We start from the raw sequence: 50,275 nt of genomic DNA, 5'->3' as shown, positions 1-50,275 counted from the left end.
CGAACCCGGAAGTTAAGCTCTTCAGCGCCGATGGTACTGCATGGGAGACTGTGTGGGAGAGTAGGACGCCGCCGGACATATATTGGTCGAGGGTCGCCCCGATTCATGGGGCGGCCCTCGACGCATGTCGTGGGGTTGCAAAGTAGGCTGCAAGAGTCCACGGACCACCTTCAAGAACAGTGACGGACGTGATGAGCGCGGAAGAGGACGGCCGCGGCGACGACAGCCGCGAGCGGCGGGGCGACAACGGGGGGCGGAATACGCCGCCCCGTCGCGGGAGCGGCGCTCGTGGCCGCCCGGGTGGTTCCGGGGACCGCAGGAGCGGTGGGCCCCGCCAGGGGTCGCCCCGCGCCGGCGGTGCGCCAGGCGGCCGGGGCCGTCCGAACGGCGGGGGCTGGAAGGGCAAGGACCGCGACGCTCGCGGTCAGCGTGACGACCGCAAGCCGGGCCGTCCGTTCAAGCGGGCGGACGACCGGCGCACCGAGTCCCGTGAGCGGCGGCCCGACGATCGCCGGGAAGGCCGTCCCGCCGGTCCGCGCGGTGAGCGGAGCGAAGGCCGGTTCGACGGACCTCGTGGCGGAGAGCGCCGCGAGGGGCGGCCTCCGGCGTCCAGGGGCGGTCCTCGCCCCGCTCGGAGCGGAGGCCCGGGCCGCGAGGGACGCCCGGGTGGACGGCAGGCCGGTAGCGGCCAGGGAGAGCGACGTTTCCAGGATCGCGACGGCCGCGACGGCCGCGACGGCCGTGGCGGCCGTGGCGGGCGCGACGAGCGGCGTGCCGGGGGACGGCGGTTCGAAGGCCGGCGCGAGGGACGCCCCGGCGACCGCGACCGCCCCTTCAAGGGCCGCGGCGGCCCGAAGCGCCCGCAGGACGGCGGAGGACGCCCTTCCGGGCCGCGTGGCGACCGCCCCGACCGGCGGACGCGCACGGACGAGCGTGAGCGTCCCGCACCGAAGCACGACGATCCGATCCTGCCCGATGACGTCACCGGCGAGGAGCTGGACGTCGACGCGCGCACCGAGTTGCGCACGCTGCCGAAGGAACTGGCCACGAAGGTCGCCCGTCATCTCGTCATGGCGGGCCGGCTCGCCGACGAGGAGCCGGAGCGGGCCTACAAGCATGCGCGGGCCGCGCGGCGGCTCGCGTCGCGGGTCGGGGTCGTCCGGGAGGCGGCCGGGATCGCGGCCTACCACGCGGGCGAATGGGCGGAGGCGCTCGCCGAGCTGAGGGCCGCGCGCCGGCTCAGCGCGGGCGACGTCTCCTACCTGCCGGTGATGGTCGACTGCGAACGCGGGCTCGGGCGTCCCGAGCGCGCCCTCGACCTGATCAAGTCGCCGGAGGCGAAGAACCTCGACCCGATGGGGCTCGTCGAGCTCCGCATCGTGGAGTCGGGAGTGCGCCGCGACCTCGGGCAGTACGACGCGGCCGTCGTCACGCTGCAGATCCCCGAGCTCCGCGACCGGCGGCTACGGCCGTGGTCGGCGCGGCTGTTCTACGCCTACGCGGACGCGCTCGCCGAGGCGGGACGCGCGGAGGAGGCGTCCGACTGGTTCGCGCGCGCCGCGGCGGCCGACCGGGACGGCGAGACCGACGCAGCCGAGCGGTACGCCGAACTCGAGGGCCTCCACATCATCGACACGGTAGACGGCGACGTCGAAGACGCCGGCGCCGAGGAGATCGACACCGGGGAGGGCTCCCTCGAAGACGGCGGGGACGTCGTCACGGAGGACGAAGCCGTCCCCGGAGACGTGGCCGCCGCCGAAGGGGCGCCGGCGACCGGGATCGAGTTCAAGGCCGCCGACCCCGAGGTGCCGGAGACGCCCGAAGAGGACGTGCCGGACGTGCCCGCGGTGTTCCTGGAGCCGAAGCCCGCCGACGGGGAGCAGCCGCCGCACACCGGATGACCTGCCCTACTTGACTGGCGGGTAGGTTTCGCTCGATATTCACGGGATCGCGCCGATCGGGGGCCGCCGGACACGTCCGGTGGTGATCGACTCTTGGAGTTCGCCATGCCCCTGAACCGCCGTATGTTCCTGCGCGCCACCGCCGTCGCCGGCGGAACCGCCGCCTTCTCGGGAGCCCTGTGGCACCAGGCGTTCGCGTCCGGCCCGGCACAGCCCGGTCCAAGCCCGTACGGGCCGCTGCGGGCGGCGGACGGCAACGGCCTGGCGCTTCCGGAAGGGTTCACCAGCCGGGTCGTCGCGCGCTCGCTCCGGCGCGTCGAGGGGACGAGGTACACCTGGCATCCCGCGCCCGACGGCGGTGCGTGCTTCAGCGACGGGGACGGCTGGATCTACGTCAGCAACTCGGAGGTCCCGCTCGTCGGCGGCGTGTCCGCCATCCGGTTCGACGTGTCCGGCCGGATCACGTCCGCGTACCGGACGCTGAACGGCACCACGCTGAACTGCGCCGGAGGCTCGACGCCGTGGAACACGTGGCTGTCGTGCGAGGAGCACGACCTCGGTCTCGTGTGGGAGACGGACCCGCGAGGCCAGAACTCGGCCGTTGCGCGTCCCGCGATGGGCAGGTTCAAGCACGAGGCGGCGGCGTCCGACCCTGAGCGGAAGGTCGTCTACCTCACCGAGGACCAGTCCGACGGGTGCTTCTACCGTTTCCGGCCGCAGACGTGGGGCGACCTGTCGTCGGGGACCCTCGAAGTGCTCGTCGGCTCGGGAACGGGCCCCGTCCAGTGGGCGAGGGTGCCCAACCCGGAGGTTTGGCTCACCCCGACCCGTGAGCAGGTGGCCGAGGCCATGCACTTCAGGGGCGGTGAAGGCTGCTACTACACGCACGGCGTCTGCTACTTCACCACGAAGGGCGACAACCGCGTGTGGGCCTACGACGCGGCGGCCGAGCGGCTGGACATCGCCTACGACGACGACCTCGTCGCGGAGGGCGAGGCGCCGCTGCAGGGCGTCGACAACGTCACCGCCACGTCGGGTGGGGACCTCTTCGTCGCCGAGGACGGCGACAACATGGAGATCAACCTGATCACCACCGACGGGATCGTGACCCCGTTCCTGCGCCTGAACGGCCACGGCGACTCGGAGATCACCGGCCCGGCGTTCAGCCCGGACGGTTCGCGCCTGTACTTCTCGTCCCAGCGGGGAAAGAGCGGGTTCATCGCCGGCACGGACGGCTACACGTTCGAGGTGACCGGCCCCTTCCGCCGCTGAGGACCGCCCGCCCTGGACGGGGCGTCAGGCGTTCTTGTCCAGGGCGTGCATGATGCCGGCCACGTTGCTCTCGGCGCTGGTGAGGACCTCGTATTTGGCGGCCAGTTCCGGGTCGACGCCGTCGGCGGTGATGGCGTAGCGGTCCTTGGTGCGGTCGACGACCATCGCGACGGCGTGGTCGAGGTCGAGGCCCTGGTCCCTGGCGTCGCGGACGGCGTCCACCCAGACCCGCAGTTCCTCCGCCGACCGTTCGAGGGTGTCGTCCACGTCGGTCACGGGCCCGTAGTGCGCGAACAGCAGCCGCTGCGGGCCCAGCGAACGGAACTTGCCGATCGACTCGAGCGTGGTGTCGAGGTCGAAGTCGGGCGGCGGCGTCGCGGGCTTCACGTCCGCCGTCTCCGGGATGTACATCCCGGCGGCGTCGCCGACGTAGAGGTCGCCGGTGTGGGAGTCCATCAGCCCGACGTGGTGCTTGGCGTGGCCGGGGGAGTAGTGCGAGTCCAGGCGCCGCCCGCCGCCGAGGTCGACCGTGCCGGTGTCCTCGACCGCCCGGATGCGCGCCGCGTCCGTCGGCTTCAGTTCGCCGAACAGCGTGTCGAGGGCGTCCCCATACACCATCCGGGCGCTGCGCATGAGCTTGGACGGGTCGGCCAGGTGCCGGGCGCCCTTCTCGTGGACGACGACCTCCGCCTGCGGGTACATCCGCGCGATGTCGCCGACACCGCCCGCGTGGTCGAGGTGGATGTGCGTCACGACCACCGTCGCCAGGTCGTCGGGGCCGACGCCGAGTTCCCGCAGCGCGGCCTGCACGACGGGCGCCGACCCGGACGTTCCCGGTTCCACCAGGCACGGCCGGTCGGACATGATCAAATAGCCGGCGGTGATGCCGCTGTACCCCGCCATCCGCGTGTCGATCTCGTAGACGTCCCCGCCGAGGGGCGTGACCGTGGTCGTCGTGTTCATCCCCCGATCATCGGCCCTTACCGCCCATACCGGCCACCCCGCCCCCTATTAGCGGAAATCGTCCCGAAGTAGGCGGAGGACGAGACCGGTGCGGGGCTTGGGGCCGAACGAGGTGGACTTGCGGGGAACGCGCTCGCCCTCCTCGGCGACCGCCACGACGTCCTCGACCTCGAGGGGGTTCAGGACGACGGCCGTCCCGCCGTCCCGCCGGGCGCGCGCCAGGGCGGCGGACGGGTCGTCGTGCACGACCTCGATGGCGTTCTCGTTCTCAGGGACGTTCCAGAGGCCCCCGATGAGGACGTGGTCGAGCACCGCGGTGTCGAGTCGCCGCCAGCGCGGCGAGCGCTCGGACGGCATGGAGCGGCTCAGGGCATCATCATCGGGGTCCGAGAGGAGATGCAGGGTGTCGCCCCCGCCGAGAAGGAAGGCGGGACCGGTTTCGCCTGCGAGCGCTTCGAGGGCGGTGGCCTCGTCCCTGAAGTCGGTGACACGGAAGGCCTTGCGGGCCTGTTCGACGGCGTCCTCCGGTCGGAGGCCGGGCAGGACCCGGTGGATCGCACCCAGGTGGGGCGGGTAGCGCGAGGAGTCCACGAGCAGCGCCAGCCCGGCGTCCCAGGGACCGGGGCCGTCGCCCGCGGCGTGATGGCGGGCCTGCAGGGCGCGATAGGTGGCGTAGCGGTGGTGGCCGTCGGCGATGAGCGCCCGCTTGCCGCTGAGGTCGGCGGCGACCCGGGCGTGCAGTGCCGGGTCGGTGACGCGCCACAGCCGGTGGGTGAGGCCGTCGTCGGCGCAGAACTCCATCAGGGGCTCGTGGTCCGCCGCGTCGTCGATGATCCCGGCGATGGCGTCGCCGCCGCCGCCGTCGTACAGCAGGAAGATCGGTTCCAGGTTGGCCTTCGCGGCCGCCATCAGCGCGAGCCTGTCGCGGACGGGGCCGGGGAAGACGTCCTCGTGCGGCAGCACGACGCCCTCCGACTCCGCGCGAAGGCCCAGGGCGCCGATCAGGCCGCGCTGCAGGACCGTCTCGCCCCGGGACGCCTCGTAGACGTACAGGGCCGGGTCCCGGTCGACGGTGAGGACGCCTTCGTCGAGCCAGCGGCGCAGCCTCTCGCCCGCCGTGGCGTAGCTCTCCCCGGCCGCGCGCGGGAGGTTGATCCGGACGATGTTGTACCCGCCGCCTGCCAGCAGCCGCAGCGCCCCGGCCTCGTCGATCAGGTCGTACGGGGGCGTGGTGACCGTTGCCGGGTCGCCCGCGACGTCGGCGGCGTAGCGGACGCCGTGGAACGGCGCCAGCTCCAGGCCGCGGCCCGCCGGGGGCTCCGACGTCCCGAAGACCCGGGCGCTGAACTCCCGGGGCGTCAGGCCGGTGGGGAGGTCGTCCACCTTGGGCATGCTAACCACCGCCGGGCGTGTTACGGCTGTGCGGGTACGGTCGGAATGCGAGGGGAGGTCCACATGAGTCATCAAGGTTCCGGGCGGCCGGAGGATTCCCCGGCGGACGGCCCAGGCGGCTACACCACCCCTCCGGAAGGCGGGGTCTACGAGTGGTACACGCGGGGACTGGAGCTGCTGAGGTCGGGCAGCCCCGGCGCCGCGCTGCAGCTGCTGACCAGGGCCGCCGAGGCCGAGCCGGCGTCGCACAGCATCCGCGAGGCCCTCGCCCGCGCCCAGTTCGGGACGCGGCGGTTCTCCGCGGCCGCCCAGAGCTTCGGGGCGATCGTCGAGGAGGAGCCCGCCGAGGACTACGCGCGGTTCGGCCTCGGCCTGTCCCTGAGCCGCCTCGGCGACTTCGAGGGCGCGGCGCGGCACCTGGCGCTCGCGGCGGCGATGCGTCCCGAGAACGAGGACTACGCGAAGGCGCTGCGGCACGCCAGGGCCACGCTCAAGTCGCGCCGCTGATTCCAAGGCGCGGGTGCGCGCCGCGCCCCTCCACGCCTACCCACTGGTAACAATCCCCGTACGATCACGGTCATGAGGAGCCCCATGAAAGGCAGCGACCGTCCCCTGAGCGAGGCGTACGACGTCGCCCTGCTCGATCTCGACGGGGTCGTCTACGTCGGCCGCAGGCCCGTGCCCGCGGCGGCGGAGTCGCTCGCCAAGGCCCGCGCGGCCGGGCAGCGGCTGGCGTTCGTGACCAACAACGCCTCGCGGACGCCGTCGGCCGTCGCGGCGCTGCTGACCGAGGTCGGCGTCCCGGCGGACGCGGACGACGTGGTCACCTCGGCGCAGGCGGCGGCGCGCCTGCTCGCCGAGCGACTGCCCGCCGGGTCGGAGGTCCTCGTCGTCGGCGGTACGGGCCTGCGCCACGCCCTGTACGCGCAGGGGCTGCGCCCGGTGTCGACCGCGGCCGGCCGGCCCGCCGCCGTCGCGCAGGGCTACCACCCCGGCCTCGGGTACGGGCTGCTGTCCGAGGGCGCGCAGGCCGTCGCCATGGGCGCGCTGTTCGTCGGCTCGAACGGCGATCTGACCATCCCCGGCGGCGACGGGCCGCCGCACCCCGGGAACGGCTCGCTGCTCCGCGTGATCAGCGCCGCGACCGGCGTCGAGCCGATCGTCACCGGCAAGCCGGAACGGCCGCTGCACCAGGAGTCGGTCCGGCGCACCGGCGCCCGGAACCCGCTCGTGGTCGGGGACCGCCTCGACACCGACATCGAGGGCGCCTACAACGGGGGCGCCGACAGCCTCCTCGTCTTCACCGGTGTCACAGGCCCTCTGGAGGCCCTCACCGCGCCGCCGAACCGGCGGCCCACCTACCTGGCGCCCGACCTGAACGGCCTCCTCGTCCCGCACCCGGAGGTCGTCCGTGCGGACGGCGGCCACCGCTGCGGGGGCTGGACGGCCCGCCGCGACGGGGACGCCATCACCGTCGACGGCTCCGGCGACCCCTACGACGGCCTCCGGGCGCTCGCGTCGGCCGTCTGGGAGACCGGCGCCCCGCCGCCCGCTGAGGCCCTCACGGAGGCCCTGGGGAGCCTCGCGCTCTGACGTCAGAGGAGCTTGCGCAGGCGGAGCAGGTCGAAGATGCTCGCCTCGATCTTGAGACGGCCCGCCGCCCACGCCTTGGCGGGGTTCAGCTCGTCGCGGGCCATCGCGACGAGGTCGTCGCTGTCCATGGTCAGCCGGACCTGCGCCGCCTTCGGGTCGCCGTCCGGCTCGAACGGGTCCAGCCCGCCCGCGTGCAAGCGCGTGCGGTACGCCAGCCCGAGGTCCGGGATGACGCAGCTGATCGTCCGCTCGACCGCGTGCTCGGCGAACCGGTCGGCGTCCACCTCCCCCAGGCGGGCCGCGACATGGCCGAGCGCCGCCCGGCAGTCCTCCTCGTTCGCCATGGTCAGGCCGTTCCCCGTTCCTCCGACGACGATGTCGTTCAGGGAAGGTAGCGTTCAGCATGAGCCGGAGGCGACCTGTCGCGGGCGCTCGGGGTCTACTGGGAGGTAAACGTGATGTCCGACGAGGTCGCGGAGGTGCCGGTCGCACCGGCCGCCGCGCTGGCACCGGAGGCGGACCCGGTCGCGGACGAGCCGGCGGGCGAGGAGCCGGACTTCCCCGCCGTCGCGCCGCCGGACCCCACCGGCGACCCGCGCGTGGACGCCGCCGTGGCCCGCCTCGGCGAACTCGGCGCGCGGCCCGTCTCCGGGCACGTGGAGATCTACGAGGACGTCCACCAGCGCCTGCAGGACCTGCTCGCGTCCGCCGACTCCGCCGACCCGGCCGAGGGGCACGAGCCGTCCGGGCGGCCCGCGGAGCCCGAGCGGCCCCGCCCCGCCTTCCCCGACGCCCTCCGCCCCCGCCCGTGAGCCCGCCCGTGAGCCCGCCCGTGAGCCCGTCCGTGAACCCGGCGGAGGCCCGCCGGACGGAGGCACGGCGATGAGCAGGCGCCGCCTGGACGCGGAACTCGTGCGCCGCGGCCTCGCCCGGTCCAGGGAGCACGCCGGGCAGCTGATCGGCGACGGCCGGGTACGGGTCGGCGGGCAGACCGCGGCGAAGGCGGCGACGCAGGTCGAGACCGGCGCCGCGATCGTGGTCGCCGAGGCGGCCGACGGCCCGGAGTACGTCTCGCGCGGCGGGCACAAGCTCGCCGGCGCGCTCGACGCGTTCGGCGGGCCGGACGTCAAGGGCCGCGTCTGCCTGGACGCCGGCGCCTCCACCGGGGGGTTCACCGACGTCCTGCTGCGCGCCGGCGCGGCCCGCGTGTACGCGGTCGACGTCGGGTACGGCCAGATCGCATGGTCCCTGCGGACGGACGAACGGGTCACCGTGATGGAACGGGTGAACATCCGCGAGCTGACGCCGGAGATGCTCGACGGCGACCCCCCGGAACTCGTCGTCGGCGACCTGTCGTTCATCTCCTTGAGGCTCGTCCTCGGGCCGCTGCACGCCTGCGCGGCGCCCGGCGCCGACTTCGCGCTCATGGTGAAACCGCAGTTCGAGGTCGGCAAGGACAGGGTCGGGGCGGGCGGGGTCGTGCGCGACCCGGAGCTCCGCGCCGACGCGGTGCGCCGCGTGGCCGGGCATGCGGCGACAATGGGGCTCGGGGTCCGGGGCGTGACGGCGAGCCCCCTGCCGGGCCCGTCGGGGAACGTGGAGTACTTCCTGTGGCTGCGCGCCGGCGCCCCGCCGCTCGACCCGGCCGACCTCGCCACGGCCATCGCGGAGGGCCCGCAGTGATCGGCAGCGCAATGAGCGGCAGCGTGATGAGCGGCAGCGCAGTGATCGGCAGCGCAGTGATCGGCAGGGCTCCGCGGGACCGTACAGAGGGCGACCGAACCGGGAACGTCCCCGACCGGGACGTTCGTCCAGCCGTCTGTACGCCGTAGCGCGACGGGAGTGGGGCAGAGCATGAGCAAGAGGTCGGTGCTTGTCGTGGCGCACACCGGGCGTCCCGAGGCGATCCGCAGCGCCGAACTGGTCATCGAGCGGCTCAGCGAGGCCGGCATCTGCGTGCGGGTCCTCGACGAGGAGGCCGCCGCGATCGGCGGCACGGGCGTGGACGTCATGCCCAGCACGGCGGCCGCGGCCGACGACGCCGAGGTCGTCATGGTCCTCGGCGGCGACGGCACGCTGCTGCGCGCCGCCGACCTGACCCGCACGTCCGGGACGCCGCTGCTCGGCGTCAACCTCGGCCACGTCGGGTTCCTCGCCGAGGCCGAGCGCGAGGACCTCGCCGCCACCGTCGAAGGGGTCGTGGCCCGCCGCTACGACGTCGAGGAGCGCATGACGATCGACGTCACCGCGCGCCGCAACGGCACGGTCCTCGGCACGACGTGGGCGCTGAACGAGGCGAGCATCGAGAAGGGCGAGCGGGAGCGGATGCTGGAGGTCGTCGCCGAGATCGACGGCCGCCCCCTGTCGAACTGGGGCTGCGACGGCGTGGTGTGCGCCACACCGACCGGTTCGACCGCGTACGCGTTCTCCGCCGGCGGCCCGGTCGTGTGGCCGGAGGTCGAGGCGATGCTGGTCGTGCCAATCAGCGCGCACTCGCTGTTCGCGCGCCCGCTGGTGGTGTCGCCGCGCTCGTCGGTGGCGGTGGAGGTGCTGCCCGGTACGCCCCGCGCCGTCCTGTGGTGCGACGGGCGGCGCACCCTCGACCTGCCGCCCGGCGCGCGGGTCGAGGTCCGGCGCGGCGTCGAGCCGGTGCGGCTCGCGCGGCTCCATCTCACCCCGTTCACCGACCGGCTGGTAACTAAGTTCGGGCTGCCCGTGACGGGTTGGCGGGGCCGGGTCCGCCAGCCCGCGCGCCCCTCGCCCTCGCTGGAGGACTCGCAGGTCGGAGACGCTCCGGCGGCGGGCGGCGACCCCGGCCGCCCCGCGCCGGGCACGGCCGCGGGCGGGGGGCCCGCGGCGCCGGACGGGGGAGCGTCCGGCGGGGAGAGGAGATAATCTCCACAGGCGCTGGTCCGGGATCTGTTTTGCGGAGGGTTGTGACGCTGGTGCGCCCGATGGTCGATGAGGTGCGGATCCAGGGCCTCGGAGTGATCGACGAGGCCGTGCTCGATCTGTCCCCGGGGTTCAACGTGGTGACCGGCGAGACCGGGGCGGGCAAGACCATGGTCGTCACCAGCCTCGGGCTGCTGTTCGGCGGCCGCGCCGACCCGCAGCGGGTCAGGCCGGGCGCCGACCGCGCCACCGTGGAGGGCCGGATCGTCGTCGACCCCGGCGGCCGGGTGGTCGAGCGCGTCGAGGAGTCCGGCGGCGAGCTGGACGACGGGGCGCTGATCGTCACCCGGTCGGTGTCGGCGGAGGGCCGGTCCCGCGCGTTCCTCGGCGGGCGGTCCGTCCCCGTCAACGTGCTGATCAACCTCGCCGACGACCTGGTCGCCGTGCACGGCCAGTCCGACCAGCAGCGGCTGCTGCAGTCGTCGCGGCAGCGCGGCGCGCTCGACCGGTACGCGGGCGCGGCGCTCACCAAGCCCATGCGCGCCTACACCAAGGCGTACCAGCGGCACCGGCAGGTCACCGCGCTGCTGGAGGAGCTGACGACCCGGGCGCGGGAGCGGGTCCAGGAGGCGGACGTGCTCCGCTTCGGCCTGGAGGAGATCGAGAAGGTCGACCCGAAGGACGGCGAGGACGTCGGCCTCGCCGCCGAGGAGGAGCGCCTCGGGCACGCCGACGCGCTGCGCGGCGCCGCCGACACCGCGCACGAGGCGCTGCTCGGCGACGCCGCCGCCGCGTTCGAGGCCGCGAACGTGACGAGCCTGCTCGGCCAGGCCCGCAACGCGCTGGACGCCGTCCGCGAGCACGACCCGGATCTGGCGGCGCTCGCCGACCGGCTCGCCGAGGCCGGCTACCTGGTCTCCGACGTCGGCACCGACCTCGCGTCCTACGCCGAGTCCGTCGACGCCGACCCCGCCCGGCTCGCCGCCGTCCAGGAGCGGCGGGCCGAGCTCACCGGCCTCACCCGCAAGTACGGCGGCGCGGAGGGCACCGTCGCGGAGGTCCTGGAGTGGGCGCGCAGGTCCGCGGCCCGGCTCACCGAGCTGGAGGGCGACGACGACCGCATCGAGGAATTGCGGGCCGAGCACGCGGAGCTGACCGAGCGGCTCGCCGCCGAGGCGGCGGAGCTGACCGAGGTCCGCACCCGCGCCGCCGAGCGGTTCTCCGGCGCGGTCACCGCGGAGCTCACGGCGCTGGCGATGCCGCACGCCCGCGTCGTCGTCACCGTCACCCCGACCGAGGACTACGGCCCCCACGGCGTCGACGAGGTCGAGGTGCGGCTCGCGCCGCATCCGGGCGCCAAGCCGCTGCCGCTGCACAAGGGCGCCTCCGGCGGCGAGCTGTCCCGCGTCATGCTGGCGATCGAGGTCGTGTTCGCCGGCGCGGACCCGGTACCGACGTTCGTGTTCGACGAGGTCGACGCCGGCGTCGGCGGCAAGGCCGCCGTGGAGATCGGGCGCCGGCTGGCGCGGCTCGCCCGCAACGCCCAGGTGATCGTCGTCACACACCTGCCGCAGGTCGCCGCGTTCGCCGACCAGCACCTGCTGGTGGAGAAGTCCGACGACGGCAGCGTCACCAGCAGCGGCGTCACCGCCCTGGACCGCGAGGGGCGCGTGCGGGAGCTGTCCCGGATGCTCGCCGGCCTGGAGGACTCCGAACTGGGCCGCGCCCACGCGGAGGAACTCCTGGCCATGGCCTCCGAAGAACGTTGACCGCATCGGAGAGCCCCCCGGACGAACAGGGCGCTCCCGCCGGGGGACGAGCACCCCGCAAAATCACAGAGGGTACACGAGCGGACACGCCTGGACGCCCGTCTTTTCGGGCGTCCGCATCCGCGCTCTGGCAGGATGGCAAGTGATGAGCGACCCGTCACCCACCACCGAGCGCCGCGTCCGGCTGGCACAGAAACTGCCGCTGCGCGCGCTCGCGCTCGGCCGCGGCCGCGAGGACGGCCTGCCCGGGGTCAACGCCACGGTCCGGCTCGACCGCCGCACCAAGGACCTCACCAAGCGCCTCCAGCCGGGCGAGGTCGCGGTGATCGACCACGTCGACCTCGACCGCGTCAGCGCCGAGGCGCTGGTCTCCTGCGAGGCCGGCGCCGTCGTCAACGTCGCGCCGAGCATCTCGGGCCGGTACCCCAACCTCGGCCCGCAGATCCTCCTGGAGGCCGGCATCCCGCTGGTCGACGACGTCGGCCCGGAGATCTTCGCCAAGCTGCAGGAGGGCGACCAGGTCCGCGTCGACGGCTGCGCCGTGCACCGCGGCGACGAGCTCATCGTCAAGGGCACCGAGCAGACCCCCGAATCGGTGGAGACCGCGCTGGTCGAGGCCAAGGCCGGCCTCGCGAGCCAGCTGGAGGCGTTCGCCGCCAACACGATGGAGTACGTCAAGCGCGAGCGCGACCTGCTCATCGACGGCGTCGGCGTCCCCGACGTCACCACGAAGCTCGCCGGGCGGCACGCGCTCATCGTGATCCGCGGCTACCACTACCGCGAGGACATCGCGACCCTGCGGCCCTACATCCGCGAGTACCGGCCCGTCCTGATCGGCGTCGACGGCGGCGCCGACGCGCTGCTGGAGGCCGGCTACCGCCCCGACATGATCGTCGGGGACATGGACTCGGTCTCCGACGACGCGCTCACCTGCGGCGCGGAGATCGTCGTGCACGCCTACCGGGACGGGCGGGCCCCGGGGCTGAAACGGGTGGAGGAGCTCGGCCTGGAGGCGGTCACGTTCCCCGCCACCGCCACCAGCGAGGACATCGCCATGCTGCTCGCCGACGACAAGGGCGCCTCGCTCATCGTCGCGGTCGGCACGCACGCCAACATGGTCGAGTTCCTCGACAAGGGCCGCGCCGGCATGGCCAGCACCTTCCTCACCCGCCTGCGGGTCGGCAGCAAGCTCGTCGACGCCAAGGGCGTCAGCCGGCTCTACCGCAGCCGCATCTCCACCTGGTCGCTGCTGTTCCTCGTCCTCGGCGCGCTCGTCGCCATCGTCATCGCCGTCGCGGTTTCCCCGGCGGGGGACGTCATCAGTCCCCTCCTGGCCGACCGCTGGCACGCCTTCGTCTTCTGGCTGACCGGACTCTTCACGTGATCGATTTCCGCTACCACCTCGTCTCCATCGTCGCGATCTTCCTGGCGCTGGCGCTCGGCATCGTGCTGGGCTCCACCACGCTGTCGGACTCGGTGAGCGACACCCTGCGGCAGCAGGCCAACCAGGCCGCGAAGACCGCCCAGCAGGCCCGCAACCAGCAGCGGCAGCTGCAGGAGCAGGTCAACGGGCAGGAGCAGTTCGCCGGCGCGCTGTCGCCGCAGATCGTCGCGGACCGGCTCAAGGGCCAGTCCGTCGTCATGGTCGAGGCGCCCGGCGCCGGGGACGACAGCATCGAGCAGGTCGGCGAGCTGGCCAAGAACGCGGGCGCCGCCGTCACCGGCCGCGTCACGATCCAGAAGAAGCTCCTGGACGACGACCAGCTGATGACGATCGAGGAGCTGGCCACCCAGCTCAAGGCCGACGACGTCGAGTTCCCCGAGGACGCGAACGCCTACGACAAGGCGGGCGCGGTCCTTGCGGGCGCCCTGGTCACCCGGAACCCCGACGAGTCCGGCCGCGAGGACGCCGCCGGCGGGGCCGTCCTCAACGGCTTCAAGGAGGCCGGGTACATCACCGCCACCGGCAAGCCCGGCCAGCACGCCACGCTCGCCGTGGTGGTCGGCCCCGCCACCCCGTACGCCTACGAGGGCGGCGGCGACGACAACAAGGCCCTGATCTCGCTGGCATCCGCCCTCGACGCCGCCGGGCGCGGTACGGTCGTCGGTGGCCCCTCGACCTCCGCGCAGGAGGGCGGGCTGATCGCGGCGCTGCGCGACTCCGACGCCGAGGAGAAGGTCTCCACCGTCGACGTGGTGGACACCCCCTCCGGCCAGGTCGTCACGATCCTGGCGCTGCAGAACGAGATGAACGGCAAGAGCGGGCAGTACGGCACGGGCGCCGGCGCGAGCGGCTACCTGCCCTCGCCCGCGCCGACGGCGGGGAAGAACGGGTGACCTGATGAAGCGACGCAACGCCGGCTCGGCGGGACGGCTCGGCGCGGTGGCCGGCGCGGCCCTGGGCGCCGCCGCCGCACGCGCCGCCTACGGCGCGCTGGCCCGCAACCCGCCCGGCCTGAACGGGGTGCCGGGCGACGAGGTGTGGGGCCGCACCAACCACCGCGGGGAGCCGGTGACGCTGCTGGAGGGGCCCGCGGTCGTCGCGGGCGCCGCCGCGGCGGGGCTGCTGGCGCCCGGCGCGACGGGCCGGATGCGCGCCGCCGCGCTGCTCGCCGGCGCCGGATCCGGCGTCCTCGGCGGCTACGACGACCTGGCCGGCTCGGCGTCCTCGCGCGGCTTCAAGGGCCACCTGACCGCGCTGGCCCGCGGCGAGGTCACCAGCGGCGCCGTGAAGATCCTCGGCATCGGCGCGACCGGGCTCGCCGCCGCCGCCATCGCCGGGTCGCCCGCCCCGACCCGGACCGGACGCGCGTTCGACGCCCTCGTCAACGGCGCGATCATCGCCGGGTCCGCGAACCTGATGAACCTGTTCGACCTGCGTCCCGGCCGGGCCGTCAAGGTCGGCCTGATCACCGGCACGCCGCTGGCGCTGGCGCGCCCGTCCGCCGCCGTCGTGGCCGCGCCGCTCGGCGCCGCAGCCGCGCTGCTGCCCGAGGACCTCGGCGAGCGCGCGATGCTCGGCGACACCGGGTCCAACGCCCTCGGCGCGCTGCTCGGCCTGGCCGCCACCCGCCTCGGCCGCGGCCCCAGGCTCGCCGTGCTGACCGGCCTCGTCGGGCTGAACGCCGCCAGCGAGTTCGTCAGCTTCACCAAGGTCATCGCGGGCAACCCGGTGCTGAACCGCATCGACATGCTCGGCCGCCGCCCGGTCGCCGCGCCGGCCCCCGCGACGGCGGCAGCCTCGGCCGAGGACGGCAAGCCCGACATGGAGGACGAGTTCCGCCCGGCCGTCCCGCCGCAGTCCGGTCCGGCGGGCAGCGGAGTGGCGGGCGACGGCGTCACCGCCGGCCCCGCATAGGCGCACGAGACACCCCCCGCCGCATTCGAACAGCGTGTCACCGTCAACTCTCCGCCGCCTGACCGGCGGCCTCGCCGGCGCCGCCGTCGTCATAGCGATCATCACGGTCCTGGCGCGGCTGGCCGGATTCGGGCGCACCTACGCGTTCTCCCAGACCGTCACCACCTCGTGCCTCAGCCAGGCGTACTTCACCTCCACCCAGATCCCGTTCATCGTCTACGAGATCGTCGCGGGCGGCGCCCTCACCGCCATGGTCGTGCCGGTGCTGGCCGGGGCCGCCGAGCGCGGCGACCGCGACGAGGTCCGCCGCATCGGGTCGGCGCTGCTGACCTGGATCGTCGTGCTGATGCTGCCGCTCTCGCTGCTGATGGCGCTCGGCGCCCGCCCGGTCATGGAGCTGCTCGTCGGCCGCGACCTGGAGGGCTGCTCCCGCGACGGCATCGTGGACGTCGGCTCCTCGATGCTCGCCGTCATGTCGGCGCAGATGGTGATGTACGGGATGGCGGTCGTCCTGTACGGGGTGCTGCAGTCCCACCGCCGGTTCGTCGCCCCGGCGCTCGCGCCGCTGATGTCGAGCCTGGTGGTGATCGGCGCCTACCTCGTCTTCGCGCCCCTCGGCCGCGGGTACGAGAACGACCTGGCCGGCCTGCCGCTGAGCGCCGAGCTGACGCTGTCGGTGGGCACGGCGCTCGGCGGCGTAGCGATGGCGGCGACCGCCGGGATCGCGGCGTGGCGGCTGCGGCTCCGGCTGCGCCCGACGCTGCGGTTCCCGGACGGGGTGGCGCGGAAGGTGCGGCGGCTCGCCGCCGCCGGGCTCGCCACGGTCGCCGCGCAGCAGCTGTCGGCGCTGCTGGTCGTGCGGCTCAGCTACGAGGGCACGGGCGGCGCCCTCGCCAACTACCAGTACGCGTGGGCGATCTACCTGCTGCCGTGGGCGATCCTGGCCGTGCCGATCGCGACCAGCGCCTTCCCGGCCCTGTCGGCGCGGATGAGCGCCGGGGAGCACGAGCGGTTCGACCGGGTCACCGCGTCCACCACCCGCGCGATCGTCCTGGTGTCGTGCGCGGGCGCCGCCGTGCTCGCCGCCGTCGCGGTGCCGATCGCGGCCGTGTTCAACCCCGGCCTCCCCGACCAGCAGGACGTGCTCTCGCGGGCGGTGCTGGCGTTCGCGCCCGGTCTCGTCGGCTACGGGCTCGTCGCGCACCTGGGACGCGTCCTGTACGCCTGCCACCGGGGGAGGGCGGCCGCCGGCGCGGTCGTGACGGGCTGGCTGGTCGTGATGGCCGCCGACGTCGCGCTCGTGCTCACCGTCGACCGGGAGTGGGTGGTCGCCGCGCTCGGCATCGGCAACGCGGCCGGGATGACCGTCGGCGGTGTCCTGCTGATCGCGGCGCTCGTCCGCACCCGGGGCGCCGCGTCCGTCGCCGGGACGCCGCGCGCCCTGGCTGCCGGGCTGGCGGGCGGCGCCGGGGGAGGCGCGGCCGGGTACGCGACCGCCGCCCTGCTCGGCACGGGCGGGCAGCTGCACAGCATCGGGACCGGGGCGGTGGCCGCGCTCGCCGCCGGCGCGGCGTTCCTGCTCATCGCATTCATGATCGACGGCCGGGATCTGCGGGCCGTCCTCAACCGAAGGGTCACCCGCGATGTCTGAGAAGGATCCGTGCCGCACCTGGGGGCGGACCCCCGGACCCCCCGAACGCTCCGCGCTAGATCTGGAGGGCCTGCGCGTGGCACTGGTGCTGGGCACCAGCGCGGGCGGGGTCGGGCGGCACGTGCGGTCCGTCGCCGCTGGCCTCGCCGGCCGCGGCGCCCGCGTGGTGGTCTGCGGGCCCGCGTCGACGGAGGAGCTGTTCGGCTTCAGCGGCGCCGGCGCCCGGTTCGCGGAGGTCGACCTCGCCGACCGGCCCCGGCCGGCGCGCGACGCCAAGGCCGTCGCCCGGCTCCGCTCGCTGGTGCGCGGGGCCGACGTCGTCCACGCCCACGGGCTGCGGGCCGGTGCGATCGCCGTCGCCGCGTGCGCGCAGGTGGCGCCCGGCCCGCTGCGGTTCTCGCGGGGCCGGACGCCGGTGGTCGTCACGCTGCACAACGCCGTCATCGCCGGCGGGCGGACGGCCGCGGTCTACGGGGCGCTGGAGCGCGTCGTGGCACGCGGCGCGGCCCGCGTCCTCGGCGTCTCGCCCGACCTCGAGGAGCGGATGCGCTCCCTCGGCGCCCGGTCCGCCGGGCACGCGATCGTGCCCGCGCCCGCGCCGAAGGCGCCGCCGGGCCCGGCCGTCCGCGCCGACCTGCGTGCGGAGCTGGGCGTGGGGGACCGGCCGCTCATCATCACGGTGGGGCGGCTGGCCGAGCAGAAGGGCCTGCCGACGCTGCTGGACGCCGCGCGGGACTGGGCGGGCCGCACGCCGCCGCCCCTCGTCGCGATCGTCGGGGACGGGCCCCTGGAGGACGAGCTGCGCTCCCGGATCGACGCCGAGGAGCTGCCCGTGCGGCTGCTCGGGCGCCGCTCGGACGTCGCCGGGCTGCTGGCCGCCTCGGACGTCGCGGTCGTCCCGAGCGTGTGGGAGGGGCAGCCGCTGATCGTCCAGGAGATCCTGCGGGCGGGGCTGCCGCTCGTCGCGACCCGGGTCGGCGGCATCCCCGGCATGGTCGGCGCGGCCGGCCGGGCCGCGGACGGCTCCCCGGCGGGCGGCACGGGCGGCCAGCTGCTGCACGGGCCCGAGAGCGAGGCGGCGCTGCTGGTGCCGTCCGGCGACGCGGGCGCCCTGGAACGCGCGGTGAGCCGCGTCCTGGACGACCCGGCGCTCGCGGCGCGGCTCGGGTCGGCCGCCGCGCAGCGGTCGGCGATGCTGCCGGACGAGGACGACGCCGTCGCCCAGCTGGCCGACCTGTACCGGGAACTGGCGGGCCCCCGCCGCTGACCCGGAGGGCGGGCGGTGACAGGACCTTGGACGCCGTCCCCGCGGCGCCGGTTCGAGAAAAGTGGAAAAAGTGTCCTGAGAGGGGGAACCGCGCCTGCGGGGGTCGCGTTAGAGAGGGAAGTGGAGGGGAGTATCCCCGCGCACGGTTCCCGTCAATACGGCCGGTCCATACCGGCCCGGGTCCGCGGCCCTCGCTCGTGCAGGGCGGGAGAGACCTCCAGCGCCCGTTCGTGTCCGCTGGAGGTATGCGTTGTCCGTCTCCCCCCTGGTGTGGGCCCTGACGATCACGGGGATCCTCGTCGTCATCGCCGCAGACCTCTTCCTGATCCACCGGAACGAGACGCGGGAGTTCACCACCCGGCGCGCCGCGTTCTGGTCGGTGGTCTACATCGGCCTCGCCGTCCTGTTCGGCGTCGGCGTCTGGGTCTTCTCCGGCGCCCGGTACGCCGGCGAGTACTTCGGCGGATTCGTCACCGAGAAGAGCCTCAGCGTCGACAACCTCTTCGTGTTCATGGTGATCCTCACCCGGTTCGCCGTGCCGAAGCACGCCCAGCACACCGTCCTGATGGCCGGCATCGTCATCGCGCTGGTGCTGCGCGGCATCTTCATCGCCGTGGGCGCCGCGGCGATCTCGACCTTCACGTGGGTCTTCTTCATCTTCGGCCTGTTCCTGCTCTGGACGGCGTTCGGGATGGTCCGCGGCGGCGGCGAGGACGAGGACGAGCTCAAGGAGAACGCCCTCCTGCGGTGGGCCAAGCGGGTCATCCCGACGGCCGACGAGTACGACGGCACCCGGTTCTTCACCCGGCGGGACGGCGTCCGGGTGGTCACCCCCCTGGCCATCGTGATGATCGCCATCGGCTCGACCGACGTGCTGTTCGCGGTGGACTCCATCCCGGCGATCTTCGGGCTGACGACCGAGCCGTACCTGATCTTCACCGCCAACGCGTTCGCGCTGATGGGCCTGGTCCAGCTGTACTTCCTGCTGGGCGGGCTCACCGACCGGCTCGTCTACCTGTCCCACGGGCTGGCGTTCATCCTCGGCTTCATCGGGGTCAAGCTGATCCTCCACGCGGCGCACGAGTACGGTGCCGGATGGGCGCCCGAGGTGCCGATCTGGCTGTCCCTCGCGGTGATCGCCGGGACCCTCGTCGCGACGACCGTGGCGAGCCTGGCCTTCGGCCGCAAGGCCGGTGACGGCGGGGAGCGGGTGGCGCTGACGGAGGTCCCAGCGGAGGCGGATGCCGAGATCTCGGCCACCCGCGAAGGGTGAAGTCCCCCACACTGGACCACAGCACCGAATCCTGTTCTAGAATCGCGGTCAAAAGCGGCTGAGAGAGGGTTCACGCATGGCCATCGGGCTGACCGAGGAGCACGAGGCGCTCGCCGAATCGGTGCGGGGCTTCGCCGAGCGAAACATTCCCGCGACGGCCGTCCGGGCCGCGCTGGAGGCCGACGAGGAGAGCAGGCCCGGCTTCTGGCCGGCCCTGGCGGAGCAGGGCCTGCTGGGCCTGCACCTGGACGAGGAGCACGGCGGCCAGGGCTTCGGCCTCCTGGAGCTGTCGGTCGTGCTGGAGGAACTGGGCCGCGCCGCCGCGCCCGGCCCGTTCCTGCCGACCGTGCTCGCGAGCACCGTCGTCAAGGCGTCCAGCAACGCGAAGGTGCGCGCCGAACTGCTGCCCGCCCTCGCCGACGGGTCCAAGACCGGCGCGGTCGCGCTGGACGGGGAGCTGACCGGCCGCCGCGAGGGCGACTCCCTCGTCGTGTCCGGCACGTCCGCGACGGTCCTCGGCGGCGCCCTCGCCGACGTGATCGTGCTGCCGGTCGCGGACGGCGACGGCGAGCAGTGGGTCGCGGTCGACGCCGCCGACGTCACGGTCACCCCGGTCGCGAGCCTGGACCGGGTCCGCCGCGTCGCGGCCGTCGAGGTCTCCGGCCTCGCCGTCGCCGCCGACCGCGTGCTGGACGGCCTGACGACCGAGCGCGTCAAGGACGTCGCCGCCGCGCTGTTCGGCGCCGAGGCGGCCGGTCTCGCCGGCTGGCTGGTGGCGACCGCGGCCGAGTACGCCAAGGTCCGCGAGCAGTTCGGCCGCCCGATCGGGCAGTTCCAGGGCGTCAAGCACAAGGCCGCGCGCAGCCTCATCGCGCTCGAGCAGGCCCGCGCCGCCGCCTGGGACGCCGCCCGCGTCCTGGACGAGGGCGCCGAGGCGGCCGGCGCGGAGCAGACCCGCTTCGCCGCCGCGGTCGCGGCCGTCATCGCGCTCGACGCGGGCGTGCAGACCGCCCGCGACGCCATCCAGATCCTCGGCGGCATCGGCTTCACCTGGGAGCACGACGCGCACGTCTACCTGCGCCGCGCCCTCACCCTGCGGTCGCTGCTCGGACCGGCCAAGGACTGGGCCGCCCGGATCGCGGCGCTCGCGCTGGACGGCTCCCGCCGCGAGGTCGTCCTGGAGCTGGACGAGGACGCCCAGCCGCTGCGCGAGCGCATCCGCGCCGAGGTCGCCGAGCTGGCCGCCATCGAGGACAAGGGGGACCTCCACGCGAAGCTGGGGGACGAGGGCTGGAGCGTCCCGCACTTCCCGAAGCCGTGGGGGCGCGAGGCCGGCCCGGTCGAGCAGATCCTCATCCAGCAGGAGCTGAAGGCCGCCAAGGTCAAGGCCCCGAACCTGGGCATCGGCGCGTGGCTGGTGCCGTCCCTCGTCCGGTACGGCACCGACGAGCAGAAGGAGACGTTCCTCCGTCCGACGCTGCGCGGGCAGATCGTGTGGTGCCAGCTGTTCTCCGAGCCGGGCGCCGGCTCCGACCTGGCGTCGCTGTCGATGAAGGCCGAGCGGGTCGAGGGCGGCTGGCGGCTCACCGGCCAGAAGATCTGGACGTCGCTCGCGCACTACGCCCAGTGGGGCTTCTGCATCGCCCGCACCGACCCGGACGCCGCGAAGCACGACGGCATCACCTACTTCCTGGTGGACATGAAGTCCGAGGGCATCGACGTGCGGCCCCTCAAGGAGCTGACCGGCGAGGCCATCTTCAACGAGGTCTTCCTGGACAACGTGTTCGTCCCCGACGACCGCGTGGTCGGCGAGGTGAACAAGGGCTGGCAGGTCGCGCGCAACACGCTGTCCAACGAGCGGGTGTCGCTGTCGACCGGCGGCGGGCTCGGCATGGGCGTCCCCGAGCTGCTGGACTTCTTCAAGAACCGCACGCCGGACCCGGTCGCCGCCGTCGAGGTCGGCAAGCTGATCGCCCAGGGGCAGTCGATCGACCTGCTCGGCCTGCGCACCACGCTCAAGCAGCTGAACGGCGTGGAGCCGGGCGCGGAGGCCAGCGTCCGCAAGCTGCTCGGCGTCCAGTTCAACCAGGACGTCGCCGACTACTGCTGGGCGGCGCAGGGCGCGGCGTCGGTCACCGAGGTGCCGATGGCCGAGAGCGGCATCGTGGCGCGGCACATGCTGTTCAGCCGGGCCATGACGATCTACGGCGGCACCACCGAGGTGCAGCTCAACATCATCGGCGAGCGCCTGCTCGGCCTCCCCCGCGACCCCGAACCGGGCAAATGACCGACAGGCTCTGAACCCGAGGCGACGGTTCCGGGTCGTGCGGCCGGAGCGAGTGCAGCGAGCGCAGGCCGTACGACCCGCCGAGCGGGGCGACCGCGGCGACACCGCACGACCCGCACGGTCGCATCGACCGCGACGGTGGCGTGAGGATCGGCCGGCTCGGACCGGGGGTTCCAGGGGGTCGCCCCCTGGGCTAACGAGGGCGGTAGGTGTAGGTGACGTTGACCATGACGATTGCGGCCATGGCCACGAACAGGCCGGGGAGGCCGGCGTTGACGACCGCGATCGCGCTCAGCGGGATCGCGGCCAGCAGCGACAGCACCGCCGTGGCCAGGCTGTGATCGCGGTCCCCGCGCCCGTGCGCCCGTCCCGGCCGGGGCCGGCGCGCGGGCGCGGCGGCCGGGCGCGCTTCGAGGGTCTCCTGGATGCGCTCGACGACCGTCTCGATGAAGGCGTCGTCGTATTCGGGGCCCAGTTCGCGCCGGGCCGCCATCGCGGCCGCCAGGTCGTCGCGGGGGAGTCGTGGGGTCGTCATGCTCCGGTTATAGGCCGCCGCGTTCCCGCCGCGCGTCACCCGGCGGGGCCAACCGCCGCCTACCCCGCAGGTCTCGGCGGGGAGCGCGGGCGGCCCGCCGGTAAACTGCCGCTTCACCCCAGATCGCCCGGGAGGTCTTCGTGAGAGTCACCGTCCTCGCCGTCTGCGCGGCCGCCGCGCTCGCCCTGACCGGCTGCGGCGGCTCGGGGGGCGGTGCGGAAGGCGGCGCGGACGCGGCCTCGGCCGCCCCGCCCACGACGCTCGGGCCGGTGCCGGTGGTCAAGCCGTCCGACATGAAACCGCTGGTCGGACGGTGGATCGGCACCGCGGACGACTTCTTCCAGTTCCGGTTGGACGGTGCCGGGGTGTGGGTGAAGGGCAAGCAGCGGCTCTGGACCGGGACGGTCATTCCCGAGGGCGGCCGCAAGTACCGCTTCTCCTGGAAGGGCGGGGACCCGCAGGTCGCGTCCTACTGGGGCGTCACCCTCGCCGAGAACGGAAGGTCGCTCGTGTTCGCCGGGACCAACCAGACCTACAAGAAGGCACCCGCCAAGCAGGCGCCCGCGACGAGGGGCAGGGGATGACGGACATCGGGGAAGCAGGCACCGGGGAAGCAGGCACGGTGGAGACAGGGGCCGGGGCGTTCGGGTCCCCCGCCGACGTGGACCGCAGGCTGGCGGAGGTCCGCTACCTCGCGGACGAGTCGATCGCCACGACCGTGTACCTCGCGCAGGCGCTCGGCAAGCCGCTGCTCGTGGAGGGGCCCGCCGGGGTCGGCAAGACCGAGCTGGCCAAGGCCGTCGCCACCGCCACCGGGGCGGAGCTGATCCGGCTCCAGTGCTACGAGGGGCTGGACGAGGCCCGCGCCCTGTACGAGTTCAACTACAAGAAGCAGCTCCTGGCGATCCAGGCCGCGCCCTCCGACCGCGCGTGGCAGGAGACCCACGACGACATCTTCTCCGAGGAGTTCCTCCTGGAGCGGCCGCTGCTGGCGGCCATCCGCCGCACCGAGCCGACCGTGCTGCTGATCGACGAGGCCGACAAGGCCGACGTCGAGGTGGAGGGCATGCTGCTGGAGGTCCTGTCCGACTTCCAGGTGACGATCCCCGAGCTGGGGACGGTCGCCGCCGCCCGCCGCCCGTTCGTGGTCATCACCTCCAACGCCGCGCGGGAGCTGTCGGAGGCGCTCAAGCGCCGCTGCCTCTACCTGCACCTCGGCTACCCGGCGCCCGAGCGGGAGCGCGACATCGTCCTCGCCCAGGTCCCCGGCATCGAGGCGGAGCTGGCCGAGCAGCTCGTCCGCACCGTCGGGACGCTGCGCGACCTGGAGATCAAGAAGGCCCCGTCGATCGCCGAGACCGTCGACTGGGCGCGGACCCTGCTCGCCCTCGGCCTGGACGAGCTGGACGAGGCCGCCGTCTCCCGCACCCTCGGCGTCGTCCTCAAGCACGTCTCCGACCAGGAGCGCGCCGCCAAGGAACTGGGCCTGCGGGGCTGATCCGCGTGGCCTCCCTCATCGACCGCCACACCGGCTTCGTCGCGGAGCTGCGCCGGGCCGGGCTGCCGGTGTCGGTGGCCGAGGGCCTGGACGCGGTCCGCGCCATGCAGGTCGTCGACCTCCTCGACCGCGAGTCGCTGCGCGCCGCCTACGCCGCGACGCTCGTCAAGCGGCCCCAGCACCGCCCGACCTTCGACACGCTCTTCGACCTGTGGTTCCCCGCCGCGGTCGGGGACGGCGCCGGGTCCGGCGAGCGGGACCGCCCCGCCCGGACGCTGGACGACGACGGGCGCCCCGTCCCGCCGGCGCTGGACCCCGAGGTGCAGGCCCGCCGCGACGAGCTGGCCGAACTCCTCCTGTCCGGCGACGACGCGGGGCTGCGGCAGTTCGCCCGCCTGGCCGTCGGCGAGTACGGCCGGACCCCGGGCCAGGAGTCGTGGTTCTCCTTCGGCGTCCTGCGCGCCATGTCGCCCGAGACGCTCATGGCCCGGCTGCTCAACGCGGTGCTGACCGGGCAGGAGCGCGGCGGGATGGCCGAGCGGGTCGCCCGCCGCACGTTCCGCGACCGCATCGCCCGGTTCGAGGACCTCGTCGCGGGCGAGGTGCGGCGCCGCATCGCCGAGGACACCGGCGTCGAGCGGACCGCCCGGATCACCGTCCGGCCGCCGCTGGAGCGCCTCGACTTCTCCGGCGCGAGCCGCGCCGAGCTGGCCGCGCTGCGCCGCGAGGTGTACCCGCTGGCGCGCAAGCTCGCGGCCCGGCTCGTCCAGAAGCAGCGGCACGGCAGGCGCGGCCGGCTCGACTTCCGCCGGACGGTCCGCGCGTCCCTCGCCAGCGGGGGAGTGCCGCTCACCACCCACCACCGGCCGCGCCGCCCGCACAAGCCCGAACTGGTCGTGCTGTGCGACGCCAGTGACTCGGTGTCGGCGTTCGCGCACTTCACGCTGCTGCTGACGTTCGCGCTGCGGGAGCAGTTCAGCAAGGTCCGCGCGTTCGCGTTCATCGACGCCACCGACGAGATCACCCGCTTCTTCGCGCCGGGCGTGGACGTCGCGGACGCGATGGCGCGGCTGGCCGCCGAGGCCGACCTCGTCTGGATCACCGGCCGCTCCAACTACGGCCACGCCATCAAGGTCTTCGACGACCGGTACCGCGACGCCATCACGCCCAAGACGTCCCTGCTGATCCTCGGGGACGCCCGCTCCAACTACGGCGAGCTGTCCCTGCCGATCCTGCGCGCCATGGTCGACCGCGCGCGGCACGCGTACTGGCTCAACCCCGAGCCGCGCGGCCGGTGGGACACCGGCGACTCCGCCGCGTCCCGCTACGGCGAGCTCGTCCCGATGTACGAGTGCCGCAACCTGACCCAGCTGGCCGCCTTCATCGAGGAACTCGCCTGACCGCGGGCCCGGGGAAGGGCCGGCGGGTCAGTGGCCGCGGGCGATCCACTCCTCCAGGTGCGGGGCCTCGGCGCCGATCGTGGTGGACGGGCCGTGCCCCGTCCGGACCTCGGTGTCCGCGGGCAGCGTGAGGAGCCGCTCCCGGATCGAGGTGATGATCGTCGGGAAGTCGGAGAACGACCGCCCGGTCGCGCCCGGCCCGCCGTTGAACAGGGTGTCGCCGGAGAACACCGTCCCCAGGTCGGGGGCGTACAGGCAGACGGCCCCCGGGCTGTGGCCCGGCGTGTGCAGGACGTGCAGGTCCGTGCCCGCGACGGTGATGACCTGCCCGTCGGAAAGGTCCCCGTCGGGGCTCGCGTCCGGGTGCTTCTGCTTCCACAGCATCAGGTCGTCGGGGTGCAGCAGCACGGGCGCGCCGGTCCGGGCCTTCAGCTCCGGCGCCGCGTCGATGTGGTCGTCGTGGCCGTGCGTGGACACGATCGCCGCGAGCCGCCGCCCGCCGACCGCCTCCGCGATCGCGCCGGCGTCGTGCGCGGCGTCGATGACGACCGCCTCGCCGTCGTCGCCGACGATCCAGACGTTGTTGTCGACGTCCCAAGTACCGCCGTCCAGGGAGAACGTCCCGGACGTCTCGATGTGGTCGATCCGCGCGGCCATCAGAGCATCACCACCGAACGCAGCACGTCACCGCGGTGCATCTTGTCGAACGCCGCCTCGACGCCGTCCAGCTCGATCGTCTCGGACACGAACGCGTCCAGGTCCAGGCGGCCCTGCAGGTAGAGGTCGATGAGCATCGGGAAGTCGCGCGAGGGCAGGCAGTCGCCGTACCAGGACGACTTCAGCGACCCGCCGCGGCCGAACACGTCCAGCAGCGGCAGCTCCAGCCGCATCTCCGGCGTCGGCACCCCCACCAGCACGACCGTCCCGGCGAGGTCGCGGGCGTAGAACGCCTGCTCGTAGGTCTCCGGGCGGCCGACCGCGTCGATGACGACGTCGGCGCCGAACCCGCCGGTCAGCTCCCGCACCTTCTCGACGACGTCCTCGTCCTTGCCGTTGACGGTGTGCGTCGCGCCCAGCGAGGACGCCGTGGTCAGCTTCCGCTCGTCCAGGTCCACCGCGATGATCGTCGCCGCGCCCGCCAGCCGCGCCCCGAGCACCGACGCCGCGCCGACCCCGCCGCAGCCGATCACCGCGACCGAGTCGCCCCGGCCGACCCCGCCGGTGTTGATCGCCGCGCCGAGCCCGGCCATCACGCCGCAGCCCAGCAGGCCCGCGACCTCCGGCCTGGCCCGGGAGTCGACCTTCGTGCACTGCCCCGCCGCGACGAGGGTCTTGTCGGCGAACGCGCCGATGCCGAGCGCGGGCGACAGCTCCGTGCCGTCCGCGAGGGTCATCTTCTGCGTCGCGTTGTGCGTGTCGAAGCAGTGCCAGGGACGCCCGCGCACGCAGGCCCGGCACTGGCCGCACACCGCCCGCCAGTTCAGGATCACGAAGTCGCCGGGCCCGACCTCGGTGACTCCGTCGCCGACCTGCTCCACCACGCCCGCGGCCTCGTGCCCGAGCAGGAACGGGAACTCGTCGTTGATCCCGCCCTCGCGGTAATGCAGGTCGGTGTGGCAGACCCCGCACGCCTGGATCTTCACGACCGCCTCCCCGGGCCCGGGGTCCGGAACGACGATCGTCTCGATGCGCACCGGCTCGCCCTTGCCCGGTGCGACGACCCCGCGTACCTGCTGCGCCATGCTGCCGCCTCTCTACGCCTAGACCTTCCCCCGACCCTATATACCTCCCCGCTGACCTGCCGGTCCGCTTCCACCGGCCGGAACCCGCGGGCACCGGGCCAGGACGCGTGCGCGGCGGGTCCCGGAAGGAGGGGGCCGCCGGTCGTCGAGGGGACGACGGGGTCGCCGAGGCCGCCTGAGGCGGGGCTCAGGTGAAGCGGATGGCCTCGAGTTTGTCGGCGGCGTCGCGGTCGAGGACGGTGACGCCGGCGGCGGGCGGCAGTGCGCCGCCGCCGCGTGCGCGGTCGATGAGCGGGCGCCAGCGGCGGCAGTGGCGGGCGAACGTCGTGTGGGTGACGACGCGGCCCCGGGCGAACTGGCCCGCGCGGGCCGTGCCCGGGTCGACGTCGATGAGGATCAGGTGCAGGTCGTGGCCGCGCCGGCGCGCCATCCACGCGAACAGGTACAGGATGTGCGGCCAGGTGCCGCGGGTGTGCGCGACGACGCCGTGGCCGGCGAGGATCGCGCGGCCGATCCGCCAGACGTGCGTGCCGTGGACGAGCGGGGTGCGCAGCCGGCGGGGCAGCGGGCGCAGCGCCCGCGACCACCAGTTGCGGGACTGCCCGGAGTCGATCACGCGGACGTCGCCCGCGCACACCGGGGCCGTCTCGTCGCCGTGCAGCCCGTACAGCCGGTTCAGCAGGGTGCTCTTGCCCGCGCCGGGCAGCCCGGCGACGAGCACCAGCGACCCCGCCGGGTAATGCAGAGAGGGCCCCGGATCCACCTCGTGGACTTCGTGGATGGTCGTCTCCTGGTCTCGGCCCGGGCAGTCGGCGTCTGAGCAACGAACGCTCAGCACCGCTTGTTCCGGCCGGGACGGAGGATCACCAGCCGCGGGCGCGCCATTCGGGAAGTGCGGGACGCTCGCGACCCAGCGTCGAGTCCTTGCCGTGGCCCGGATAGAACCAGGTGGCGTCCGGGAGCCGGTCGAAGACGCGTTCCTCGACATCGGCGAGCAGCTGCTTGAACCGGGTCGGGTCACCCCACGTGTTGCCGACGCCGCCGGGGAACAGGCTGTCGCCGGTGAACAGGTGCGGGCGGTCCGCGAGCTCACCGCCCGCGTCGTACAGTAGCGCGATCGAGCCGGGCGTGTGGCCGCGGAGGTGGATGACCTCCAGCGTCGCCTGCCCCACCTGGACGGTGTCGCCGTGCTCGACCTGCTCGGCCACCGGCTCGGGCAGCGCCTCCGCGTCGCGGGGGTGCGCGGCGACCGGGGCGCCGGTGGCGCGGACCACCTCGCTCAGCGCCATCCAATGGTCCTGGTGGCGGTGCGTGGTGACGATCCGGGTCAGCGGGCCGTCGCCGACCAGCTCCAGCAGCCGGGAGGCCTCGTTGGCCGCGTCGATGAGCAGCCGCTCGCCGGTCGCGGTGCAGCGCAGGATGTAGGCGTTGTTGTCGTAGGGGCCGACCGAGACCTTCGTGACCGTCAGCCCGGGCAGCTCCCGGACGTCCGGACGGCCCCCCGTCTCGACGTTTCCCGTGTACGTCATGCGTCCTCCCGTCGGTGGTGCGGAGATCCATCCTCCAGCATCGGCGCCCGGGATCTCCGCCGTACCCCGCACCCGGCGCGAATGAGTCACCAGACGCAGCCGAACCGTGCGCTCACGGGCGGAAATCTCCGTATTGCCAGCGCATCATTGTCCTTGGAAGATCGAATCGAGCGGGAGGACGGTGAGGGAGTTGGTTACCGCATTCCGTCCCGGACCGGACAGCGAGAAGCCGGAGGACCTCCTCGGGCACGCCTGCACACTGGTCCGGCTGTGCGGCCGGGACTCCGCCATCGCCGCGGTGTTCCTGGCCCTCGTCCTGGTCGGGACCGCGACCCGGCTGGCGGCCGGCGCGCCCGGCGGCACCGCGCTGGCGCTGCTGCCCGTGCTGGCCGGTTCGTTCGCGATCTCGGCCGGCTCCGCGGTCCGCTCGCGCCGCACGCTGCTCGCGGTGCTCGCGGAGGTCCGCGGCCGGACCGGCTCGCCCGTCGACCCGGGGGTGCCCTGGACGCCCTTCGGCTCGGCGGTCGCGCTGGACGAGCGGATCCGCGACGTGGAGCTGCGGCGGCTGCTGTCGGCGGCGCACCGCTGCGGCGAACTGTCCTGGCAGGCGGTCGCGTGGGCGGTGGCGACCTCGGTCCTCTTCCTCTTCTGGACGCTGGCCGCGGCGATGGCGGGAGGGTGATCGGTTGATCGAGGAGGTCCCGCGGAACGGGACGGCCCCCCGGCCCGTCATGGGCGTGCGCCCGGGCAGCTTCTGGGAGCGGCTCGAACCGTCCGACCGGCAGGCCCTGCGCGCGATGGGCCGCCGCACCGACATCCCGCCCGGCGGGATGCTGTGCCACCAGGGGTCGGTCGCGCCCGCCGTGTACGTGGTGTTCAAGGCGTCCCCCGCCGCGGCGAGCAACGCGGTGGCCAAGGAGTTCGTCGACTCCAGCGAGGGCGACGAGTCGATCATCGACCTGTTCGGCGCGGGGGACCTCGTCGGCGCCCTCGCCCCGTGGGGCCATCCGCAGCGCGGCACCGTCGCCGCGCTCGACCACGTCGCGGCGCTGCGCGTCGACCGCCGCAAGTTCCGCAGCCTCCTGGCGGCCAGCCCGCACGTCGCCGAGGCGATGATGCACGCGATCTCCCAGACCGTCACCTACGGCGGCCGCCGGCACGCCGTGCGGGCCGCCGACCATCCGCAGCGGCTCGCGTACCACCTGCTCGAACTGGCGCACCGGTTCGGCGAGCCCGCCCCCGGGCAGGGGACGCGGATCCCGCTGAAGCTCAGCCAGGCGGAGCTGGCGAACTGGGCCGGCATCTCGCGCGAGACCCTGGTGCGGTGGTTCCGGTTGTGGCGGGCGCGGGGCATCCTCGACGGCAGGCCCCGCCCGCTCACCATCCTGGACACCGAGCGGCTGCGCCGGGCCGCGAGCCCGTGGGGCGACGAGTGGCCCGCCGCCGACGAGCCCGCCGACCGGGAGGCGGCGCGGACCGCCGGGCCCGGGGAGGACGCCGGGATCGCGGCGCCCGGGCCGGTGCGCCCGGACGGCGCCGGCCCGCCCCAGGTCAGCCTGCCCCCGGACAACCCGTACTTCGCCGGCCGCGCGATCAGCCTCGGGAAGCTGGACCTGCTGGTGAGCCAGTCCGAGTGGCCGCGCGCCGTGATCGTGCAGGGGATGGCGGGCGTCGGGAAGACGACGCTGGCGCTGCACTGGGCGCACCGGGTCGTCGACCGGTTCCCCGACGGCGTCCTGTTCGCCGACCTGCGCGGCACGCGGCGCGGCCCCGCCACCCCGGCGGAGGCGATGGGGCAGGTGCTGCGCGCGGCGGGCGTGCCCGGCGACCGGCTCCCGCGCACCGAGGCGGAGCTCGCGGCGCAGTGCCGGTCGATGCTGGCCGACCGGCGGATGCTGCTGATCCTGGACAACGCGTCGCGTCCCGAGCAGGTCAGGCCGCTGCTCGCCGCCGCGACGTCCGGGCTGGTGATCGTGACGAGCCGGCAGCGGCTGCCCGCGCTGCTGGAGAACGCCGACATCCGGACGCTGGAACTGCAGGAGATGGCGTCGCAGGAGGCGGTGGACCTGATCTCCAACGTCCTCGGCCCCGGGGACGCCCGCGTCCGCGAGGAGCACAAGGCGGTCGTGCGGCTGGCCCGCGAGTGCGGGCACCTGCCGCTTGCGCTCGGCGTCATGGCCGGGCGGCTGGCCGAGAACCCCGGCGAGTCCGTCGCGGCGACCGTCCGGGAACTCGCCGCCCGCGACGCCGAGGACGCCGCGCCGTACGGGCCGGGCCTGACCGGCGGCGGGCTGGGCGACGGCGCGGTGCACGGCGGGTCCGGGCCCGGGGTGCGGGCCGCCGTGAGCCCGACCTTCGACGTCGCCTACCGGAGCCTCCGCCGGGACCAGCGGGAGGCGTTCCGCATGCTCGGGCTCGTCGCCGGCCCCGACTTCACGCCCACCGCGCTCGCCGCCCTGCAGAACCGGACGGTGGACGAGGCCCGCGACCTCCTGGAGGGCCTCCGCCAGGCGTACCTGGTGCAGGACGTCGGACCGGACCGCTACCGCATGCACGACCTCCTGCGCGACTTCGCGCGGGAGCAAGGGCTGCTGAAGGACTCCGACGGCGACCAGCTGGCGGCACAGCAGCGGCTCCTGGCCGCCTACCTCGCCGACGCCCGCGCCGCCGGCACCGCCCTGCCGGGACGGCCCCGCCCGACCCTCAACAGCCTCAACAGGACGCCGCCGCCGCGGCGGGACGAAGCACAGGAGGGGGACGCGCAGGGATCGGCGCCCGCGGCCGACCGCGCGGCCGGGCTCGCCTGGTTCGAGGCCGAGCGGCGCAACCTCGTCGCCGCCGTCCACCAGGCCGCCCGGCTCGGCCTGCACCGCACGTGCTGGGAACTCGCCGACGCCCTCTTCGACTTCCAGGACTTCCGGCGCTACAGCGAGGACAACATCGCCGTCCACCAGGCCGGGCTGCACGCGGCCCGCACCGAGGAGGACTGGGCCGCGGCCGCCGTCATGCTGCACAACCTCGCGATGGCGCACTTCGAGCTGGGCGACGCCGTCCAGGCCATCGGGTACGGGGAGGACGCGCGGCGCGGCTTCCGGGCCGTCGACCCGCCCGACCGGTACGGGGAGGCCGTCACCCTCGCCACCCTCGCCGACGTCCACGTGGTGCTGGGCCGCTACCTGACCGCGATCGACCAGGCCCGCCTGTCGCTGGCCGTCCACGGGGAACTCGGGGGCGAAAGGGGCGGCGGCGCGGTCGCCAAGGGCCACGAGACCCTCGCCCGCGCGTACCTGGGCCTCGGCGGTTACGAGAAGGCCCTCGAACACGCCGCGCAGGCGCTCGGCATACGGCGCCGGAACGACGACCTGCCGGGAATGGCGGAGACCCTCCTCACCATCGCCCAGGTCCACCGCCGCCAGGGGAACGTCCACGAGGCGGTGTCGCACGCGTTGGAGGCCCTCTCCATCCGGCAGGAACTCGCCGACATGCACGGCGCCGCCCAGGCGCTCACGGAGCTGGCGCGCATGAACGCCACGCTCGGCCTGCGCGACATGGCACGGCAGGACGCCGAACAGGCCCTGGCCACCTACCGCTCCCTGGGCGCGCGCCACGGGGAGGCGCGCACGCTCACCACGCTCGCCAGGCTCATGTGCGACGCCACCAAGTTCGCCGAGGCGTTCACCTACTGCGGGCAGGCGCTGCGCCTGCACCGCGACACCGGCGACAGGCACGGCGAGGCCGAGACGCTCGCGCAGATCGGGATCGTCCACTGGCGCCTCGGACGGTTCCCGGAGGCGCGCGAGCACCTCCTGCGCGCCCTGGAGATCCGCCGCGAGATCGGCGACCAGCACGGCGAGGCCCACGACCTGGAGCACCTGTCCGTGATCATGCGCCGGCTCGAACGGCCCCAGGAGGCGTTCGTCCTCGGCCTGGAGGCCCTCGACCTGTGGCACCAGCTCGGCGCGCAGGGCGGCATGGCCGGCACCCTCGGCAGCCTCGCCCGCACCTACTCCCGGCTCGGCCTGCCCGAGGACGCCGAGCGCGCCGCCCGGCAGGCGCTGCACATCCGCAGCTCGGGCGGCGACTGGCACGGCCTCGGCGTCGGCAAGGACACCCTCGCCGCCGTGCTGCGCCGCGCCGGCCGCCCCGAGGAGGCCCTCGAACGCGAGCTGGAGGCGCTGGAGTTCCTCGGCAAGGTCGGCGACCGGCACGGCGAGGGCACCGCCCTGGCCCACCTCGCCGCCATCCACCTCGACCTCGGCCGCGCAGGCGACGCCCTGGAGGCCGGGCGGCGCGCCCACGACCTCACCGCCGAACTCGGCGACACCCGGGCGCAGGCGTCCGCGCTGCACTTCATGGCCCGCGCCTGCGGACTGCTGGGCGAGCACGCCCGCGCCGTGGAGCACGTCACCGCCGAGGCCGGCATCCGCCGCGACATGGACGACCGGCGCGGCCTGCGCCGCGCCCTGCAGCTGCTGCGCGACTGCCATCTCGCGCTCGGCGACGAGACCGCGGCGGCCGACTGCGTCCGGCGGATCCGCGCCCTCGACAGCTGGCTCGAACCGGACAGATCCCTCGGCATGTGACCGACGACCTGGTCCACCGGCGCAGCGCGGCGTTCACTGGACCTCGTGACCCCGGGCGCGGCCCGGGGGAGGAGGCGAGATGGAGACCACCCCCTTCTGGGACGCGCTGCCCGAACGCGTCCGCGACGCCCTGCGCCGGGACGGCACCCCGGTGGTGATCAGGCAGGGCGCGTTTCTCATGCGCGAGCACACCCGCGCGTCCCAGGTCTTCGTGCTGCGCACCGGCGTGGCGAAGGTCTGGGTCGACCGGGACGGCGAGACCGCCATCCTCGACGTCCTCGGCCCGGGCGACATCGCCGGGGAGGTGGAGGCGGTGGACGGCGGCGTCCGGCACGCCAACGTCGAGGCGCTGACCCGCGTGGAGGCGCTCGTGCTGCCCGCCGCGCGGTTCCGCGGCGTCCTGGACGACCATCCCGGCTCCGCCTGGGCCGTCGCCGCCGTCCTCGCCGAGCGGCTGCGGGACTCCAACGAGCTGCGCATCGCCCACTTCCCCGACGATCCCGAACGCCGCCTCGCGAGCCGGCTGCTGCGCCTGGTGTCGCGCTTCGGGTCGCCGGTCAAGGAGGAGCGGTCGGACGGCGCGGCCACGGCCCCGGCTCCGGCTCCGGCCACGGTGCCGGACGAGGCGGGCGGCGTGCAGGTCCGGATCCCGCTCACCCAGCAGGACCTCGGGCGCTGGGCGGGCATGAGCCGCCGCAAGGTCGCGCAGATCCTCGCCGCCGAGCCGGTCCGCGGCGGCCTCACCGTCGCCCGCAACGCGATCGTCGTCCGCTCGGTGGACGCCCTGCACCGCCTCGCGGGCCACGACACCGACTGAGGTCAGAACCCCGCGGGCCGGTGCGGCCACGGCGGCGGCAGGGGCGGCCGGCCGTCGGGGCGGACGCTCACGCCGGAGCCGTCCGTGCGGCCGCTCAGCCAGGCGAGCAGCGCCCGCCCGGACCCGGACGCCTCCGGGCCGCCGGGAGTCCACCCGAGGTCGGCGGACTCCCCGGAGTCCGTCGCGGTGATCCGGAACCCGCCGAGCTCCCCGCGCTGTTCGTCCGGAAGCGCGGCGATGTCCGCCAGCGTGCTGGTCAGGGCCCACCGGACATAGGGCTCGGGCCAGTCGGCCGGGCCGTACCCGGCGGCGAGGTCCACGTGGTGGGCCTCGACCTCGTTCCACCGGCGGTACAGCGTGTACCACGCCGGATGCTCCCAGCCCCCCATGGACTGCACGGTGGCGCTCCACGCGGCCTCGGGGAGCGTCCTCGCCTGCTCGACGAACCGCGCGCCGGTCGTGCGGACGTCCTCGACCAGTTCGTCCCGTCCGCGTCCGGCGCCTTCGTCGAGTGCGGCGTTGCGGGCGGCCATGCTCGGGTACTGCGGGATCTCCACGCCCGTCCGCGCCCATTCGAGCAGGTTCCACAGGGAGTCGGCGTTCCTGGCGATGTGCGTGGCCACGTGGCCGCGGCTCCAGCCGGGCAGCGCCGACGCGCCGCGCAGGTCCTGCTCGTCCAGTTTCGCGAGCGTGCCTGCGATGCGCTCCACGCCGGCATCCAGCTCGTCGATCACTTCCCGCCAGTCCATGACGCGCCTCCCAGCACCGGAAAGAGCCTCCATCCTCGCACCGCCCCGCCCGCGCCCCACCCAAGCGATCTTGAAACTTTCCGACGGCCGCGGCGGCGCGTCCGCCGCCGGAGCCGTTCCGGTGGCGGGCATCGTTCGAACACGTGTACGGTACGGTGGTCCGTCCGGGCTCTCCGGGGACGGGCGGGGAGCGCCGGGAAATGCGGCGGCGGCCGCCGCCGTTATCAACTCGGGGGATTCTGTCGGACCCCCTGGCTAGCCTTGAGACCGGCCTGTCTCATCCCACGGCCGCGCCCAGAAGAGGAACCGGATCAACACCGTGCATGACCGACTCATCGTGCGTGGAGCACGCGAGCACAACCTGAAGGACGTCTCGCTCGACCTCCCGCGTGACTCCCTGATCGTGTTCACCGGTCTGTCGGGTTCGGGCAAGTCCAGCCTGGCGTTCGACACGATCTTCGCGGAGGGCCAGCGCCGCTACGTCGAGTCGCTGTCGGCGTACGCCCGCCAGTTCCTCGGGCAGATGGACAAGCCCGACGTCGACTTCATCGAGGGCTTGTCCCCGGCGGTGTCGATCGACCAGAAGTCGACCAGCAAGAACCCGCGGTCGACGGTCGGGACGATCACCGAGGTGTACGACTACCTGCGCCTCCTGTACGCGCGGATCGGGCACCCGCACTGCCCCGAGTGCGGGCGGCCGATCACCCGCCAGGCGCCGCAGCAGATCGTGGACCGGGTGCTGGAACTGGAGCCGGGCACCCGGTTCCAGGTGCTGGCGCCGGTGATCCGCGGGCGCAAGGGCGAGTACCTGGAGCTGTTCCGCGAGCTGCAGTCGAAGGGCTACTCCCGGGCGATCGTGGACGGGCAGGCGATCCGGCTGGACGAGCCCCCGAAGCTGAAGAAGCAGGAGAAGCACGACATCGCGATCGTGGTCGACCGGCTCTCGGTGAAGGACTCGGCGCGGCAGCGGCTCGCCGACTCGGTGGAGACGGCGCTCGGCCTCGCGGGCGGCACGATCGTCCTCGACTTCGTCGACGTCCCCGAGGACGACGAGAACCGCACCCGGATGTACTCCGAGCACCTCTACTGCCCCTACGACGACCTGTCGTTCGAGGAGCTCGAACCGCGGTCGTTCTCGTTCAACTCGCCCTACGGCGCGTGCCCCGACTGCACCGGCCTCGGCACGCGCATGGAGGTCGACCCCGAGCTCGTCGTCCCCGACGACGAGCTCACGCTCGGCGAGGGCGCGATCCAGCCGTGGTCCAACGGCCACGTGAGCGACTACTTCCTGCGCCTGCTGTCCGCGCTCGGCGACGCGATGGGCTTCGACCTCAACACCCCGTGGGAGAAGCTGCCCGCCAAGGCGCGCAAGGCGATCCTGAACGGGCACGAGACCCAGGTCCACGTGCGCTACAAGAACCGGTACGGCCGGACGAGGTCGTACTACACCGCGTACGAGGGCGTGATCCCCTACATCCAGCGGCGGCACGCCGAGGCCGAGAGCGACATCAGCCGGGAGAAGCTCGAAGGCTACATGCGGGAGATCCCCTGCCCGACGTGCGACGGCGCCCGGCTCAAGCCGGTCGTGCTCGCCGTCACCATGGGCGGGCGGTCGATCGCCGAGGTCGCCGCGATGCCGATCGGCGAGGCCGCGAAGTTCCTGCTGGCGCTGGAGCTGAACGAGCGCGAGCGGCACATCGCCGAGCGCGTCCTCAAGGAGATCAACGCCCGCCTCGGGTTCCTGCTGGACGTCGGCCTCGACTACCTCACCCTCGACCGGGCGTCCGCGACGCTCGCGGGCGGCGAGGCGCAGCGCATCCGGCTCGCCACGCAGATCGGCTCCGGGCTGGTCGGCGTCCTGTACGTGCTGGACGAGCCGTCCATCGGCCTCCACCAGCGCGACAACCACCGGCTGCTGGAGACGCTGCTCCGGCTGCGCGACATGGGCAACACCCTGATCGTCGTGGAGCACGACGAGGACACCATCGCCGCCGCGGACTGGATCGTCGACATCGGCCCCCGCGCCGGCGAGCACGGCGGCGAGATCGTCGTGTCCGGCACCCTCGACGAGCTGAAGAAGTCCGAGCGCTCCATCACCGGCGCCTACCTGGACGGGCGCCGCGAGATCGCGGTCCCGCAGATCCGCCGGCCCCGCACCCGCGGCCGCGAGGTCACGGTGAAGGGCGCGCAGCAGAACAACCTCCGCGACGTGGACGTGTCGTTCCCGCTCGGCGTCCTCACCGCCGTGACCGGCGTGTCCGGCTCGGGCAAGTCGACGCTGGTCAACGACATCCTCTACAGCGCGCTGGCGAAGAAGCTGAACGGGGCGAAGCTCGTCCCCGGCAAGCACAAGCGCGTCAACGGCGTCGACCAGCTCGACAAGGTCGTCCACGTCGACCAGTCCCCGATCGGGCGCACCCCGCGCTCCAACCCGGCGACCTACACCGGCGTGTTCGACCACATCCGCAAGCTGTTCGCGCAGACGACCGAGGCGAAGGTCCGCGGCTACCAGCCGGGCCGGTTCTCCTTCAACGTCAAGGGCGGCCGCTGCGAGAACTGCTCCGGCGACGGCACCATCAAGATCGAGATGAACTTCCTGCCGGACGTCTACGTCCCGTGCGAGGTCTGCCACGGCGCCCGCTACAACCGGGAGACCCTGGAGGTCCACTACAAGGGCAAGACGATCTCCGAGGTGCTCGACATGCCGATCGAGCAGGCCACCGAGTTCTTCGAGCCGATCAAGGCGATCCACCGGCACCTGAAGACGCTCAACGACGTCGGCCTCGGCTACGTCCGGCTCGGCCAGCCCGCCCCCACCCTGTCCGGCGGCGAGGCCCAGCGGGTCAAGCTGGCGTCCGAGCTGCAGAAGCGCTCGACCGGCCGCACCGTCTACGTGCTGGACGAGCCGACCACCGGCCTGCACTTCGAGGACATCCGCAGGCTCCTCGGCGTCCTCAACGGCCTGGTCGACAAGGGCAACACGGTGATCGTCATCGAGCACAACCTGGACGTCATCAAGACCGCCGACTGGATCATCGACATGGGCCCCGAGGGCGGCTCGCGCGGCGGCACCGTCGTCGCCACCGGCACCCCCGAGGACGTCGCCGGGATCGACGCCAGCCACACCGGCCAGTTCCTCGCCAAGATGCTCGGCTGACCGCCCGGATCCCCGGAGCGGTTCCGGGGCCGGTGAAGGCGGTGGGTCGGTGCGGGGTGCGCGGCCGGGTCCAGGATCATGGAGCCATGACTGACGAAGTGACGCCCGGAGCCCCGCAGGTGGCGGGATCGGCCGGGGACGGGGGAATCGGGCGCCGCACCGTGCTGTGCGGCGCCGGGGTCGCGGGCGCCGCCCTGCTCGCCGGCTGCGCGAGCGGCCGGGACGAGAAGTCCGCCGAGGACCTCCGGGGGCAGGAGATCGCGAAGGCCGCCGACATCCCGGTCGGCGGCGGGAAGGTCTACGCCGGCGAGAAGGTCGTCGTGACGCAGCCGGCCGAGGGCACGTACAAGGCGTTCACGGCGGTGTGCCCCCACCAGGGCTGCTCGGTGGACAAGGTCCAGAACGGGCTGATCAGGTGCCCCTGCCACGGCAGCGAGTTCAAGATCGCGGACGGGGCGGTGCAGAAGGGGCCCGCCGACCGGCCGCTCACCGAGTACCCCGTCGAGGTCAGGAACGGCGGCATCGTCGTCACCTGAGCGGCGCCCTCCGGCGGGACCCGAAAAACTGGTTCTGATTTGAACCACCTCCCCCTCCCGCGCGTGATCACTGGTGACACGACGGAACCGCAGAGGTCACTGGAGGGTGAACATGCCACAGGAGTCGGGGACGCGGGCCGATGAGGCGGAGCGCGGGCCGGGGGACGCGCCGGACGGCGGGAACACCCGCCGGGGAGTCCTGCTCGGGGCGGGGCTCGCCGGCCTCGCCGGGCTCGCCGCGGCGTGCGGCGGTTCCGGGGACGGTGACGACGCGGGCGGCTCCGGTGGCGGGGACACGGGCGGCGGCACCGATGGCGGCGGCACCGGCGAGGCGCTCGCATCCGCCGGGGAGATCCCGGTCGGCGGCGGCAAGGTCTTCAAGGACGCGGAGGTCGTGGTGTGCCAGCCGGCGCAGGGCGAGTTCACGGCGTTCTCCGCGGCCTGCACCCACCGCGGATGCGACGTGGACGCGGTCGCCGACGGCACGATCAACTGCCCCTGCCACGGCAGCAAGTTCAAGATCACCGACGGCTCGGTGGTGAGCCCGCCGGCGGACAAGCCCCTGGAGGAGCGGCGGATCACCGTCCAGGGGGACAAGATCATGCTCGCCTGAGCGTCTTCGGCCGCGCCGGGCCGTCCCCGCGCGGGCCGTCCTCGCGCGGGCCGTCCTCGCGCCGGGCGGCCCGCTCGCCGTCCCCGGGGCCGCCGGCGGCCTCCCCGCCGACGACCTCCCGGTACGCCGCCTCGCGGCCGTCCGCGCGCCCGCCGTCCGCGCGCCCGCCGTCCGGGCGAGCACCGTCCGGTTGAGCACCGTCCGGTTGAGCGCCGTCCGGGGAGGCGCCGACGGCGCCGTCCTCATGGCCGACGCGGAAGCGGGGGAGCGCGCCGGGGTGGTTGTCGCGGATGTAGGAGACCAGGTGCTCGCGCATGTCGCAGCGCAGGTCCCAGGTGCTCGCCGAGTCGGCGGCGCTCATCAGCGCCCGGAGCGTCACCAGCCCGTTCGGCTGCACGTCGACCACCTGCAGGATCCACTCGCGGCGGTCCCACAGGGGGTTCTCCTTCAGCGCGGAGTACAGCTCGCGGCGCAGCTCGTCGACCGGTACGGACCAGTCGACGTGCAGCTCGACCGAGCCGAGCAGCCGGCTGGAGTGCCGGGTCCAGTTCTCGAACGGCTGCTCGGTGAAGTGCGACACCGGGTAGATCATCCGCCGGTCGTCCCAGAGGCGCAGCACCACGTACGACAGCGTCAGCTCTTCGACCCGGCCCCAGTTGCCGTCCACGACGACGACGTCGTCCAGCCGCAGCGCGTCGCTGAACGCCAGCTGCAGCCCGGCGAGCAGGTTGCCCAGCGTCGGCCGGGCCGCGATGCCGACGACCAGCCCGGCGACGCCCGCCGACGCCAGCACCCCGGCGCCGATCGCCCGGACGCCGGGGAACGTGAACAGCGCCGCGCCCACCGCCAGGACCACGATCACCACGGCGGCGATGCGGCGCAGCAGCAGCATCTGGGTGCGGACCCGCCGGGCCCGCCGGTTCCGCTCGCCCTCGATGTGCATCAGCCGCTCCAGCGGCGGATCGCTCAGCGCGTAGACGATCCGCAGCAGCAGCCAGGTACTGGCGCCGATCGCGGCGATCCGCAGCACGTGCCGGACCGCGCCCTCCGCGCCGTCTCCCAGCAGGTGGTACGGCATCGCGGCGTTGGTGCTGACGACGGCCGCGAACGCGAACGCCGGCGCGGCGACGCGGCGGGCGACGCGTCCGGCGCCCGGCCAGCGCGCCGACAGCCGCCCGGCCAGCAGCCGCCGCCCGGCCTCCACGACGATCACCGACGTGGCGACGACGGCGGCCAGCACGACCCATCCCCAGAACGCGGACACTTGCGCGACGACCCCCTCAGGCTGCGACGATCTCCGTCCGCACAACGTACATTTGATTCTGCCTTTCCGAAGCCTCCGGTATCACCCCGGCCGGGCGGCGAGATCTCCGTCACCCCGGACCGGCGCGCGGGCGACGCACGGCGTGTCGGCCCCGCCGACTAGGCTCGTGGACGTGGCAGATCCGGCGACCTACCGACCCGCACCGGGCTCGATCCCGGAATCCCCCGGCGTGTACAGATTCCGCGACGAGCACGGCCGGGTCATCTACGTGGGCAAGGCGAAGCACCTGCGCCAGCGGCTGAACTCCTACTTCGCCGACTTCTCCGCGCTGCACCCCCGCACCCAGACGATGGTGCGGACCGCCGCCCGCGTCGACTGGACGGTCGTCGCCACCGAGGTCGAGGCCCTCCAGCTCGAGTACTCCTGGATCAAGGAGTTCGACCCGAGGTTCAACGTCCGCTACCGCGACGACAAGTCCTATCCGTATCTCGCCGTCACCCTGGACGAGGACTTCCCGAGGGTGATGGTGATGCGGGGCGCCAGACGCAAGGGCGTGCGCTACTTCGGTCCGTACTCCCACGCGTGGGCGATCCGGGAGACGGTCGACCAGCTGCTGCGCGTGTTCCCCGTCCGGACGTGCAGCGCGGGCGTGTTCAAGCGGCAGCACCAGCTCGGCCGCCCCTGCCTGCTCGGCGACATCGGCAAGTGCTCGGCGCCCTGCGTCGGCCGCGTCTCCCCGGAGGAGCACCGCCTGCTCGCCGAGGACTTCTGCGACTTCATGGCGGGCCACACCACCCGGTTCATCAAGCGCCTCGAACGCGACATGCGCGAGGCCGCCGCGGCCCAGGAGTACGAGCGCGCCGCCCGCCTCCGCGACGACATCCGCGCCCTGGAGCGCGCCCTGGAGAAGCAGGCGGTCGTCCTCCCCGACAGCACCGACTGCGACATGATCGCCTTCGCCGAGGACGAGCTGGAGGCGGCCGTCCAGGTCTTCTACGTGCGCGGCGGCCGGATCCGGGGGCAGCGCGGCTGGGTGGTCGACAAGGTCGCGGACGTCACCACCGCCGACCTGGTCGAGCACTTCCTCATCCAGATCTACAGCGAGAGCGAGTCGGTGCCGCGCGAGGTGCTCGTCCCGGCCCTCCCGCCCGACGAGGAGGCCATGACCGAGCTGCTGTCGGAGCAGCGCGGCGGGCCCGTCCGGCTCCGCGTCCCGCAGCGCGGCGACAAGAAGGCCCTGCTGGAGACCGTCGCCCGCAACGCGCACGAGGCGCTCAAGCTGCACAAGACGCGCCGCACGTCCGACCTGACGACCCGCAGCCGCGCCCTCCAGGAGATCCAGGACGCGCTGGAGCTGGACGAGGCGCCGCTGCGCATCGAGTCCTACGACGTGTCGAACCTGCAGGGCACGAACGTCGTCGCGTCGATGGTCGTGTTCGAGGACGGCCTGGCCCGCAAGGGCGAGTACCGCCGGTTCACGATCAAGGCCGTCGAGGGCCAGGACGACGTCCGCTCCATCCACGAGGTCATCACCCGCAGGTTCAAGCGCTACCTCGCCGAGACCGAGAAGACCGGCGAACTGGACCACCTCGGGGACGCCGCCGACCTCGAAGAGGGCGCGCACCAGCCGATCGACCCCGAGACCGGGCGGCCGCGCAAGTTCGCCTACCCGCCCAACCTGGTGCTCGTCGACGGCGGCCCGCCGCAGGTCGCCGCCGCGCAGCGGGCGCTGGACGAGCTGGGCGTCGACGACATCGCGGTCTGCGGCATCGCCAAGCGGCTGGAGGAGCTGTGGCTGCCCGGCGAGGCCGACCCGGTCGTCCTCCCGCGCAACAGCGAGGGCATGTTCCTCGTCCAGCGGATCCGCGACGAGGCCCACCGCTTCGCCATCACCTTCCACCGGCAACGGCGATCCAAGTCCATGACGATGAGCGAACTCGATAACGTTCCTGGTCTGGGACCGGCGCGCCGCGCGGCGCTGCTGAAACACTTCGGCTCGCTGAAGCGGCTGAAGGACGCGACGCCCGAGCAGGTCGCCGAGGTCCCGGGAATCGGCATGCGCAGCGCCGAGGGCATCGTCGCGGCCCTGCACGGCGCCGGGGTCCCGCCGGGACGGCCCGGCGCGGGCGGCGGGGACGGCGGCGGCATCGGCGCCGGCGTGGACGGGGAGCACAGGGGGAGGCGGTCATGAGCACCGAGACGAAGATCCCGGACATCGTGATAATCACCGGCATGTCCGGGGCGGGCCGCAGCACCGCGGCCAAGTCGCTGGAGGACCTCGACTGGTTCGTGGTCGACAACCTGCCGCCGGGGCTGCTGGCCACGATGGCCGACCTCGGCGGCCGGGTGAAGGACGCGGTGCCCCGCATCGCCGTCGTCGTGGACGTGCGCAGCCGCGCCTTCACCGAGGACCTGCACTCCTCGATCGCGGAGCTGGAGGCGCGCGGGGTCCACCCCCGGGTCGTGTTCCTGGAGGCGAGCGACGCCGACCTGGTGCGCCGCTTCGAGAGCGTGCGCCGCCCCCACCCGCTGCAGGGCGACGGGCGCCTCGTCGACGGCATCGCGCGGGAGCGCGAACTGGTCCGCGAGGTCCGCGCCGAGGCCGACCTGGTGATCGACACCAGCGGCCTCAACGTGCACGAGCTGCGCAACAAGATCATCGGGTTCTTCGGCAACGACACCGGCGAGTCCAGCCTGCGCGCGACCGTCGTGTCGTTCGGCTACAAGTACGGCCTGCCGGTCGACGCCGACCTCGTCGTCGACTGCCGGTTCCTGCCGAACCCGCACTGGGTGCCGGAGCTGCGGCCGAAGACGGGCCGCGACACCGCCGTCCGCGACTACGTGCTCGGCCAGCGCGGCGCCAAGGAGTTCCTGGACGCCTACGCCGAGGTCCTGCGCCTGCTGTCCGCCGGGTACGAGCGCGAGGGCAAGCACTACGTGACCCTCGCCGTGGGCTGCACCGGCGGCAAACACCGTAGTGTGGCCATGGCGGAACAGATCGCCGCCCGCCTGCGGGACGAGGGCATCGAGGTGCAGGTCGCCCACCGTGACCTCGGCCGCGAGTGACGCCCGCCCGGAACCCGGCGCGGGCCCCGCACGAGGAGAGCAGGAAAACGGCACGGTGAAGCCCAACGGCCCGAAGGTCGTCGCGCTCGGCGGCGGCCACGGCCTCTACGCCTCGCTGTCGGCACTGCGCCGCGTCACCGACCGGCTGACCGCGATCGTGACCGTCGCCGACGACGGCGGCTCCAGCGGACGCCTCCGCCGCGAGCTCGGCGTGCTGCCGCCCGGCGACCTGCGGATGGCGCTCGCCGCGCTGTGCGGCGACGACGTATGGGGCCAGACCTGGCGGGACGTCGTCCAGCACCGCTTCCGCACCCAGGGCGACCTGCGCGACCACGCCGTCGGCAACCTCCTCATCGTCGCGCTGTGGGAACTCCTCGGGGCCGGCGCCGCCGACGCGCCCGGCGGCTCCACCGTCGCCGGGCTCGACTGGGTCGGGCGGCTGCTCGGCGCGCACGGCCGGGTGCTGCCGATGGCCGCGGTCCCGATGGACATCGTCGCCGAGGTCCGCGGCGCCGACCCCGCCCGCCCCGACGAGATCACCCACGTCAAAGGGCAGGTCGCCTGCGCGAAGACGCCCGGCACCGTGCTCGGGGTGTCGCTCGTGCCCGCCGACCCGCCCGCCTGCCCCGAAGCCCTCGCCGCCGTCGAGGACGCCGACTGGATCGTGTTCGGCCCCGGCTCCTGGTTCACCAGCGTCCTGCCCCACCTGAAGGTCCCGGCGCTGGCGCGCGCCCTCACCGCCACCCGCGCCCGCCGCGCCGTCGCGCTCAACCTCGCCCCCCAGCCCGGCGAGACCGACGACTTCTCCCCCCAGACCCACCTGGAGGTCCTGCGGGCGCACGCCCCCGACCTCAGCGTGGACGTCGTCCTCGCCGACGACGGGGTGGTCGACGACCCGGCGGCCCTCGACAAGGCCGTCCAGGAGATCGGCGGGCGCCTCGTCCTCGCCGACGTCGCCGCCGACGACGGCTCGCCGCGTCATGAACCCGCCCGGCTGGCCCAAGCCTTCTACAAGATATTCACCGACTGACGACCCGCGCGGCCGGGATCGGCCACACTGCTGGGAGTCCGATAGGGGGAGGGTTCATCAGATGGCGATGACCGGTGTGGTCAAGGACGAGCTGAGCAGGCTCACGGTCATGAAGCCGTGCTGCCGCAAGGCCGAGGTCTCGACGCTGCTGCGCTTCGCGGGAGGGCTGCACCTGGTCAGCGGCCGCATCGTGATCGAGGCCGAGATCGACACCGGCGTCGCGGCGCGGCGCCTCATCAGGGACATCGCGGAGGTGTTCGGGCACACCTCCGAGGTCGTCGTCCTCGCGCCCAGCGGTCTGCGCAAGGGCAACCGCTACGTCGTCCGCGTCTTCCGCGACGGCGAGTCCCTCGCCCGGCAGACCGGCCTCATCGACAACAACGGCCGCCCGGTCCGCGGCCTGCCCCGCCAGGTCGTCGCCGGCGCCGCCTGCGACGCCGAATCCGCCTGGCGCGGCGCGTTCCTCGCGCACGGCTCGCTCACCGAGCCCGGCCGGTCCATGTCGCTGGAGGTGACCTGCCCCGGCCCCGAGGCCGCGCTCGCCCTCGTCGGCGCCGCCCGCCGCCTCAAGATCCACGCCAAGGCGCGCGAGGTCCGCGGCGTCGACCGCGTCGTCGTCCGCGACGGCGACGCCATCAGCGCCCTGCTCACCCGCCTCGGCGCCCACGACAGCGTCCTCGCCTGGGAAGAGCGCCGGATGCGCCGCGAAGTGCGCGCCACCGCCAACCGCCTCGCCAACTTCGACGACGCCAACCTCCGCCGCTCCGCCCGCGCCGCCGTCGCCGCCGGCGCCCGCGTCGCCCGCGCCCTGGAGATCCTCGGCGACGACGCCCCCGAGCACCTCGTCAACGCCGGCCGCCTCCGCCTCGAGCACAAGCAGGCGTCCCTGGAGGAACTCGGCCAGCTCGCCGACCCGCCCCTCACCAAGGACGCCATCGCCGGCCGCATCCGCCGCCTCCTCGCCATGGCCGACAAGCGCGCCGGCGACCAGGGCATCCCCGGCACCGACGCCAACCTGACGGCGGACATGCTGGCGCCTTAGTCGTTTGGGGGGGGCGACCCCCCAAACCCCCCGGTCCGAGCCGGTCGATCCTCACGCCACTGTTGCGGTTTGGTGTGACCGTGCGGGTTCTTGGTGTCGCTGCGGTCGCCCGGCTCGGCGGGTCGTGCGGCCTGCGCTCGCTGCGCTCGCTCCGGCCGCACGACCCGTGAGCCCGGGGCTTGGGTCTTGTCCAAGTTCCTTTGGGGGACTCGGCCGCGTTTGTTCGTTTGTGGGTTACCTGGGGTTGTTCAGGTCGCCTCTTAGGACTCTGTGGATCAGGTCTTCGCGTAGTTGGCCGTAGCCGGTTTCGGCCCAGATGCTCTTCTTCGGGTCGGCCTCGTAGTAGGGGACGGGGCGGCCTTCGCGGGTGTCTGTCAGGACGTCCGGCGTCTGCTTGTTGCGGGTCGCGCGGGCGCAGGTGCGGCACGCCTCTACGCGGAGGCGCTCGCGGGAGCCTAGGGGGCGCCAGTCGAGCTTCGTCGTGGCGTCTCCGTGGAGGGGGTTGAAGAAGCACAGCGGCATGGGCGGGATCTCCGGCTTGCCCTTCGCGACGGCCTGCGCGGACGCCAGGGCGTCGCGGCCCTGGTCCACCAGGACCAGGACGCCCGCCAGGTCGGGGATGCCGCGGGCCGCGTCGAGGGTCTTGCCCGCGGCCTGGTAGGCGTCCAGGGCGCGGGCCATCAGGGTGCCGGCCCGCTCGTTCGTCGGGGTGCTGGTCTCGTCCAGGAGCTCGCCGAAGTGGATGACCTCGCGGGACGCCTGCTCGCGGAGCTGGTCCTCGTTCGCGCGGCTCGCGGTCTCGAACACCGTGCGGGGCATCAGGACGCCCTCGCCCTCCACGTCGCGCCGGGCGGCGGACGCCATGCGGCGGCGGCGCCACAGCAGGAGGCCCGCGACGCCGGCGGCGGCCGCTCCCGCCGCTCCCGCCGCGCCCAGGGGGAGCGCCAGGCCGCCGTCCTCGTCCGGCGCCGGGCTGTCGCGGGTTTCGGGGCGCCTGCTGATGCGTGCCCTGATCTCGGCGGAGACCCGCTTGTACTCCCGGGTGCCGGTGCCGGAGACGATCAGGTCGATGATGCGCGACAGCTTGTCCGCGAGCGACGCGTCGTCCATCGCGCGGTCGAGGGCGACGGCCCAGGCGGCGTCGCGGGCCTGATGCTCGCCGCCCCATTCGCGGGCGGCCAGCTCGTCGGTGCTGTCGTCGAACGTGATGAAGACGCCGTCGCGGCCGAGGCGGTCGTGGACGACCGTCGCCAGTTCCTTGGCGTCGGACCAGGTGCCGCCCGCGACCAGGGGGACGAGAATGACGAAGATGGGCGCGGGCGCCTTGCCGAACTTCGCGATGAGCCCACGCCGCTCCGCCCGGGGGAGCGCGGCCGCCAGCGACGGGTCGACGTAGATCGGGGAGCGGCGCAGCGCGGCCGCCAGCCGTTCGCCGGGGGACGGTTCACTCAACACCGAGATACCTCATCACGCGCGGAAGGAACTTCTTGCCGGTGGCCCCCCATGCGGTGTCCCGCCACACGCCGGGGATCGCGGTGTGGGGGCGGGGCCGGCCGGGGCCCGGCACCTTGAGGAGGTGCCGGTCGGTCAGTCCCTGCCGTTTCTCGACGTCGGCGCAGCTCTCGCACAGCGGGCACGGCTTCGGGAGGACCTTGTGGGTGAGCTTCGCCAGCCGCCTGCGCGTGACGGAGTCGCCGTGCAGCGGGTTCACCGCGCAGGGGACGGGCGGGTCCGAGCTGTCCCGGCTGAGCGCGACCTGCCCCTGGCGCGCGAGGACGATCGCGCCGACGAGGTCGATGGCGCGGTCTTCGTCCTCTTTGGCGTCGTCGTAGAGGATCTGGGCGGCATCGTAGGCGGAGACGGCGTAGGAGCGTCCGCGTTCGGCGTCGGCCGTGGCGAGCGCTTGGCGGAGCGCGCCGACGTCCTTGGCCGCCAGGCGGCGCAGCCGCCGCATGCTGGGTTCGGTCCAGGCCGCGCTGTGCCGCGCGGGCCTCCGCTTGTCCCGCGGCGTGCTCTCGCGGCGCAGCAGGGCGAGGACGCCGATGCCCGCCCAGTACAGCAGGACGGCCGCGGCGGGCCCGGCGAGGAGGAGACCGGTGAGGAGGGGAGCCGAGATCTCCGGCTCGGCCGGTGTCAGCTCGTTCTCCTTCCCGAACGGGTCGGGGGTGGAGTACAGCCTCGGCATCGCGGGCGACGCGGAAGGGGCCGTCGCGTAGCCGTTCAGGCGCTCGGTGATCCGCTGTGCCAGGTCGTCGAACGGACGGTCGGTGTCGGCGGGCCGCCAGGAACCCGGCTCGTCCTCGTCCAGCACCGAGTCCCGGTGGCGGCGCGGGACCCGGAACGCCTCGGACTCCAGGCCGCCGCGCGAATTGGCCATGAGGTACAGGCCGTCGCGGCCGGCGCGCTTGTGCAGCGCGAACAGGAACGCCTCGTCGCGGCCCTGGGACTCCGAGTCGCCTTGGTTCGGGACGACGACGACATAGGCGGGCACGCCGAGGCTGCGGGAGGTCTCGCCGATCGCCCGGCGGACCCGGGCGCGCTCGGACTCGTCGAGGGCGTGGCTGACGTCGGGGTCGACGAACAGGGGGTCCTTCGCCAGGGACGCCGAGATCCGGTCCAGGCGGTGGTAGGCGTGCGGGGGGTCGTCCGCGGCCGCGGTGCCCGCGGCCTTCGTGGTCAGGACGAGGGCGGTGAGGAGGAGGGCGGCGAGCATCGCCACGGTGCCCGCGCGTCTCATCTGCGGCCCTTCGCCGGCTTCTTCGGTCTCTGCCGCTGTTTCGCGGCCTGTCTCCCCTTCGGTCGCCGCGTGCCCCGGCGGACGCGGAGGAAGGTCAGGAGGGCGAGGAGGGGCACTCCGCTGAGCGCGGTGCCCCCGCCGAAGACGCCCCACTCGATCAAGGCGGCCCGCCGGTCCGCGGCATCGTCGGCGTCCAGCGCCTTGCGGACCTCCGACTTCGGTCTCGGCGGCGGGTTCTCGGCGCGTTCCCGTGCCCGGCCCGACAGTGCGATGTCGACGAAGAGCTCGATCCGCTCGGGGGTGCTCGCGTCGTAGGCGAGTTCGTTCTCGGCGGCCCGCCACGCGTCCTCCAGCGGCACCCGCCGGGAACCGCCGTACTGGCGGACCTCGCCGCCGGGCGAGGACGGGGAGGCCACGATGTAGACCCCGTCCCTCCGGAGCCGGTCGCGAAGCAGCGGCAGGAGGGACTCATCGTGCCGCCCCGTGCTGAGGCCGACGGTGGGCGTGACCGCCACGTACGCCGGGACGCCGAGGCGCGCGACGGCCGCCCTGATCCGCTCGGCGGCGTCCGGCGGCAGCGCCCGCGGGGCGTGGTCGGTGACGTAGACGGGGTCGCGGCGGAGCTGTGCGGCGATGTGGTCGGCGCGGGACACCGGCTCCGCGCGCTCCCGCGCGACGGCGGGCAGCGGGCAGGCCAGCAGGACCACCCCGCTCAAGATCAGGACGAGCCACCCGCCGCGCATGGACGGCGAGTGTAGTGAAAGACGTGCCATATGCCGTGAGCGGGGGCGGAACGGGAGCCATCCCCCGACCGGGGGAGGCGCGCTCACCCCGGGATTCCCACGCCGCCGGTGTCAAGCTACTCGCGGGTCATTGGATAGGGTCGAGCGTAGGGGAGATCCCCTGGATCGACCGTAGTTGACAGTCCGGCAGCGCCGGACGCTATCGACGTGCGAGGAGCCTTTCCGTGACCATCCGAGTAGGCATCAACGGGTTCGGCCGGATCGGCCGCAACTTCTACCGCGCCGTGAAGGCGTCCGGGGCCGACATCGAGGTCGTGGCCGTGAACGACCTGACCGACAACGCCACCCTGGCCCAGTTGCTCAAGTACGACAGCATCCTCGGCCGCTTCCCCGAGGACGTGCGCGCCACCGAGGACGAGATCGTCGTGGGCGGCAAGGGCATCAAGGCGTTCGCGGAGCGCGACCCCGCCGCCCTGAAGTGGAGCGATGTCGGCGCCGACGTCGTCGTGGAGTCCACCGGTTTCTTCACCGACGCGACCAAGGCCAAGGTGCACGCCGACAACGGCGCCAAGAAGGTCATCATCTCCGCACCGGCCAAGAACGAGGACCTCACCGTCGTCCTGGGCGTCAACGAGGACAAGTACGACCCCGCGAACCACACGGTGATCTCCAACGCCTCCTGCACCACCAACTGCCTGGCCCCGCTGGCGAAGGTCCTGAACGACTCCTTCGGGATCGAGAAGGGCCTGATGACCACGGTCCACGCCTACACGCAGGACCAGAACCTCCAGGACGCGCCGCACAAGGACCTGCGCCGCGCCCGCGCCGCCGCGATCAACGTCGTGCCGACCTCGACCGGCGCCGCGAAGGCCATCGGGCTCGTGCTGCCCGAGCTCAAGGGCAAGCTCGACGGCTACGCGCTGCGCGTCCCGGTGCCGACCGGCTCGGCCACCGACCTCACCGTGACGGTCTCCCGCGACGTCACCGTCGAGGAGGTCAACGAGGCTTTCAAGGCCGCGGCCGAGGGCGCGCTGAAGGGCTACCTCACCTACACCGAGGACCCGATCGTCTCCGCCGACATCGTCACCGACCCGGCGTCCTGCATCTACGACTCCGGGCTGACCAAGGTCATCGGCGACCAGGTCAAGGTCGTCGGCTGGTACGACAACGAGTGGGGCTACTCCAACCGCCTCGTCGACCTCGTCAAGCTCGTCGGCGCGCAGCTGTAACGCGCCTCAGGGCGCAGCCCCGGGGGGCTTAGGGGGCCGCCCCCCGGGAGAACACTGATCGCAGCCGTCGGCGCCGTGGCCGCGCACCGTGCACGGAGACCGTGCACAGAAGGGCGCGAGGCCACGGCGCGGCCGTGTACGGAAGGACACCGACATCCCGATGCGGACCATTGACGATCTCGACGTCGCCGGGAGGCGCGTCCTCGTCCGCGCCGACCTGAACGTCCCGCTCGAGGACGGCTCCATCACCGACGACGGGCGGATCCGCGCGAGCCTGCCGACGATCGAGGCGCTGCGCACCCGCGGGGCCAAGGTCATCGTCTGCGCCCACCTCGGCCGCCCGAAGGGCGAGGTGAAGCCCGAGTTCTCGCTGGCCCCCGTCGCCGC

General features: G+C 73.8%; 43 protein-coding genes, 1 rRNA gene and 1 pseudogene. 31 read left to right on the top strand and 14 right to left on the bottom strand.

Annotated elements, in window-relative coordinates:
- Positions 1–77, top strand: a 5S ribosomal RNA gene (rrf, locus tag IEZ03_RS06670); the annotation flags it as partial.
- Between the two features lie 93 nt (positions 78–170).
- Here rrf and IEZ03_RS06665 read toward each other — a convergent pair.
- Positions 171–1,064 carry a hypothetical protein gene (locus IEZ03_RS06665; RefSeq protein ID WP_184891029.1) on the bottom strand — a complete coding sequence of 298 codons (894 nt, stop codon included), beginning with the start codon at positions 1,062–1,064 and terminating at the stop codon, positions 171–173.
- A 6-nt stretch (positions 1,065–1,070) separates the two neighbouring features.
- Between IEZ03_RS06665 and IEZ03_RS06660 the strand changes: the two genes are divergently transcribed.
- Together IEZ03_RS06660 and IEZ03_RS06655 are read left to right on the top strand one after the other, a co-directional pair.
- Positions 1,071–1,901 (top strand): hypothetical protein, encoded by an 831-nt coding sequence (locus IEZ03_RS06660; protein ID WP_229808069.1) that lies wholly within the window; start codon positions 1,071–1,073, stop codon positions 1,899–1,901.
- 111 nt (positions 1,902–2,012) lie between these two features.
- Positions 2,013–3,173 (top strand): alkaline phosphatase PhoX, encoded by a 1,161-nt coding sequence (locus tag IEZ03_RS06655; protein WP_373293543.1) that lies wholly within the window; start codon positions 2,013–2,015, stop codon positions 3,171–3,173.
- Positions 3,174–3,197: 24 nt separating this feature from the next.
- On the opposite strand, the gene IEZ03_RS06650 is transcribed toward IEZ03_RS06655, so the two are convergent.
- Together IEZ03_RS06650 and IEZ03_RS06645 are read right to left on the bottom strand one after the other, a co-directional pair.
- The gene (locus IEZ03_RS06650; protein ID WP_184885011.1) at positions 3,198–4,136 is read right to left on the bottom strand and encodes an MBL fold metallo-hydrolase; all 939 of its coding nucleotides are present in this window, start codon (positions 4,134–4,136) and stop codon (positions 3,198–3,200) included.
- 48 nt (positions 4,137–4,184) lie between these two features.
- Positions 4,185–5,528 (bottom strand): DUF1015 family protein, encoded by a 1,344-nt coding sequence (locus IEZ03_RS06645; protein WP_184885008.1) that lies wholly within the window; start codon positions 5,526–5,528, stop codon positions 4,185–4,187.
- 63 nt (positions 5,529–5,591) lie between these two features.
- Here IEZ03_RS06645 and IEZ03_RS06640 point away from each other — a divergent pair, with 63 nt between their 5' ends.
- Both IEZ03_RS06640 and IEZ03_RS06635 read left to right on the top strand, forming a co-directional pair.
- Positions 5,592–6,035, top strand: a complete 444-nt coding sequence (locus tag IEZ03_RS06640) for a tetratricopeptide repeat protein (protein WP_184885006.1) — start codon at positions 5,592–5,594, stop codon at positions 6,033–6,035.
- A gap of 84 nt (positions 6,036–6,119) precedes the next feature.
- Positions 6,120–7,121: an HAD-IIA family hydrolase gene (locus tag IEZ03_RS06635; protein WP_184890675.1), complete on the top strand. Its 1,002-nt coding sequence runs from the start codon at positions 6,120–6,122 to the stop codon at positions 7,119–7,121.
- 2 nt (positions 7,122–7,123) lie between these two features.
- Here the strand turns inward: IEZ03_RS06635 and IEZ03_RS06630 are convergent, their stop codons facing one another.
- A complete protein-coding gene (locus IEZ03_RS06630) occupies positions 7,124–7,465 on the bottom strand; it encodes an SCP2 sterol-binding domain-containing protein (protein WP_184885004.1) in 342 nt (113 codons plus the stop codon).
- Positions 7,466–7,579: 114 nt separating this feature from the next.
- On the opposite strand from IEZ03_RS06630, the gene IEZ03_RS06625 reads away from it, so the two are divergent.
- From IEZ03_RS06625 to IEZ03_RS06575, 11 genes and pseudogenes are all read left to right on the top strand, one after another.
- The gene (locus IEZ03_RS06625; RefSeq protein ID WP_184885002.1) at positions 7,580–7,933 is read left to right on the top strand and encodes a hypothetical protein; all 354 of its coding nucleotides are present in this window, start codon (positions 7,580–7,582) and stop codon (positions 7,931–7,933) included.
- 70 nt (positions 7,934–8,003) lie between these two features.
- Positions 8,004–8,804, top strand: coding sequence for a TlyA family RNA methyltransferase (locus IEZ03_RS06620; RefSeq protein WP_184885000.1), 801 nt, complete (start codon positions 8,004–8,006; stop codon positions 8,802–8,804).
- 171 nt (positions 8,805–8,975) lie between these two features.
- A pseudogene (locus tag IEZ03_RS06615) lies at positions 8,976–9,863 on the top strand (NAD kinase); the annotation flags it as partial.
- 212 nt (positions 9,864–10,075) lie between these two features.
- Positions 10,076–11,782 carry a DNA repair protein RecN gene (recN, locus tag IEZ03_RS06610; RefSeq protein WP_184884996.1) on the top strand — a complete coding sequence of 569 codons (1,707 nt, stop codon included), beginning with the start codon at positions 10,076–10,078 and terminating at the stop codon, positions 11,780–11,782.
- A 145-nt stretch (positions 11,783–11,927) separates the two neighbouring features.
- Positions 11,928–13,166 carry a putative cytokinetic ring protein SteA gene (gene steA / locus IEZ03_RS06605; RefSeq protein WP_184884994.1) on the top strand — a complete coding sequence of 413 codons (1,239 nt, stop codon included), beginning with the start codon at positions 11,928–11,930 and terminating at the stop codon, positions 13,164–13,166.
- A complete protein-coding gene (locus IEZ03_RS06600; protein WP_184884992.1) occupies positions 13,163–14,119 on the top strand; it encodes a copper transporter in 957 nt (318 codons plus the stop codon). Before steA ends, IEZ03_RS06600 begins: the two co-directional genes overlap by 4 nt.
- A gap of 4 nt (positions 14,120–14,123) precedes the next feature.
- On the top strand, positions 14,124–15,140 hold the full coding sequence (locus IEZ03_RS06595; protein ID WP_184884990.1) for a hypothetical protein: 1,017 nt from the start codon (positions 14,124–14,126) through the stop codon (positions 15,138–15,140).
- Between the two features lie 34 nt (positions 15,141–15,174).
- Positions 15,175–16,791 (top strand): murein biosynthesis integral membrane protein MurJ, encoded by a 1,617-nt coding sequence (murJ, locus tag IEZ03_RS06590; RefSeq protein WP_184884988.1) that lies wholly within the window; start codon positions 15,175–15,177, stop codon positions 16,789–16,791.
- Positions 16,784–18,058 (top strand): glycosyltransferase family 4 protein, encoded by a 1,275-nt coding sequence (locus IEZ03_RS06585; RefSeq protein ID WP_184884985.1) that lies wholly within the window; start codon positions 16,784–16,786, stop codon positions 18,056–18,058. Before murJ ends, IEZ03_RS06585 begins: the two co-directional genes overlap by 8 nt.
- A gap of 250 nt (positions 18,059–18,308) precedes the next feature.
- On the top strand, positions 18,309–19,331 hold the full coding sequence (locus tag IEZ03_RS06580) for a TerC family protein (protein WP_184884983.1): 1,023 nt from the start codon (positions 18,309–18,311) through the stop codon (positions 19,329–19,331).
- A gap of 76 nt (positions 19,332–19,407) precedes the next feature.
- A complete protein-coding gene (locus tag IEZ03_RS06575; protein ID WP_184884981.1) occupies positions 19,408–21,618 on the top strand; it encodes an acyl-CoA dehydrogenase family protein in 2,211 nt (736 codons plus the stop codon).
- A 193-nt stretch (positions 21,619–21,811) separates the two neighbouring features.
- On the opposite strand, the gene IEZ03_RS06570 is transcribed toward IEZ03_RS06575, so the two are convergent.
- Complete coding sequence (locus tag IEZ03_RS06570; RefSeq protein WP_184884979.1) at positions 21,812–22,153, bottom strand: hypothetical protein; 342 nt, start codon at positions 22,151–22,153, stop codon at positions 21,812–21,814.
- 140 nt (positions 22,154–22,293) lie between these two features.
- On the opposite strand from IEZ03_RS06570, the gene IEZ03_RS06565 reads away from it, so the two are divergent.
- From IEZ03_RS06565 to IEZ03_RS06555, 3 genes are read left to right on the top strand one after another with little or no spacing between them, the layout of a single operon-like run.
- A complete protein-coding gene (locus IEZ03_RS06565) occupies positions 22,294–22,737 on the top strand; it encodes a hypothetical protein (RefSeq protein ID WP_184884977.1) in 444 nt (147 codons plus the stop codon).
- The gene (locus IEZ03_RS06560; protein WP_184884974.1) at positions 22,734–23,651 is read left to right on the top strand and encodes an AAA family ATPase; all 918 of its coding nucleotides are present in this window, start codon (positions 22,734–22,736) and stop codon (positions 23,649–23,651) included. The genes IEZ03_RS06565 and IEZ03_RS06560 overlap by 4 nt, the downstream gene beginning before the upstream one ends.
- Positions 23,652–23,656: 5 nt before the next feature.
- Entirely contained in the window at positions 23,657–25,051 is a 1,395-nt protein-coding gene (locus IEZ03_RS06555; RefSeq protein WP_184884972.1) for a vWA domain-containing protein, read from the top strand.
- Between the two features lie 27 nt (positions 25,052–25,078).
- On the opposite strand, the gene IEZ03_RS06550 is transcribed toward IEZ03_RS06555, so the two are convergent.
- From IEZ03_RS06550 to IEZ03_RS06535, 4 genes are all read right to left on the bottom strand, one after another.
- Positions 25,079–25,708 (bottom strand): MBL fold metallo-hydrolase, encoded by a 630-nt coding sequence (locus tag IEZ03_RS06550; protein WP_184884970.1) that lies wholly within the window; start codon positions 25,706–25,708, stop codon positions 25,079–25,081.
- A complete protein-coding gene (locus IEZ03_RS06545; protein WP_184884968.1) occupies positions 25,708–26,793 on the bottom strand; it encodes an S-(hydroxymethyl)mycothiol dehydrogenase in 1,086 nt (361 codons plus the stop codon). The genes IEZ03_RS06550 and IEZ03_RS06545 overlap by 1 nt, the downstream gene beginning before the upstream one ends.
- Positions 26,794–26,980: 187 nt before the next feature.
- The gene (locus IEZ03_RS06540) at positions 26,981–27,556 is read right to left on the bottom strand and encodes an ATP-binding protein (protein ID WP_132047477.1); all 576 of its coding nucleotides are present in this window, start codon (positions 27,554–27,556) and stop codon (positions 26,981–26,983) included.
- Between the two features lie 100 nt (positions 27,557–27,656).
- Positions 27,657–28,322, bottom strand: a complete 666-nt coding sequence (locus IEZ03_RS06535) for an MBL fold metallo-hydrolase (RefSeq protein ID WP_184884966.1) — start codon at positions 28,320–28,322, stop codon at positions 27,657–27,659.
- A gap of 181 nt (positions 28,323–28,503) precedes the next feature.
- On the opposite strand from IEZ03_RS06535, the gene IEZ03_RS06530 reads away from it, so the two are divergent.
- The 3 genes from IEZ03_RS06530 to IEZ03_RS06520 all read left to right on the top strand — a co-directional run bounded on the left by IEZ03_RS06530 (position 28,504) and on the right by IEZ03_RS06520 (position 33,722).
- The gene (locus IEZ03_RS06530) at positions 28,504–29,004 is read left to right on the top strand and encodes a hypothetical protein (protein ID WP_184884964.1); all 501 of its coding nucleotides are present in this window, start codon (positions 28,504–28,506) and stop codon (positions 29,002–29,004) included.
- Between the two features lie 4 nt (positions 29,005–29,008).
- Positions 29,009–32,905, top strand: coding sequence for a tetratricopeptide repeat protein (locus tag IEZ03_RS06525; RefSeq protein WP_184884962.1), 3,897 nt, complete (start codon positions 29,009–29,011; stop codon positions 32,903–32,905).
- Between the two features lie 79 nt (positions 32,906–32,984).
- Positions 32,985–33,722, top strand: a complete 738-nt coding sequence (locus IEZ03_RS06520; RefSeq protein ID WP_184884960.1) for a Crp/Fnr family transcriptional regulator — start codon at positions 32,985–32,987, stop codon at positions 33,720–33,722.
- A 2-nt stretch (positions 33,723–33,724) separates the two neighbouring features.
- On the opposite strand, the gene IEZ03_RS06515 is transcribed toward IEZ03_RS06520, so the two are convergent.
- Positions 33,725–34,471 (bottom strand): maleylpyruvate isomerase family mycothiol-dependent enzyme, encoded by a 747-nt coding sequence (locus IEZ03_RS06515; protein WP_184884958.1) that lies wholly within the window; start codon positions 34,469–34,471, stop codon positions 33,725–33,727.
- Positions 34,472–34,790: 319 nt separating this feature from the next.
- On the opposite strand from IEZ03_RS06515, the gene uvrA reads away from it, so the two are divergent.
- From uvrA to IEZ03_RS06500, 3 genes are all read left to right on the top strand, one after another.
- Positions 34,791–37,628, top strand: coding sequence for an excinuclease ABC subunit UvrA (uvrA, locus tag IEZ03_RS06510; protein WP_184884956.1), 2,838 nt, complete (start codon positions 34,791–34,793; stop codon positions 37,626–37,628).
- Positions 37,629–37,714: 86 nt separating this feature from the next.
- Positions 37,715–38,164 (top strand): Rieske (2Fe-2S) protein, encoded by a 450-nt coding sequence (locus IEZ03_RS06505; protein ID WP_184884955.1) that lies wholly within the window; start codon positions 37,715–37,717, stop codon positions 38,162–38,164.
- A gap of 112 nt (positions 38,165–38,276) precedes the next feature.
- Positions 38,277–38,777, top strand: coding sequence for a Rieske (2Fe-2S) protein (locus tag IEZ03_RS06500; RefSeq protein ID WP_184884953.1), 501 nt, complete (start codon positions 38,277–38,279; stop codon positions 38,775–38,777).
- Here IEZ03_RS06500 and IEZ03_RS06495 read toward each other — a convergent pair.
- On the bottom strand, positions 38,764–40,041 hold the full coding sequence (locus IEZ03_RS06495) for a mechanosensitive ion channel domain-containing protein (RefSeq protein WP_229808068.1): 1,278 nt from the start codon (positions 40,039–40,041) through the stop codon (positions 38,764–38,766). The genes IEZ03_RS06500 and IEZ03_RS06495 overlap by 14 nt on opposite strands.
- A 172-nt stretch (positions 40,042–40,213) precedes the next feature.
- Between IEZ03_RS06495 and uvrC the strand changes: the two genes are divergently transcribed.
- The 4 genes from uvrC (at position 40,214) to whiA (ending at position 45,179) form a co-directional block, all read left to right on the top strand.
- Entirely contained in the window at positions 40,214–42,232 is a 2,019-nt protein-coding gene (gene uvrC / locus IEZ03_RS06490; protein ID WP_184884951.1) for an excinuclease ABC subunit UvrC, read from the top strand.
- Positions 42,229–43,107, top strand: a complete 879-nt coding sequence (gene rapZ, locus IEZ03_RS06485) for an RNase adapter RapZ (protein WP_132055135.1) — start codon at positions 42,229–42,231, stop codon at positions 43,105–43,107. Before uvrC ends, rapZ begins: the two co-directional genes overlap by 4 nt.
- Positions 43,108–43,162: 55 nt before the next feature.
- The gene (locus IEZ03_RS06480; protein ID WP_229808067.1) at positions 43,163–44,137 is read left to right on the top strand and encodes a gluconeogenesis factor YvcK family protein; all 975 of its coding nucleotides are present in this window, start codon (positions 43,163–43,165) and stop codon (positions 44,135–44,137) included.
- 61 nt (positions 44,138–44,198) lie between these two features.
- Positions 44,199–45,179, top strand: a complete 981-nt coding sequence (whiA, locus tag IEZ03_RS06475) for a DNA-binding protein WhiA (protein WP_184884947.1) — start codon at positions 44,199–44,201, stop codon at positions 45,177–45,179.
- A gap of 234 nt (positions 45,180–45,413) precedes the next feature.
- On the opposite strand, the gene IEZ03_RS06470 is transcribed toward whiA, so the two are convergent.
- Genes IEZ03_RS06470 through IEZ03_RS06460 form a run of 3 tightly spaced genes read right to left on the bottom strand, consistent with a single transcriptional unit; the run spans position 45,414 to position 48,659 of the window.
- Positions 45,414–46,634, bottom strand: a complete 1,221-nt coding sequence (locus IEZ03_RS06470; RefSeq protein ID WP_184884945.1) for a hypothetical protein — start codon at positions 46,632–46,634, stop codon at positions 45,414–45,416.
- Positions 46,624–47,916, bottom strand: coding sequence for a hypothetical protein (locus IEZ03_RS06465; protein WP_184884942.1), 1,293 nt, complete (start codon positions 47,914–47,916; stop codon positions 46,624–46,626). The genes IEZ03_RS06470 and IEZ03_RS06465 overlap by 11 nt, the downstream gene beginning before the upstream one ends.
- Positions 47,913–48,659, bottom strand: coding sequence for a hypothetical protein (locus IEZ03_RS06460; protein ID WP_189241164.1), 747 nt, complete (start codon positions 48,657–48,659; stop codon positions 47,913–47,915). The genes IEZ03_RS06465 and IEZ03_RS06460 overlap by 4 nt, the downstream gene beginning before the upstream one ends.
- A gap of 224 nt (positions 48,660–48,883) precedes the next feature.
- On the opposite strand from IEZ03_RS06460, the gene gap reads away from it, so the two are divergent.
- Together gap and pgk are read left to right on the top strand one after the other, a co-directional pair.
- Positions 48,884–49,888, top strand: coding sequence for a type I glyceraldehyde-3-phosphate dehydrogenase (gene gap, locus IEZ03_RS06455; protein ID WP_184884938.1), 1,005 nt, complete (start codon positions 48,884–48,886; stop codon positions 49,886–49,888).
- Positions 49,889–50,048: 160 nt separating this feature from the next.
- The coding region (gene pgk, locus IEZ03_RS37630; RefSeq protein ID WP_308427950.1) for a phosphoglycerate kinase at positions 50,049–50,275 on the top strand (227 nt) is incomplete at its 3' end.

The sequence above is a fragment of the Actinomadura livida genome (genome assembly GCF_014648675.1).
Classification (GTDB): Bacteria; Actinomycetota; Actinomycetes; order Streptosporangiales; family Streptosporangiaceae; genus Spirillospora; species Spirillospora livida.
The sequence above is the reverse complement of the archived record's forward strand: the minus strand, read 5'-3'. Positions and strand labels throughout refer to the sequence as shown.

What these genes read in the sequence shown, in the direction of transcription:
- IEZ03_RS06460 (WP_189241164.1), bottom strand. Translation starts at nt 48,659, where the DNA reads ATGCGCGGCGGGTGGCTCGTCCTGATCTTGAGCGGGGTGGTCCTGCTG.
- IEZ03_RS06595 (WP_184884990.1), top strand. Translation starts at nt 14,124, where the DNA reads ATGAAGCGACGCAACGCCGGCTCGGCGGGACGGCTCGGCGCGGTGGCC.
- rapZ (WP_132055135.1), top strand. Translation starts at nt 42,229, where the DNA reads ATGAGCACCGAGACGAAGATCCCGGACATCGTGATAATCACCGGCATG.
- IEZ03_RS06575 (WP_184884981.1), top strand. Translation starts at nt 19,408, where the DNA reads ATGGCCATCGGGCTGACCGAGGAGCACGAGGCGCTCGCCGAATCGGTG.
- IEZ03_RS06585 (WP_184884985.1), top strand. Translation starts at nt 16,784, where the DNA reads ATGTCTGAGAAGGATCCGTGCCGCACCTGGGGGCGGACCCCCGGACCC.
- IEZ03_RS06570 (WP_184884979.1), bottom strand. Translation starts at nt 22,153, where the DNA reads ATGACGACCCCACGACTCCCCCGCGACGACCTGGCGGCCGCGATGGCG.
- steA (WP_184884994.1), top strand. Translation starts at nt 11,928, where the DNA reads ATGAGCGACCCGTCACCCACCACCGAGCGCCGCGTCCGGCTGGCACAG.
- IEZ03_RS06635 (WP_184890675.1), top strand. Translation starts at nt 6,120, where the DNA reads ATGAAAGGCAGCGACCGTCCCCTGAGCGAGGCGTACGACGTCGCCCTG.
- IEZ03_RS06535 (WP_184884966.1), bottom strand. Translation starts at nt 28,322, where the DNA reads ATGACGTACACGGGAAACGTCGAGACGGGGGGCCGTCCGGACGTCCGG.
- IEZ03_RS06645 (WP_184885008.1), bottom strand. Translation starts at nt 5,528, where the DNA reads ATGCCCAAGGTGGACGACCTCCCCACCGGCCTGACGCCCCGGGAGTTC.
- IEZ03_RS06500 (WP_184884953.1), top strand. Translation starts at nt 38,277, where the DNA reads ATGCCACAGGAGTCGGGGACGCGGGCCGATGAGGCGGAGCGCGGGCCG.
- IEZ03_RS06650 (WP_184885011.1), bottom strand. Translation starts at nt 4,136, where the DNA reads ATGAACACGACGACCACGGTCACGCCCCTCGGCGGGGACGTCTACGAG.
- IEZ03_RS06550 (WP_184884970.1), bottom strand. Translation starts at nt 25,708, where the DNA reads ATGGCCGCGCGGATCGACCACATCGAGACGTCCGGGACGTTCTCCCTG.
- IEZ03_RS06660 (WP_229808069.1), top strand. Translation starts at nt 1,071, where the DNA reads ATGGCGGGCCGGCTCGCCGACGAGGAGCCGGAGCGGGCCTACAAGCAT.
- IEZ03_RS06665 (WP_184891029.1), bottom strand. Translation starts at nt 1,064, where the DNA reads ATGACGGGCGACCTTCGTGGCCAGTTCCTTCGGCAGCGTGCGCAACTC.
- IEZ03_RS06520 (WP_184884960.1), top strand. Translation starts at nt 32,985, where the DNA reads ATGGAGACCACCCCCTTCTGGGACGCGCTGCCCGAACGCGTCCGCGAC.
- IEZ03_RS06630 (WP_184885004.1), bottom strand. Translation starts at nt 7,465, where the DNA reads ATGGCGAACGAGGAGGACTGCCGGGCGGCGCTCGGCCATGTCGCGGCC.
- IEZ03_RS06515 (WP_184884958.1), bottom strand. Translation starts at nt 34,471, where the DNA reads ATGGACTGGCGGGAAGTGATCGACGAGCTGGATGCCGGCGTGGAGCGC.
- IEZ03_RS06640 (WP_184885006.1), top strand. Translation starts at nt 5,592, where the DNA reads ATGAGTCATCAAGGTTCCGGGCGGCCGGAGGATTCCCCGGCGGACGGC.
- IEZ03_RS06545 (WP_184884968.1), bottom strand. Translation starts at nt 26,793, where the DNA reads ATGGCGCAGCAGGTACGCGGGGTCGTCGCACCGGGCAAGGGCGAGCCG.
- IEZ03_RS06620 (WP_184885000.1), top strand. Translation starts at nt 8,004, where the DNA reads ATGAGCAGGCGCCGCCTGGACGCGGAACTCGTGCGCCGCGGCCTCGCC.
- recN (WP_184884996.1), top strand. Translation starts at nt 10,076, where the DNA reads ATGGTCGATGAGGTGCGGATCCAGGGCCTCGGAGTGATCGACGAGGCC.
- IEZ03_RS06625 (WP_184885002.1), top strand. Translation starts at nt 7,580, where the DNA reads ATGTCCGACGAGGTCGCGGAGGTGCCGGTCGCACCGGCCGCCGCGCTG.
- IEZ03_RS06465 (WP_184884942.1), bottom strand. Translation starts at nt 47,916, where the DNA reads ATGAGACGCGCGGGCACCGTGGCGATGCTCGCCGCCCTCCTCCTCACC.
- IEZ03_RS06560 (WP_184884974.1), top strand. Translation starts at nt 22,734, where the DNA reads ATGACGGACATCGGGGAAGCAGGCACCGGGGAAGCAGGCACGGTGGAG.
- IEZ03_RS06505 (WP_184884955.1), top strand. Translation starts at nt 37,715, where the DNA reads ATGACTGACGAAGTGACGCCCGGAGCCCCGCAGGTGGCGGGATCGGCC.
- whiA (WP_184884947.1), top strand. Translation starts at nt 44,199, where the DNA reads ATGGCGATGACCGGTGTGGTCAAGGACGAGCTGAGCAGGCTCACGGTC.